The 53972-nt window shown below is 60.1% G+C and carries 64 protein-coding genes (2 of these 64 only partly in view); 29 read left to right on the top strand and 35 right to left on the bottom strand.

The window, feature by feature from the left end; all coding sequences use genetic code 11:
* A protein-coding gene (locus tag ACR0J5_RS17260; protein ID WP_480655558.1) for a protein-disulfide reductase DsbD domain-containing protein crosses the window boundary here: on the bottom strand, positions 1-384 show its 5' portion. The gene continues 429 nt to the left of window position 1, outside the view; the window shows 384 of its 813 coding nt (coding positions 1-384); the start codon lies at positions 382-384; its stop codon lies off the left edge, out of view.
* 145 nt (positions 385-529) lie between these two features.
* On the opposite strand from ACR0J5_RS17260, the gene ACR0J5_RS17255 reads away from it, so the two are divergent.
* On the top strand, positions 530-1084 hold the full coding sequence (locus ACR0J5_RS17255) for a YqgE/AlgH family protein (protein WP_480655556.1): 555 nt from the start codon (positions 530-532) through the stop codon (positions 1082-1084).
* Here ACR0J5_RS17255 and ACR0J5_RS17250 read toward each other — a convergent pair whose 3' ends face one another.
* On the bottom strand, positions 1085-2035 hold the full coding sequence (locus ACR0J5_RS17250) for an L-threonylcarbamoyladenylate synthase (RefSeq protein ID WP_480655554.1): 951 nt from the start codon (positions 2033-2035) through the stop codon (positions 1085-1087). It abuts the gene before it with no gap.
* Positions 2036-2173: 138 nt separating this feature from the next.
* Between ACR0J5_RS17250 and ACR0J5_RS17245 the strand changes: the two genes are divergently transcribed.
* From ACR0J5_RS17245 to ACR0J5_RS17215, 7 genes are all read left to right on the top strand, one after another.
* Positions 2174-3877: an acyl-CoA dehydrogenase family protein gene (locus tag ACR0J5_RS17245; protein WP_480655552.1), complete on the top strand. Its 1704-nt coding sequence runs from the start codon at positions 2174-2176 to the stop codon at positions 3875-3877.
* Complete coding sequence (locus ACR0J5_RS17240; protein WP_480655550.1) at positions 3877-4923, top strand: MBL fold metallo-hydrolase; 1047 nt, start codon at positions 3877-3879, stop codon at positions 4921-4923. Before ACR0J5_RS17245 ends, ACR0J5_RS17240 begins: the two co-directional genes overlap by 1 nt.
* 4 nt (positions 4924-4927) lie before the next feature.
* Positions 4928-5380 carry a DUF6173 family protein gene (locus tag ACR0J5_RS17235; protein ID WP_480655548.1) on the top strand — a complete coding sequence of 151 codons (453 nt, stop codon included), beginning with the start codon at positions 4928-4930 and terminating at the stop codon, positions 5378-5380.
* A 64-nt stretch (positions 5381-5444) separates the two neighbouring features.
* Positions 5445-7283 (top strand): glycerophosphodiester phosphodiesterase family protein, encoded by a 1839-nt coding sequence (locus ACR0J5_RS17230; protein WP_480655546.1) that lies wholly within the window; start codon positions 5445-5447, stop codon positions 7281-7283.
* The gene (locus ACR0J5_RS17225) at positions 7270-7830 is read left to right on the top strand and encodes a hypothetical protein (protein ID WP_480655544.1); all 561 of its coding nucleotides are present in this window, start codon (positions 7270-7272) and stop codon (positions 7828-7830) included. The genes ACR0J5_RS17230 and ACR0J5_RS17225 overlap by 14 nt, the downstream gene beginning before the upstream one ends.
* Before the next feature lie 66 nt (positions 7831-7896).
* Positions 7897-8031, top strand: coding sequence for an aa3-type cytochrome c oxidase subunit IV (locus ACR0J5_RS17220; RefSeq protein WP_480655542.1), 135 nt, complete (start codon positions 7897-7899; stop codon positions 8029-8031).
* Between the two features lie 18 nt (positions 8032-8049).
* Positions 8050-8682, top strand: coding sequence for a hypothetical protein (locus tag ACR0J5_RS17215; RefSeq protein WP_480655541.1), 633 nt, complete (start codon positions 8050-8052; stop codon positions 8680-8682).
* On the opposite strand, the gene ACR0J5_RS17210 is transcribed toward ACR0J5_RS17215, so the two are convergent.
* Positions 8671-9003, bottom strand: a complete 333-nt coding sequence (locus tag ACR0J5_RS17210; protein WP_480655539.1) for an AzlD domain-containing protein — start codon at positions 9001-9003, stop codon at positions 8671-8673. The genes ACR0J5_RS17215 and ACR0J5_RS17210 overlap by 12 nt on opposite strands.
* Positions 9000-9710 carry an AzlC family ABC transporter permease gene (locus tag ACR0J5_RS17205; protein WP_480655537.1) on the bottom strand — a complete coding sequence of 237 codons (711 nt, stop codon included), beginning with the start codon at positions 9708-9710 and terminating at the stop codon, positions 9000-9002. Before ACR0J5_RS17205 ends, ACR0J5_RS17210 begins: the two co-directional genes overlap by 4 nt.
* Here ACR0J5_RS17205 and ACR0J5_RS17200 point away from each other — a divergent pair.
* Genes ACR0J5_RS17200 through ACR0J5_RS17180 form a run of 5 tightly spaced genes read left to right on the top strand, consistent with a single transcriptional unit; the run spans position 9709 to position 13394 of the window.
* A complete protein-coding gene (locus ACR0J5_RS17200; RefSeq protein ID WP_480655535.1) occupies positions 9709-10647 on the top strand; it encodes a formate dehydrogenase accessory sulfurtransferase FdhD in 939 nt (312 codons plus the stop codon). The genes ACR0J5_RS17205 and ACR0J5_RS17200 overlap by 2 nt on opposite strands.
* A complete protein-coding gene (locus tag ACR0J5_RS17195) occupies positions 10644-11003 on the top strand; it encodes a hypothetical protein (protein ID WP_480655534.1) in 360 nt (119 codons plus the stop codon). The genes ACR0J5_RS17200 and ACR0J5_RS17195 overlap by 4 nt, the downstream gene beginning before the upstream one ends.
* Positions 11000-11644, top strand: coding sequence for a molybdenum cofactor guanylyltransferase MobA (gene mobA / locus ACR0J5_RS17190; RefSeq protein WP_480655533.1), 645 nt, complete (start codon positions 11000-11002; stop codon positions 11642-11644). The genes ACR0J5_RS17195 and mobA overlap by 4 nt, the downstream gene beginning before the upstream one ends.
* Positions 11641-12132, top strand: a complete 492-nt coding sequence (gene mobB, locus ACR0J5_RS17185; protein WP_480655531.1) for a molybdopterin-guanine dinucleotide biosynthesis protein B — start codon at positions 11641-11643, stop codon at positions 12130-12132. Before mobA ends, mobB begins: the two co-directional genes overlap by 4 nt.
* Complete coding sequence (locus ACR0J5_RS17180; protein ID WP_480655529.1) at positions 12129-13394, top strand: molybdopterin-binding protein; 1266 nt, start codon at positions 12129-12131, stop codon at positions 13392-13394. The genes mobB and ACR0J5_RS17180 overlap by 4 nt, the downstream gene beginning before the upstream one ends.
* 4 nt (positions 13395-13398) lie before the next feature.
* Here the strand turns inward: ACR0J5_RS17180 and ACR0J5_RS17175 are convergent, their stop codons facing one another.
* From ACR0J5_RS17175 to ACR0J5_RS17165, 3 genes are all read right to left on the bottom strand, one after another.
* Positions 13399-14391: a hypothetical protein gene (locus ACR0J5_RS17175; protein ID WP_480655527.1), complete on the bottom strand. Its 993-nt coding sequence runs from the start codon at positions 14389-14391 to the stop codon at positions 13399-13401.
* A gap of 13 nt (positions 14392-14404) precedes the next feature.
* The gene (gene greA, locus ACR0J5_RS17170) at positions 14405-14875 is read right to left on the bottom strand and encodes a transcription elongation factor GreA (protein ID WP_480655526.1); all 471 of its coding nucleotides are present in this window, start codon (positions 14873-14875) and stop codon (positions 14405-14407) included.
* Between the two features lie 140 nt (positions 14876-15015).
* Positions 15016-15396: a VOC family protein gene (locus ACR0J5_RS17165; RefSeq protein WP_480655524.1), complete on the bottom strand. Its 381-nt coding sequence runs from the start codon at positions 15394-15396 to the stop codon at positions 15016-15018.
* An 89-nt stretch (positions 15397-15485) separates the two neighbouring features.
* On the opposite strand from ACR0J5_RS17165, the gene soxR reads away from it, so the two are divergent.
* The 3 genes from soxR (at position 15486) to ACR0J5_RS17150 (ending at position 19542) form a co-directional block, all read left to right on the top strand.
* Positions 15486-15953 carry a redox-sensitive transcriptional activator SoxR gene (soxR, locus tag ACR0J5_RS17160; RefSeq protein ID WP_480655522.1) on the top strand — a complete coding sequence of 156 codons (468 nt, stop codon included), beginning with the start codon at positions 15486-15488 and terminating at the stop codon, positions 15951-15953.
* A gap of 125 nt (positions 15954-16078) precedes the next feature.
* Positions 16079-17725: an electron transfer flavoprotein-ubiquinone oxidoreductase gene (locus ACR0J5_RS17155; RefSeq protein ID WP_480655520.1), complete on the top strand. Its 1647-nt coding sequence runs from the start codon at positions 16079-16081 to the stop codon at positions 17723-17725.
* 104 nt (positions 17726-17829) lie between these two features.
* Positions 17830-19542 (top strand): tetratricopeptide repeat protein, encoded by a 1713-nt coding sequence (locus tag ACR0J5_RS17150; RefSeq protein WP_480655518.1) that lies wholly within the window; start codon positions 17830-17832, stop codon positions 19540-19542.
* 35 nt (positions 19543-19577) lie between these two features.
* Here the strand turns inward: ACR0J5_RS17150 and ACR0J5_RS17145 are convergent, their stop codons facing one another.
* On the bottom strand, positions 19578-20576 hold the full coding sequence (locus ACR0J5_RS17145; protein ID WP_480655516.1) for a polyprenyl synthetase family protein: 999 nt from the start codon (positions 20574-20576) through the stop codon (positions 19578-19580).
* A gap of 56 nt (positions 20577-20632) precedes the next feature.
* Here ACR0J5_RS17145 and ACR0J5_RS17140 point away from each other — a divergent pair, with 56 nt between their 5' ends.
* From ACR0J5_RS17140 to ACR0J5_RS17130, 3 genes are all read left to right on the top strand, one after another.
* On the top strand, positions 20633-20848 hold the full coding sequence (locus tag ACR0J5_RS17140; protein WP_170387439.1) for a putative signal transducing protein: 216 nt from the start codon (positions 20633-20635) through the stop codon (positions 20846-20848).
* Positions 20845-21618 carry a tRNA1(Val) (adenine(37)-N6)-methyltransferase gene (locus ACR0J5_RS17135; protein ID WP_480655514.1) on the top strand — a complete coding sequence of 258 codons (774 nt, stop codon included), beginning with the start codon at positions 20845-20847 and terminating at the stop codon, positions 21616-21618. The genes ACR0J5_RS17140 and ACR0J5_RS17135 overlap by 4 nt, the downstream gene beginning before the upstream one ends.
* A gap of 121 nt (positions 21619-21739) precedes the next feature.
* On the top strand, positions 21740-21904 hold the full coding sequence (locus tag ACR0J5_RS17130; RefSeq protein ID WP_170353553.1) for a YdcH family protein: 165 nt from the start codon (positions 21740-21742) through the stop codon (positions 21902-21904).
* Here the strand turns inward: ACR0J5_RS17130 and yddG are convergent.
* The 10 genes from yddG to ACR0J5_RS17080 form a co-directional block, all read right to left on the bottom strand.
* Entirely contained in the window at positions 21901-22767 is an 867-nt protein-coding gene (gene yddG / locus ACR0J5_RS17125; protein ID WP_480655512.1) for an aromatic amino acid exporter YddG, read from the bottom strand. The two genes, ACR0J5_RS17130 and yddG, sit on opposite strands and share 4 nt — an antisense overlap.
* Complete coding sequence (locus ACR0J5_RS17120; RefSeq protein ID WP_480655510.1) at positions 22764-23711, bottom strand: transcriptional regulator GcvA; 948 nt, start codon at positions 23709-23711, stop codon at positions 22764-22766. Before ACR0J5_RS17120 ends, yddG begins: the two co-directional genes overlap by 4 nt.
* A 301-nt stretch (positions 23712-24012) precedes the next feature.
* Positions 24013-24735, bottom strand: coding sequence for an acetoacetyl-CoA reductase (gene phbB / locus ACR0J5_RS17115; RefSeq protein ID WP_480655508.1), 723 nt, complete (start codon positions 24733-24735; stop codon positions 24013-24015).
* 186 nt (positions 24736-24921) lie between these two features.
* Positions 24922-26097, bottom strand: a complete 1176-nt coding sequence (locus ACR0J5_RS17110; protein WP_480655506.1) for an acetyl-CoA C-acetyltransferase — start codon at positions 26095-26097, stop codon at positions 24922-24924.
* 183 nt (positions 26098-26280) lie between these two features.
* The gene (locus tag ACR0J5_RS17105; protein WP_480655504.1) at positions 26281-27114 is read right to left on the bottom strand and encodes an EAL domain-containing protein; all 834 of its coding nucleotides are present in this window, start codon (positions 27112-27114) and stop codon (positions 26281-26283) included.
* A gap of 92 nt (positions 27115-27206) precedes the next feature.
* The gene (locus tag ACR0J5_RS17100; protein WP_480655502.1) at positions 27207-27395 is read right to left on the bottom strand and encodes a hypothetical protein; all 189 of its coding nucleotides are present in this window, start codon (positions 27393-27395) and stop codon (positions 27207-27209) included.
* 91 nt (positions 27396-27486) lie between these two features.
* Positions 27487-28458 (bottom strand): sterol desaturase family protein, encoded by a 972-nt coding sequence (locus ACR0J5_RS17095; RefSeq protein WP_480655501.1) that lies wholly within the window; start codon positions 28456-28458, stop codon positions 27487-27489.
* On the bottom strand, positions 28455-28841 hold the full coding sequence (locus ACR0J5_RS17090; RefSeq protein ID WP_480655499.1) for a hypothetical protein: 387 nt from the start codon (positions 28839-28841) through the stop codon (positions 28455-28457). Before ACR0J5_RS17090 ends, ACR0J5_RS17095 begins: the two co-directional genes overlap by 4 nt.
* An 87-nt stretch (positions 28842-28928) precedes the next feature.
* Positions 28929-29288, bottom strand: a complete 360-nt coding sequence (locus ACR0J5_RS17085) for a hypothetical protein (protein ID WP_480655497.1) — start codon at positions 29286-29288, stop codon at positions 28929-28931.
* 72 nt (positions 29289-29360) lie between these two features.
* On the bottom strand, positions 29361-29927 hold the full coding sequence (locus ACR0J5_RS17080; RefSeq protein WP_480655496.1) for a TlpA disulfide reductase family protein: 567 nt from the start codon (positions 29925-29927) through the stop codon (positions 29361-29363).
* Between the two features lie 21 nt (positions 29928-29948).
* Here ACR0J5_RS17080 and argH point away from each other — a divergent pair, with 21 nt between their 5' ends.
* From argH to ACR0J5_RS17055, 5 genes are all read left to right on the top strand, one after another.
* Entirely contained in the window at positions 29949-31337 is a 1389-nt protein-coding gene (argH, locus tag ACR0J5_RS17075; protein WP_480655494.1) for an argininosuccinate lyase, read from the top strand.
* Positions 31334-31519 carry an argininosuccinate lyase gene (locus tag ACR0J5_RS17070; protein WP_480655492.1) on the top strand — a complete coding sequence of 62 codons (186 nt, stop codon included), beginning with the start codon at positions 31334-31336 and terminating at the stop codon, positions 31517-31519. Before argH ends, ACR0J5_RS17070 begins: the two co-directional genes overlap by 4 nt.
* Positions 31520-31543: 24 nt before the next feature.
* The gene (locus ACR0J5_RS17065; RefSeq protein WP_480655491.1) at positions 31544-31693 is read left to right on the top strand and encodes a hypothetical protein; all 150 of its coding nucleotides are present in this window, start codon (positions 31544-31546) and stop codon (positions 31691-31693) included.
* Between the two features lie 64 nt (positions 31694-31757).
* On the top strand, positions 31758-33023 hold the full coding sequence (lysA, locus tag ACR0J5_RS17060; RefSeq protein WP_480655489.1) for a diaminopimelate decarboxylase: 1266 nt from the start codon (positions 31758-31760) through the stop codon (positions 33021-33023).
* A 37-nt stretch (positions 33024-33060) separates the two neighbouring features.
* Positions 33061-35604: a TIGR02302 family protein gene (locus ACR0J5_RS17055; protein ID WP_480655487.1), complete on the top strand. Its 2544-nt coding sequence runs from the start codon at positions 33061-33063 to the stop codon at positions 35602-35604.
* Positions 35605-35707: 103 nt separating this feature from the next.
* Here the strand turns inward: ACR0J5_RS17055 and ACR0J5_RS17050 are convergent, their stop codons facing one another.
* Complete coding sequence (locus ACR0J5_RS17050) at positions 35708-35860, bottom strand: hypothetical protein (RefSeq protein ID WP_480655485.1); 153 nt, start codon at positions 35858-35860, stop codon at positions 35708-35710.
* A 17-nt stretch (positions 35861-35877) separates the two neighbouring features.
* Between ACR0J5_RS17050 and ACR0J5_RS17045 the strand changes: the two genes are divergently transcribed.
* Positions 35878-36003 (top strand): hypothetical protein, encoded by a 126-nt coding sequence (locus ACR0J5_RS17045; protein WP_480655483.1) that lies wholly within the window; start codon positions 35878-35880, stop codon positions 36001-36003.
* A gap of 27 nt (positions 36004-36030) precedes the next feature.
* Here ACR0J5_RS17045 and ACR0J5_RS17040 read toward each other — a convergent pair whose 3' ends face one another.
* On the bottom strand, positions 36031-36816 hold the full coding sequence (locus ACR0J5_RS17040) for a zinc-ribbon domain-containing protein (RefSeq protein ID WP_480655482.1): 786 nt from the start codon (positions 36814-36816) through the stop codon (positions 36031-36033).
* A gap of 183 nt (positions 36817-36999) precedes the next feature.
* Here ACR0J5_RS17040 and ACR0J5_RS17035 point away from each other — a divergent pair, with 183 nt between their 5' ends.
* From ACR0J5_RS17035 to ACR0J5_RS17020, 4 genes are read left to right on the top strand one after another with little or no spacing between them, the layout of a single operon-like run.
* A complete protein-coding gene (locus ACR0J5_RS17035) occupies positions 37000-37677 on the top strand; it encodes a cell division ATP-binding protein FtsE (protein WP_480655480.1) in 678 nt (225 codons plus the stop codon).
* The gene (locus ACR0J5_RS17030; RefSeq protein WP_480655478.1) at positions 37674-38573 is read left to right on the top strand and encodes a cell division protein FtsX; all 900 of its coding nucleotides are present in this window, start codon (positions 37674-37676) and stop codon (positions 38571-38573) included. The genes ACR0J5_RS17035 and ACR0J5_RS17030 overlap by 4 nt, the downstream gene beginning before the upstream one ends.
* A complete protein-coding gene (locus tag ACR0J5_RS17025) occupies positions 38573-39313 on the top strand; it encodes a lysophospholipid acyltransferase family protein (RefSeq protein ID WP_480655476.1) in 741 nt (246 codons plus the stop codon). The genes ACR0J5_RS17030 and ACR0J5_RS17025 overlap by 1 nt, the downstream gene beginning before the upstream one ends.
* Positions 39300-39905 carry a pyridoxamine 5'-phosphate oxidase family protein gene (locus ACR0J5_RS17020; protein ID WP_480655474.1) on the top strand — a complete coding sequence of 202 codons (606 nt, stop codon included), beginning with the start codon at positions 39300-39302 and terminating at the stop codon, positions 39903-39905. Before ACR0J5_RS17025 ends, ACR0J5_RS17020 begins: the two co-directional genes overlap by 14 nt.
* Position 39906: 1 nt before the next feature.
* Here ACR0J5_RS17020 and ACR0J5_RS17015 read toward each other — a convergent pair whose 3' ends face one another.
* The 15 genes from ACR0J5_RS17015 to mdh form a co-directional block, all read right to left on the bottom strand.
* Entirely contained in the window at positions 39907-40755 is an 849-nt protein-coding gene (locus tag ACR0J5_RS17015; protein WP_480655472.1) for a tellurite resistance TerB family protein, read from the bottom strand.
* Between the two features lie 151 nt (positions 40756-40906).
* Entirely contained in the window at positions 40907-42295 is a 1389-nt protein-coding gene (gene lpdA / locus ACR0J5_RS17010) for a dihydrolipoyl dehydrogenase (protein WP_480655470.1), read from the bottom strand.
* 57 nt (positions 42296-42352) lie between these two features.
* Complete coding sequence (locus ACR0J5_RS17005; protein ID WP_480655468.1) at positions 42353-42745, bottom strand: MAPEG family protein; 393 nt, start codon at positions 42743-42745, stop codon at positions 42353-42355.
* A gap of 116 nt (positions 42746-42861) precedes the next feature.
* Entirely contained in the window at positions 42862-43272 is a 411-nt protein-coding gene (locus ACR0J5_RS17000; RefSeq protein WP_480655466.1) for an MAPEG family protein, read from the bottom strand.
* Entirely contained in the window at positions 43269-43718 is a 450-nt protein-coding gene (locus ACR0J5_RS16995; protein ID WP_480655464.1) for a hypothetical protein, read from the bottom strand. The genes ACR0J5_RS17000 and ACR0J5_RS16995 overlap by 4 nt, the downstream gene beginning before the upstream one ends.
* A 122-nt stretch (positions 43719-43840) precedes the next feature.
* A complete protein-coding gene (locus ACR0J5_RS16990) occupies positions 43841-44110 on the bottom strand; it encodes a hypothetical protein (RefSeq protein WP_480655462.1) in 270 nt (89 codons plus the stop codon).
* A 2-nt stretch (positions 44111-44112) separates the two neighbouring features.
* On the bottom strand, positions 44113-45618 hold the full coding sequence (gene odhB, locus ACR0J5_RS16985; RefSeq protein WP_480655460.1) for a 2-oxoglutarate dehydrogenase complex dihydrolipoyllysine-residue succinyltransferase: 1506 nt from the start codon (positions 45616-45618) through the stop codon (positions 44113-44115).
* 3 nt (positions 45619-45621) lie between these two features.
* Entirely contained in the window at positions 45622-48579 is a 2958-nt protein-coding gene (locus ACR0J5_RS16980; RefSeq protein ID WP_480655458.1) for a 2-oxoglutarate dehydrogenase E1 component, read from the bottom strand.
* A gap of 39 nt (positions 48580-48618) precedes the next feature.
* The gene (locus tag ACR0J5_RS16975) at positions 48619-49323 is read right to left on the bottom strand and encodes a sulfotransferase family 2 domain-containing protein (RefSeq protein WP_480655456.1); all 705 of its coding nucleotides are present in this window, start codon (positions 49321-49323) and stop codon (positions 48619-48621) included.
* A gap of 57 nt (positions 49324-49380) precedes the next feature.
* The gene (locus ACR0J5_RS16970; protein WP_480655454.1) at positions 49381-49923 is read right to left on the bottom strand and encodes a DUF805 domain-containing protein; all 543 of its coding nucleotides are present in this window, start codon (positions 49921-49923) and stop codon (positions 49381-49383) included.
* Positions 49920-50417: a DUF805 domain-containing protein gene (locus tag ACR0J5_RS16965; protein ID WP_480655452.1), complete on the bottom strand. Its 498-nt coding sequence runs from the start codon at positions 50415-50417 to the stop codon at positions 49920-49922. The genes ACR0J5_RS16970 and ACR0J5_RS16965 overlap by 4 nt, the downstream gene beginning before the upstream one ends.
* A 121-nt stretch (positions 50418-50538) precedes the next feature.
* The gene (gene sucD / locus ACR0J5_RS16960; RefSeq protein ID WP_480655450.1) at positions 50539-51420 is read right to left on the bottom strand and encodes a succinate--CoA ligase subunit alpha; all 882 of its coding nucleotides are present in this window, start codon (positions 51418-51420) and stop codon (positions 50539-50541) included.
* Positions 51421-51461: 41 nt separating this feature from the next.
* Positions 51462-51851: a hypothetical protein gene (locus ACR0J5_RS16955; RefSeq protein WP_480655448.1), complete on the bottom strand. Its 390-nt coding sequence runs from the start codon at positions 51849-51851 to the stop codon at positions 51462-51464.
* A 6-nt stretch (positions 51852-51857) separates the two neighbouring features.
* Entirely contained in the window at positions 51858-53051 is a 1194-nt protein-coding gene (gene sucC / locus ACR0J5_RS16950) for an ADP-forming succinate--CoA ligase subunit beta (protein ID WP_480655446.1), read from the bottom strand.
* Positions 53052-53359: 308 nt separating this feature from the next.
* Positions 53360-53972: the 3' portion of a malate dehydrogenase gene (mdh, locus tag ACR0J5_RS16945; RefSeq protein WP_170353522.1), read on the bottom strand. 350 nt of this gene lie beyond the right edge of the window; 613 of the gene's 963 nt are visible here — the last part of the coding sequence; its start codon lies beyond the right edge, outside the window; the stop codon is at positions 53360-53362.

Genomic DNA, 53972 nt, shown 5'->3' with positions numbered 1-53972 from the left:
GCCGCGCAGGGTGACCGGTTTGGCCGGATCGCGGGGCGTAATCTCAACCGGCAGAACCAGTTGATCCTCGTAACCGATGGATTGCAGGCCGTTCTGAAGGAAAATCTCGGGCGCGGGCCAGGTGATCGACACATCGCCCACATTGACGGAATTGTTCCAGTTGAACTGCGGCGGGATACCGGCATCGCCGGGCGCGCGCCAATATGTTTTCCATCCGTCTTTCATCGTCAGCCTGAGGGCCCCCAGATAGGTCCCCTTGGCGGTCTGTCCGCCATCCAGAATGTCCAGCTGAACGACGCCTTCCAGGCCCTGCGCCTGCACGGGGGCAGTCAGGGTCAGACAGGCGGTCAGGGTGATCGCGGTCGATGTCAGAAAACGCTTCATACCCCATAAATGCGCGGTCCGGGCGACGATTCCAAGTCACGTTCCGGTCACTTGGATGAAATCTGCGGAAATATGCGCTGATCCCTTGCCAATCCCCGCGCCCCAAGGTCATTGTTGAATGGCACGCAGCAAGAGATAACGCCCCATGGATCTGACCGGAAAACTGTTGATTGCGATGCCCGGCATGGGCGATCCGCGTTTCGACCATTCGGTGGTGTTCATGTGCAGCCATGGGGACGACGGGGCAATGGGGCTGATCGTCAACAAGCCCTCGGACCTGCGGATCAAAACCCTGCTGAGCCAGCTCAACATCGCCTGTCGCATCCCCGTGGTGGGTGAGAGGTTGGTGCATTTCGGCGGCCCGGTTGAGATGTCGCGCGGCTTTGTCCTGCACAGCGCCGATTACGACGCCAACCTGCATTCGATGAAAATCTCGGACGATTTCAGCATGACCGCGACGATGGACGTGCTTGAGGATCTGGCCTCGGGGCGGGGGCCTTTGAATTCGACGCTGGCGCTGGGCTATTCCGGCTGGGGCCCCGGTCAGTTGGAGGATGAGATTGCCATGAACGGCTGGCTCACCACGGATGCGACCCCGAATCTGGTGTTTGATGTGCCGGATGATGAGAAATGGGAAGGCGCGCTGGCCACGCTGGGCGTGGACCCATTGACCCTGTCCGCCAGCGCCGGGCGCGCCTGATCAGCTGTCGCGCGGGGCTGCGGCGCGGCGCAGGCGGTCATTGATGGCTGCGCCCAACCCCTCTTCCGGGATCGGCGAGACAGCAATCGGTCGGCCTGTTTCGTTCAACCTGTGCAGGGCCGAGAACAGGTTGGCTGCGGCCTCGGTCAGGCTGGCGCTTTGCGACAGGTTCAGGTCGCAGTCTACGGGGCCGAACCCCAGCAGAACCTCGTCACCCTCTGGCGCGCTGGCATTCAGCCGCACCGGCGCCTCCGGGGCGTAATGCGATTGCAACTGGCCCGGCGCGGTCAGCAGGTCTGTGGCCTGATGCAGGTGCAATTGCGTGTTCAGAACCGCCTCGATCTGATCCAGGGGAACGCCGCCGGGGCGTAGCAGGCTGGGGTCTCCGGCCAGTCCGACAATGGTGGATTCCAGACCGACCCCGCAGGGACCATCATCCAGAATCGCCGCAATACGCCCGTTCAGGCCCGCGCGCACATGGGCGGCGGTTGTGGGGCTGATCTGACCCGACGGGTTGGCCGAAGGCGCAGCAACCGGCCCGTCAAATTCCGCCAGCAACGCCCGCGCAGTGCCATGGGCGGGCACGCGCACTGCCAGCGTGTCCAGCCCTGCGGTGACCAGCGGTGAAATCCCGTGCCCCTCGCGCAGCGGCAGAACCATGGTCAGCGGGCCGGGCCAGAAGGCGGCGGCCAGCGCCTCGGCCCGGTCGGACCATTCGACGAAACGCTGCGCGGCCTCAACCGATGCCACATGCGCGATCAGCGGGTTGAAACTGGGCCGCCCCTTGGCCGCATAGATGCTGGCCACGGCCTCACCATTGCGGGCGTCTCCGCCCAGCCCATAGACAGTTTCGGTGGCAAAGGCGACCAACAGCCCCTGCCGCAGCAGGTCTGCCGCCTGTGCAATTCCGCCGGGATCGGCGGGCAATTCCATCGTGCCGTTGGGGATCATAGCTGGTGACGCCGCGTTTTGATTGCTTGTAGCATATGGCTGGTTAGGTAATCGAAGGGATCAAGACTGCATAAAGGTGGGCATTGCAATTTCCAACCCCACCCGCGAAAAACCGAACAGACAGCTCCGGGGGACCGCATGCCATACCGCGCGCCAATTGCCGATTATGACCTTTTATTCCGTCACGTTGTCGGGTTCGACCAGATTGCCGCCACCGACAAGTTCAGCGAAGCCAGCGAAGACGTCGTCGCCGCGATCCTGACCGAGGCCGGCAAGATGTGCGAAGAGGTGATGGCCCCGCTGCAACGCCCCGGTGATCTGCATCCCGCGCGGCTTGAGAACGGCGTGCTGCGGACCTCGCCCGGCTATGCCGACGGCTGGAAGGCGATCGCCGAAGGCGGCTGGATCGGGATGAGCGGTGATCCTGAATATGGCGGCATGGGCCTGCCGATGACCCTGACCACGGCCGTGAATGAGATGATGTCGGCCGCCTGCCTGTCGCTGCAACTGGCCCCGCTGATGACGCAGGGCCAGATTGAAGCGTTGGAGCATCACGCCAGTGATGAGCTCAAGGCGCTCTACCTGCCCAAGATGATGTCGGGCGAATGGGCGGGCACCATGAACCTGACCGAGGCGCAGGCCGGGTCGGATGTGGGTGCGCTGACCTCAAAAGCCGAGGCCAATGGGGATGGCACCTATTCGGTGACGGGGCAGAAGATTTACATTTCGTGGGGCGATAACGACTTTACCGGCAATGTCTGTCATCTGGTGCTGGCGCGTTTGCCGGATGGGGTGCCCGGAACCAAGGGGATTTCGCTGTTTCTGGTGCCGAAATTCCTGCCCGATGAAAACGGCAATCCCGGCGTGGCGAATGATCTGAAGGTGGTCTCGGTCGAACATAAGATGGGTCTGCACGGCTCACCCACTTGTGTCATGCAATATGACGGGGCCAGGGGCTGGCTTGTGGGCAAGGAACATGGCGGAATGGCCGCGATGTTCACCATGATGAACAACGCCCGTCTGGGTGTGGGCGGACAGGGCGTGGGTGCCGCCGAAGGGGCCTATCAGCACGCGCTGGCCTATGCGCTAGAGCGCAAACAGGGCAAGACGCCCTCGGGCACCATCATCGACCATGCCGATGTGCGTCGGATGTTGATGACCATGCGCGCCGATACCTTTGCCGCGCGCGCTATCATGCTGGCCAATGCCGCCGCTATCGACATGGGCCATGCCACGGGTGACCCCGACTGGGTCGCGCGCGCCGCGCTTCTGACCCCGATCTGCAAGGCGTTCGGAACCGAGACCGGGATGCGGGTCTCAGAGACCGGCGTGCAGGTACATGGCGGCATGGGCTTTATCGAAGAAACCGGAGCTGCCCAGTATTACCGCGACGTCCGCGTGACCGCGATTTATGAGGGCACGAACGGCATTCAGGCCATGGACCTTGTGGCCCGCAAGATGATGGATGGCGGCGAAGCAGCTGGCCGCCTGCTGGATGAGATCGAAGATCACGCCGAACAGGCCCGCGCCACTATGCCTGATCTGGCTGGTCCCGTGTGGGAAGCGACCGAAAGCCTGCGCGAGACCACAGAATGGATCGTGGCGCAGTCGGACATGAACACCCGTTTTGCCGGGGCCGTGCCCTATCTGCATGCCTTCGCCCGCGTTCTGGGTGCGCATTATCACCTTAAGGCGGCGTTGGCCGATCCCGGCGGCGCGCGCTTTAAACTGGCGCGCTACTACATCAACGCATTGCTGCCGGAATTTGCCGGGTTGCTGGCGCAGGCGCAGAACGGGGCGGATGACCTCTTTGCCCTCAGCGCCGACGACCTGGCCGTATGATGGACGGAGAAAGCCCCTTGACGATCCGCCACCCCTGGCCCGAGCCCCCGGCATCGGGCGAAGCCATTGAGGTCGCCGAGGGCGTGTTGTGGATGCGCCTGCCGCTGCCCATGGCGCTGGATCATGTGAATATCTATGCGCTGGACGACGGCGACGGCTGGACGGTGATCGATACGGGCTTGTCGTCGAATAAGACGCGCCGCATCTGGGGCGATCTGATGGCGGGCCCGCTGGGTGGCAAGCCGGTGAACCGCGTGGTGGTGACGCATCATCACCCCGATCACGTGGGCAATGCCGGGTGGTTTCAGTCCGAACACGGCGCCGAATTGATAAGCACACGTACCTCCTGGTTGTTTGCGCGCATGCTGCAACTGGATGTGCAGGAAAGCTGGCCGCAGGAAACGCTGGACTATTACCGCAGCGCCGGGATGGATGCAGATTTTCTGGACAGGCGTATGAAGGAACGTCCCTTCAACTATTGCGACACCGTTTATCCGATGCCCCTGGGCTTTACCCGGATCAAGCAGGGCAGCGTCATCCGCATGGGTGGGCGCGACTGGGACGTGCATATCGGCAACGGCCACGCCCCCGAACATGCCACATTCTGGAGCCGCGACGACAATCTGGTGATCACCGGCGACCAGATACTCAGCTCGATCAGCCCCAATCTGGGCGTCTATGTCACGGAACCCATGGCCGATCCGGTCGCCGAATGGCTTGAAGCGTGCGAGCGGCTGCAAACGCTGGCCCGTCCCGATCATGTGGCGCTGGGCGGTCACAAGCTGCCCTTTACCGGCCTGCCGGTTCGCATGAAGCAGTTGATCGACAATCACCACAGCGCGCTGGAACGCCTGACCGCCTATCTGGACACGCCCAAAACCGCCGCCGACTGTTTTCCCGTCTTGTATAAACGCCAGATTGGCGAGGGCGAATACGGGCTGGCTCTGGTCGAAGCGGTTGCACATCTGAACCATCTTTACCACATTGGGGCTGCGACCCGGACGCGCCGCGCGGACCGGGCGTGGGAGTTTCAGCGCAAAGGGTAAAGCCATGCAGGACCAGATCGAAACCTCGGCCGAGGCCGCAGAAGCCGCCGCCTTACCCCGGTGTTACGAGGTGCATGCCAACCCCGAGGCTGCATCGGGCAACAAAGACCTGCCCGCGCCGCTGCAAAAACCGGTTGCAACCAAAAGCGCGGCCCAGTGGGCCTATGAGCGGTTGATCCTTTACATCCAGAATTTTGAGAAAACGCTGGACGGTGATCATGAGGTCGCCATGGGTTTTACCGGTGGCGATGCGGGCGTTATGCGGATTGAGGGGATGGGCTATTTCGATCCCGACATCATCACCTTTTATGGCTCGGACGGGACAGGGGCACGGACCCAGCTGGTGCAGCATGTCAGCCAGTTGAACGTGATGCTGCGCGCCCTGCCCAAATCGGTCGAAGACAAACCCGCCAACCGCATCGGGTTCAGACTGGCGCGGGATCTGGAAGAAGGCTGATTCCCCGACTTGCAATTCACACCTGCGCAGCCTTGAATAAGCGCATTATTCAAGGAGGGGCCGTGTGTCCGATTTTTCAGCCGTAACAAAAGCCTACAAGAGCGCCTGGGCGCGCAAACGTGTGTTTTTGCCGATCTACATCGCTGTGCGCCTGCTGCTGGTGGCATTGATTGCTCCGGGTGTGGCCATCACCGTGAATCTGGCGGTGTCGCTGTCCAACCAGACGGCGCTAACCGATCAGGCGATTGCAAGTTTTGTCCTGTCGCCCGTGGGTTTTGTCGCGGCGGTGGTTGTGCTCAGCCTGTTTCTGCTGGCCGAAGTGTTCGTCTTTTCGGTCATGGCCGGATCGCTACGCATGGGTGAAAGCGATCCATGGCGCGCGGGCAGCTCTGCCATCGGGTTGATCCTGTCGCGTCTGCCGTCGCTATTTGGCTTTGCCGTGCGCTTTGTCCTGCGGGTCTTGGTGCTGATCTTGCCCTTTGCCGCAGTTTCAGCCCTGATCGCGTGGTGGACGCTGACCGAGTATGACATCAACTATTACCTGACTTTCCACCCGCCGTCCTTTTGGATAGCGGTGGGTCTGATCGGGGCGGTTGTGCTGGTCATGGCCTGGGTGCTGATCCGCCGCCTGTCGGCCTGGGCCTTATCTCTGCATCTGGTGTTGTTCGAAGGCGTTCACCCTGCCCACGCGTTCAACATCAGCGCCAACCGGATGGAGGGTAAACGCGGTCGGCTCAAGATCGAGCTGGCGATCTGGCTGGTTCTGCGCCTGATCATTGCGGGTCTGATCGCCTGGGTCGCGGGGCTGTTGTTTGCCGTCGTCCCGCTGCAGGGGACTGATCACCTGCGTCTGGCGCTGATCTACAGCTTGGTGGTGGCTGGTCTGTGGTCGCTAGCCGGGCTGGTACTGGCGGCGACGGCGCTGGGCGCTTTGGCGGTGCTGTTGGACGGTTTTTTTGAGATCAAGACTGCAGAGCCCCCGCATCCCGAACCCGGCGGGTTGCGTATGATCCTGCGTTTTGCGCTTGGCGGGGCGGTGGTGGCCGTTCTGGCGGGGATGTGGTTCGGCCAGCATCTGCTGGAGCGCATTCAGGCCCCTGACCGGGCCGAGGTGATCGGCCACCGCGGGGCCGCGGCGCTGCGCCCGGAAAACACCATGGCCTCGGTCCTCAAAGCGATCGAGGACGGCGCGGATTGGGTTGAGATCGACGTACAGGAATCAGCGGATGACGTGGTGATCGTCGCCCATGACAGTGACTTCATGAAACTCGCCGGTGTGAACCTCAAGGTCTGGGATGCCACGATGGAGGATATCGACCAGATCGATATCGGCAGCTGGTTCGGCCCCGAATATGCGGATCAGCGCACTCCCACTCTGCGCGACGTTCTGGCTGCGGCCAAGGACAAGTCCAAGGTGATCATTGAGCTGAAGTACTACGGCCATGACGTCGATCTGGAAAACCGCGTGGCGGCGATTGTCGAGGAATTCGGGATGCAGGAAGACATCGCCACCATGTCGCTAAAGTACCCGGCGGTGCAAAAGATGAAAAAGCTGCGACCGGATTGGCGGGCCGGGGTTCTGGCCGCAACAGCGGTGGGCGATCTGACCGGGCTTGAGGGCGATTTCATCGCCGTCAACGCCGCGATGGCGACGCCGGGTCTGGTGCGCTCGGTCCAGGCGGCGGGCAAGGATATCTATGTCTGGACGGTGAATGACCCACTACAGATGTCGGCCATGGCCTCGATGGGGGTGGACGGTCTGATCACCGACCGCCCTGCGATGGCTAACGAAGTGCTGCGGGTGCGGGCGGAAATGGGTCCGGGCGAACGGTTGCTGCTGTGGCTGGCGACAACCTTTGGCATGTCCGCCGATCCTGAGGCCATGCGCGATGACAGCCCGTAAGCTTGCGGCGCTGATTGCGCTGATCGTCACCCCTGCAGCGGCGCAGGACTTTGTGCGCGGCATCGAACTGCCCGCCCACCGTGCGTTGATGGCGCAGCGGGGCGAGGCTGCGCCTGTTCCGTTTGAAACCGATGGTTGCTCGGGTGGCCTGTCGACCAGCTGGCGGTGGGTGGCTGAGACCTTTCCCAAGTTCCGCGCGCTTTATGAGGAACACCCGCCGTGGGAATATTGCTGCGTGACCCATGATCGGGCGTATCACAACGCGGGCGGGGCCACGCAGGCCGAGCAAAGTTTTGACGCGCGCCTTGCGGCCGATGACACGCTGCGCGCCTGCGTCAAACAGCACGGAGAAGCCAATGCCGAAGACTATGCCATCCGCTATGACATGACCCCGGACCAGATTCGCACCGCCCATACCGTCACGGCCGAGGCGATGTATGCGGCGGTCAGATTGGGCGGTGGGCCCTGTTCCGGCCTGCCGTGGCGCTGGGGGTTTGGCTATCCGGGTTGCTCTGTGTTTCTGCCATCGACCCCTGCGCCCGAATGACGTGGTGACAGGCCCTGTTTTTTCTATTATCCAACAGTGCAAACACGCGAATTGGGAATCTTTCAGATGGCTGAACACAAGCACGGCGATATGGACATCACCGTTCAGGAAAAAACCTTTAACGGCTTTATCAAGGCCACCACATGGTGCGTTGTTGCCATCGCCTTCCTGTGCCTGTTCCTGGCGGTCTTCGCCTCTTAAAACCAAACGGGGTCGACCGTGATCAGGATTTTGCTTGCCTGCCTGTTGGCGGCGACCGTAGCAGGCTGTGCAGGTTCACAGCGCCCCCAGGCCGATCAGTCCGAGATTGTGGCAGGGTCCTATCGTGACCCTGGGCCTTCGACCCTGACGCTTTATACCATGATCAGCACCCGGACCGGCTCGGGTGCGCACACTTCGCTGATGATCAGCGGCAGTGAGCGGGTGATCTTTGACCCCGCAGGCTCGTTCCGGGCCGATGTGGTTCCGATCAAGGATGACGTGCTGTACGGCATCACCCCAAACGTGGAACGCGCCTATCGCAGCAGTCACGCGCGCGAGACGCATTTTGCCCGTATCCAGACCATCGAGGTCACGCCGCAGCAGGCCGAGATTGCCTTGCAACTGGCCAAGCAATCGGGGCCGGTGGCTGGGGCATTCTGCGCCAACTCAACCTCTCAGCTGTTGCAACAGGTGCCGGGGTTCGAAGGAATCAGCACCACGTTCTACCCGGTCAAGCTGTCGGATCAATTCGGTCAGATAGCGGGCGTTGTCACCACCGAATACCGTGAAAGTGACGATGCCGATCTGCAAAAAGGTCTGGCCGCGAACAACGCCCTGCTGAACCAGCAGGACGCTGCCCTAGCCCAATAGGTAAAGCAACACGTAGAGCGTGCCGGCCCCCGAAAAGATGGCCGCCAGCACGTTCTTGGTGACCACGCCAACACCCAGTGCGACAGCTGCCGCTGCCATGCGGGACACATCCGGTTGCCCGCCTGTCGCGGTGGGCCACACGACCAAAGGCGCGATCAGGGCCGGGATGATGGCCGCCGCGGTATAGCGCAGATGGCGCAGCAGCCACGGTGGCATAGGGCGGTCTCCGACCAGCCCGATAAAGGCAAAGCGCAGGGCAAAGCTGCCAATGGCCAGCCCGACGATAACGATCCACATGGTGACCGGGTCGACCTGGGTCATGTCTTTCTCCGCTCCAGCATCACCTCGGTTTGCGCGCCTGCGATCATGCCCGCAGCGCCCGCGATCAACAGACCCAGATTGTACGGAACCGACACGCACAAAAGGGCCACGACGATGGCCACAAAGGCCGCAACCACATGGGCCGCGGTGCGCATCATCGGTCCGATCATGGCCAGAAAGGTGATCGGCAGCGCGAAATCCAGCGCCCAGCTTTCAGGAATGCGGGCCCCAAGCAGGGCCCCTAGATAAGACGCCAAAATCCACAAGGGGCTGATCAGCGTCACGGTGCCAAAGAAATACGCCATACGCTGTGGTATGGTCATCTGCGGCTCTTTCTCGAACCGGGCGATCCCGCAGGCATAGGATTGATCTACCGTCACATAGGCCGCCAGCGCCCGCTGCCAAAGGGGCGCGGCCCCCAGATAGGGCGTCAGCGAGGCCGAATACATCGCCACCCGCAGGTTCACGGCCAATGCCGAGGCCAGCACGATGATCGTGGGCGTATTCTCTTGCATCAGTTGCAGCGCTGTAAACTGCGCGGCCCCTGCAAAAACGGTGGCAGAGAAGGCAACGGTTTGCACGATGGTCAGCCCGGCCTCGGTGGCGAAAACGCCGAACAAGGTGCCGAAGGGGATCGCCACAAAGATAAAGGGCGCCCCGTCGCGAATACCTTTCCAGAAGTATGACTTGGATGTGGTGTCTGCCATGGCTAGATCCTATGGTGTCAGCCGCAGCAGTAGCGGTGTTACGAAAGGGTTGCAATTGGCCACGGAACTGGATCTCTCGGACTACATCATCGCCCCCGATCCCGGCGCGGCCCGCCTGACCCGCGCGGTCGAAGGTGTAGACCAGAATGGCGAGGTCAGCCATATCTCGGTTGTCGAGGAGCGCCCGCTGACGATTTTCCTCAATTCACAGGAGATCGTGACCGCCATGACCATCGGCGACTATCCCGAATATCTGGCGCTGGGATTCCTGCGCAATCAGGGGATGCTGCTGGCCGATGACGAAATCACCCGTGTCGACTATGACGATGATCTGGAAACGGTTGTTGTCCGCACGGCGCGCCAGACGTCTTACGAGGATAAGCTCAAGAAAAAGACCCGCACCAGCGGCTGCGCGGTTGGGACGGTATTCGGCGACATGATGGAAGGGCTTGAGGACGTGCGCCTTCCGCAGGTGCAAGTGCGGACCTCGTGGCTGTATGATCTGGCCGCCAAGATCAACCGCACGCCGTCTTTGTACCTTGAGGCCGGGGCAATCCACGGCACGGTGCTGTGCCGCGAAAACCGACCTTTGGTCTATATGGAGGACGTGGGCCGCCACAACGCCGTCGACAAGATCGCGGGCTGGATGCTGTCCGAGGGCGAGGCGGCAGAGGACAAGATCCTCTATACCACGGGCCGTCTGACATCCGAGATGGTGATCAAAACGGCAATGATGGGCATCCCGGTGCTGGCGTCTCGGTCCGGTTTTACGGCCTGGGGCGTCGAGATCGCGCGCGAGGTCGGCCTGACCCTGATCGGCCGCATGCGCGGGCAGCGGTTCGTGTGCCTGTCCGGTGAGGATCGCCTGCTGCGCGATATCGACCCGGCAAGCGTGGCTGTCGAGGATAAGAAACATCGTCGGAAGAGTGCGGGATGAATGACTTGGAATTCGTATTGGCACTGACGAGGCTTTTACTACCTTTTCTGTTTTTTGGTCTTGTTGGGCTCGCTTTTAGTTATCGAATGCTATGGCCACTAATGCGAAAGCTAAACCATTCGGGGTTTGATAAACGTGCCACGCGGAAACTCCTGTTTGCGGGGTGCTCCAACGGTACGCCGGAGATAGAGGCCGAAATCAAAAGATGCAGGCTTGCCTATGCTGGACTGCTTTGCTTGTTCTTGGCATTCGCAGCTTTCTATTTCGGGCTTGGTGCCGCCCTGTTATTGGGGGCGCTGGTGCTGATAAATATGCTGTTGGCGCGCCCGCTTGAAATTACTGAGGACGCCCAATGACCAAACCTCTCGGAGTGATCCTCGCCGGTGGTCTCGCCACCCGAATGGGCGGTGGCGACAAGGGGCTGCTGCAGATCGGTGGGCAGAGCCTGATGTCCCATGTCATTGACCGCCTTGCGCCTCAAGTTGACGGGCTGGCGCTGAACGCAAATGGTGATCCTGAGCGGTTTACCGATCTGAACCTGCCAATCCTGCCGGATACGATCGACGGTTTCGCTGGCCCTCTGGCCGGGGTGCTGGCGGGGCTGGACTGGGCGGCAACGCAAGGCGCGGATGCGATCGTCACTGCCGCCGCTGACACGCCCTTTTTCCCGCGTGATCTGGTGGCGCGGCTGACCGATACCGCAAAAGGGCAAACCTATCCGCTTGTGCTGGCCACCACGCCGCGCACCGGGGATGAGGCGCTGAAATCCGGCGGGGGTAAGCGGGTCAACCGGCACCCGACCTTTGGCCTCTGGCCCGTGGCGCTGCGCGATGATCTGCGCGACGCGTTGAACAACGGGTTGCGCAAGGTGGTGATCTGGACCGACCAGCATGACGGGCGCGAGGCGCTGTTCCCGGCGGACCCGTTCGATCCCTTCTTTAACGTCAATACGCCCGACGATCTGGCGCGGGCGGAACATCTGTTGGAGCAGGCATGAGGGTCTACGGCGTCACCGGCTGGAAAAACGCCGGTAAAACCGGATTGATGGAGCGTTTGGTGTCTGAGATCACCGGGCGTGGTTTCACCGTCTCCACCCTCAAACACGCGCATCACAGCGTCGACGTGGACCAACCCGGCACCGACAGTTACCGCCATCGCGCGGCAGGCGCGTCCGAGGTGCTGTTGGCCTCGGGTCAACGCATCGCGATCATGCAGGAATTGCGCGGCGCGCCCGAACCTGCGCTTGCCGATCTGCTGGCGCGACTGGCTCCGGTCGATCTGGTACTGATCGAAGGCTTCAAGCGCGACGCCCACCCCAAGGTTGAGGCGTTCCGGGCCGAGGCCAACAACCCGCTGATGGCCCCCGAAAACCCGACGATCCGCGCGGTGGCCAGTGACACGCCATTGGACGTCAACCAGCCGGTCTTCGATCTGAATGACACCAGCTCCATCGCGGATTTCATCCTGCACGAGGTGGGGCTATGACCAAACCGAACATCAAACCTCCGCCCTTGCGCAATGATTGTTTTGCCTTGCCTGCCGGGGTGAACTGGACGCCGGTGGATGAGGCTTTGGCCTTGCTGCGCGACCGTCTGACGGTGGTTGCCGCTGCGCAAGAGGTGCCTCTGGCGCAGGCGATGGGGCGAATTCTGGCCGAGGATGTCTTTGCGAAACGTTCGAACCCGCCGCAGCCAAATACGGCGGTGGATGGCTATGGCTTTGCCGGGGCTGCGCCCGAGGGGCCGCAGGTGATGCCGCTGCATCCGGGTCGTGCGGCGGCGGGCATTCCGTTCGACGGCGCGGTGCCCGCAGGCTATGCGCTGCGCGTGCTGACCGGTGCGGCTTTGCCCGCTGGCGTGGACACGGTGATATTGGAAGAAGACGTCACTGTTCAGGACAACCACATCGCCTTTCACGGACCCTTGAAACAGGGCGCAAATACCCGCAAGGCGGGTGAGGATGTGGCCGAGGGCGATCCGGTTCTGCCCGCCGGGCGCAGGATCACCCCCGCTGATCTGGCCTTGCTTTCGGCAACCGGGGTCGCCGAAATCAGCGTGCGCCAAACGCTGCGCGTGGCGGTTTTGTCTACGGGGGATGAACTGGTTGAACCCGGTGAGGTCGCAGGCCCCGGCCATATCTATGATGCCAATCGCCCGATGCTGTTGTCCTTGCTGGGGCGGATGGGGTTTCAGCCTGTCGATATGGGCCGGGTGTCCGATGATCGTGCGGCGTTACGCGATTGTTTGGACAGGGCCGCTGCGCAGGCGGATGTGATCCTGACCAGCGGCGGTGCCTCTGCTGGGGATGAGGATCATGTGTCTGCGTTGTTGCGACAGGCCGGCGCGATGCAGGAATGGCGGATTGCGCTGAAACCCGGACGGCCTTTGGCGCTGGGAATGTGGGATCAGACGCCGGTCTTTGGCCTGCCGGGCAACCCGGTGGCGGCCATGGTCTGCACGCTGATCTTCGCGCGCCCGGCCCTTGGCCTGATGGCGGGCGAAGGCTGGTCCGAGCCGCAGGGCTTTGACCTGCCCGCCGCGTTTGAAAAACGCAAGAAACCCGGCCGCCGCGAATACCTGCGCGCCCGTGTCCGCGATGGCCGGGCCGAGGTGTTCGCCTCCGAAGGGTCAGGCCGCATCAGCGGGTTGAGCTGGGCCGAAGGGCTGGTCGAGATTGCCGATGGTGCGCGCCATATCACCCCCGGCGATATGGTGCGGTTCATTCCTTACGGCAGCTTCGGACTCTAGAGGCTCAGTCGAACGTCCCGGCCACACGCCCCAGCAACATAAAGGCCCGTGCGGTGCGGGTCTCTCCCAGCGCCGATAGATCGGCATCGCTGGCCTCGGGCTCAAAACCGACAATCATATGGTCGAACCGGCGCAGGAAGTGATGGGCCGCGTCGCGAAAGATCGGGTCCTGCTTCATCCGGGCCGCCGTCAGCGCCAGAGAGGAGCGGTCGCGTATGCCCCCAAGCGCGGCCACGGAACGGCCACGCGCGCCTTGGGCAAACTGCCGCCAGATCTCGGGCCGGGCCATGTCGGGGCGCAGGTCATCCATATAGATGCCCTCTTGGCTCAGCAGGGTCAGAACGTCCTGCGAGGCTTGCACCAGCTTTGCGGTCTTGCGGTCCTTCAGTGCCAGACGCAGGGCATCGAACCCTGCGGCATCATCCTGCGTTTCAGGAAAGTTCAGTGCGCGGATGAACACATCGGTGCTGAGCGGTGGCGCAATATCTTCGGCCTGCGTTCCAAGCTCAAGCGAGGTTTGATCGCCTGTACCATTCGGCGCGGTACGAGGCGCGGGTTCTGCCCGCTTGGTGGAGAAGGTTGCCAGCGCGCTTTCGGTTTTCTTCGCACTCTGGGCGATTTCATCCAGCTTTTTGTTGACCGCCGGCTCATAGGAACTTGCGGCGCGTTGCTGTTGTATCACGTATGTCTGCCGGATTGCGTCAATCGCAGTTTGCAGCCGCTCGCTTTCCTCGCGCATCACCCGGCTGGCGCGCATCGCCGTAGCGGCAACCCAGATCATTGCTACTGGCATGAACACCGCCAGCAGCGTCACGATGAATCCGCCGCCCTGCGACTGGCCCGGCAGGACCAGAAACAGCACGGACACCACCAGCCAGATCACGCTCAGTACAATTGCCGCGATCTCGATCTCGGTCAGGGATGGCCGCGAGGGTTTGTCATATATGCCCAGCGAGGTCGGCCGTTCGGTCTCCTGCTCGGGCGTTGGCTGTGACATGGGAACGCTCCGGTCAGGCGTACTCGATACTCAGAACTTCGTAAGACCGCACGCCGCCGGGGGTGCGAACTTCGACACTGTCGCCTTCGTCCTTGCCGATCAGGGCACGGGCCATAGGGGATTTGACGTTCAGCAGGCCGTTTTCGATATTGGCCTCATATTCACCCACGATCTGCCAGGTCTTTTCCTCGTCGGTGTCCTCATCGACCAGCGTGACCTTGGCGCCGAACTTGATCGCCCCCGACAGCTTGGCCGGGTCGATCACGTCGGCCAGCGAGAGGATACCTTCCAGTTCCTTGATGCGGCCTTCGATAAAGCCCTGTTTTTCACGGGCCGAGTGATATTCGGCGTTTTCCTTCAGATCCCCCAGTTCACGGGCCGAGGCGATGGCCTCGATGATCGCCGGGCGTTCGACGGATTTCAGGTTTTTCAGCTCGGCCTCGAGCGCGGCATTGCCCGCAGGCGTCATTGGAATCTTTTCCATGGTCTTGTCGTCCACGCATAAAGTGATGCGCCCCGCCGCATGGAACCAGCGTCGGGGCGATTTGATGGGTTGGCAAATACCTGACCCAAACAAGGCACGAAATGCAAGAGGGCTTGGCCGCATAGCGGGCGGATTACAGCCTAGGCGTAGCTAATCACCTCGAATTCGATGTCATTGTCATCATTGAAATAGAACCGGCGGCCGGGCTCGTAATCGGCGTGGGATTTGGGGGTGAACCCCGCATCGATCACTTTTTGCTCGGTCGCGTCGATGTCGTCGACCAACACACCCACATGGTTCAGCCCGCCCAAGATGTCATAGCTGCTTTCGCCTGACGGCTTCGGATCGCTGGGCGCATAAAGGGCCAGATAGGTATGGGCGCTGCCCACATGCACAGTATAGCCGCCCGCAATGGCCGGGCCTTCCCAGCGGGTTTTCCAGCCAAACACCTTTTGCATCCACGCCGCCGAGGCCTGCGGGTCGCGCACGGTGAAGTTGGTATGTTCAAGCGTTGCCATCATCGGGATCTCCTTTGTGATTTGAGGCTTGTCCCGACTCACCGTAATTTCTAAACCTAACTTGAGGTCAAGGTATTTTTAATGAGGTCCAGATGGCAATCTCCGAAGGGTTGGCAATTGGCGCGCTGGCGCGGCGCACCGGGTTGGCGGTGTCCGCCATCCGCTATTACGAGGCGCAGGGTCTGATCACGCCCTGGCGCAACGCCGGTGGGCAGCGGCGCTATCAGCGCGCCGACATTCGCCGGCTGAGCTTTGTCATGATCGCGCAGCAATTCGGCCTGTCGCTGCCCGAGATTCGCGAGGTGCTCTCAGGGCTGCCCGGAAACCGCACGCCAACGCCTAAGGACTGGCAGAAGATCAGCGTCGGTCTGCGCGCCCGTCTGGATCAGCGAATCGCCACCCTGACGCGCTTGCGCGACAATCTGGACGGCTGCATTGGCTGTGGCTGTCTGAGCCTGCCGAAATGCGCCCTTTACAACCCCGATGACCGTGCCAAATCCTATGGTAGCGGCCCCAGATACCTGATGGGCGACGCGCCAGAGGACAGAAGTGTCGAATAGCGTCTTTGTTACGCCGTGTTTCGATTGACCTATGTCTTTCCAAACATGTAATCACCCGTGAAACAATATTGCGCCGACCACGCAGTGAAAGCGCCAATTCGGAAAAGTTAGCTAAGGAGCCCGCGATGGCCGAGATTGAACGCGAAGCGATGGAGTACGACGTTGTGATCGTAGGTGCAGGCCCTGCTGGCCTGTCTGCGGCCATTCGTCTGAAACAGCTGGATGCCGACCTGAATGTTGTGGTTCTGGAAAAGGGCTCGGAAGTGGGTGCGCATATCCTGTCGGGCGCGGTGCTGGACCCGTGCGGGCTGGATGCGCTGATCCCGGACTGGAAGGAAAAAGGTGCGCCGCTGAATGTGCCGGTGCACGAAGACAATTTCTATATGCTGGGCGAAGCCGGTAAAATCCGCATCCCCAACGCCCCGATGCCGCCGCTGATGAACAACCACGGCAATTACATCGTCTCGATGGGCAATGTCTGCCGTTGGATGGCCGAACAGGCCGAGGAACTGGGCGTGGAAATCTTCCCCGGCATGGCGTGTTCCGAGCTTGTCTACGGCGAGAATGGCGAAGTCAAAGGCGTGGTCGCCGGTGTGTTTGGGCTGGAAGCGGACGGTTCTTACGGCCCCAACACCGAACCGGGGATGGAGCTGCACGGCAAATATGTCTTCCTGTCGGAAGGTGTGCGTGGATCTCTGTCCAAAGAAGTGATCGCCAAATACGACCTGTCTGCGGGCAAAGAGCCGCAGAAATACGGCGTCGGCATGAAAGAGATCTGGGAGATCGACCCGGCCAAGCACAAAGAAGGCTCTGTCACGCATACCATGGGCTGGCCTCTGGGCAGCAACGCGGGCGGCGGGTCGTTTATCTATCACCTAGAAAACAATCAGGTTTATGTCGGTTTCGTGGTGCACCTGAACTACAAGAACCCGCACCTGTATCCCTACATGGAATTCCAACGCTTCAAGCACCATCCGATGGTGGCCGAACTGCTGAAAGGCGGCAAGCGTGTGGCCTATGGCGCGCGCGCGATCACCGAGGGCGGTTATCAGTCGATGCCCAAGCTGGTCGCGCCGGGCGTGGCGCTGCTGGGCTGTTCGGCGGGCATGGTCAATGTGCCGCGCATCAAGGGCAACCACAACGCGATGCTGTCGGGCAAAGCCGCAGCCGAGGCCGCCTTTGACGCGATCAAGGCCGACCGGTCCGGTGATGAACTGTCTGACTACGAGACCGAAGTGCGCAACGGGCCCATCGGCAGCGACCTGAAAAAGGTGCGCAACGTCAAGCCGATCTGGTCGAAATGGGGCCTGACCGCATCTTTGATGCTGGGTGGTCTGGACATGTGGACCAACACGCTGGGCTTTTCGCTGCTCGGTACGGTGGGCCACGGCAAGAACGATGCGCAATCGACCGAAGAGGCCAGCAAGCACAAGCCGATCGACTATCCCAAGCCCGATGGCGTGCTGTCCTTTGACCGTCTGACCAACGTGTCCTTTGCGATGACCAATCACGAGGAAAGCCAGCCCTGCCATCTGCGGCTGACCGACCCCGAAGTGCCGGTCAAAGTGAACTTGCCCAAATTCGACGAACCGGCACAGCGCTATTGCCCCGCCGGTGTGTATGAAATGGTTCAGGATGAAGACGGCCCGCGGTTCGTGATCAACTTCCAGAACTGCGTCCATTGCAAGACCTGTGACATCAAGGACCCCAGCCAGAACATCACCTGGACCACGCCGCAGGGTGGGGATGGACCGAATTATCCCAACATGTAAGCAAAAAACCGGGCACTGGCAGGGTCGTGAAGGCTCTGCCATTGCCTCTTGCCAGCCAAAGCCCTAGCTTTACCTACAGACAAGAATAGCAAGGCAGGATTTAGGTGGCTTCTTTGGTTCGTCGCGCAGCGCTGGCTGTAGTGTTTTCCTCGTCTTTTGTGTTTCCCGCTTTGGCGGATACCGGTTCGGGTGCCTATCTGGCCGGGCGGCAGGCTGTTTACGAAAGTGACTATACAGCGGCCGAGCGCTATTATGCGCAGGCGTTGAGAGTCGATCCCGAAAACGCAGCCCTTTTGGAAAGCGTTCTGGTCGCGCGCCTGTCACTGGGCGAAGTGCAGCGCGCCTTGCCCATTGCGCAAACCATCGAAGAAATGGAGTTGACCAGCCAAGCCGCCCGGATGGTGATCACCGCAAATCTGGTCGCAGAGGGACAGCTTGACGAACTGCTGGCCCGCGATCCCGAAACACAGGGCGTTGGGCCTTTGGTGGACGGGCTGATGATCGGCTGGGCCCATATGGGGCAGGGCGCGGTGACCCGTGCGATGGAGCAGTTCGACGAGGTCTCGACTCAGGATGGCCTGCGCGACTTTGCCCTGTATCACAAGGCGCTGGCGCTGGCTTCGATCGGGGATTTCGAAGGCGCAGAAGAGGTTTTTAGCGCCCATGATGGCGCGGTCTCGCGGTTTTCGCGCCGGGCTGCGCTGGCCCGGGCCGAGGTGCTGTCTCAGCTGGACCGAAACGAAGAAGCTCTGGCGTTTCTGGACGAGGTGTTCGCGGCAGGCCGTGATCCATCAATCGAAGGCTACGTGGCCCGTCTGACCGATGGACAAACCCTGCCTTTCACCCACGCGCAATCGGCGCAGGACGGTATGGCCGAGGTGTTCTTTTCCGTTGGGGCCGCCCTGAACGGTGAGGCCGCTCCGAACTATGTGCTGCTTTATGTGCGAACCGCCGCGTTCCTGCGTTCGGGGCATGTAGATGCGATCCTGCTGGGCGCGGAATTGCTGGACGGGCTGGAACAATACGATCTTGCGGTTGACGCCTATCGTGCAGTCCCTGCCGACAGCAGCGACTATCACGTGGCCGAACTGGGCCGGGCTGAGGTTCTCAGCCGGTCGGGCAAAGCTGATGCAGCGGCCGAAGTGTTGCAGACACTGGCCAGTCAGAACCCAACCCTGCCCAGCGTGCACGTTGCGTTGGCCGATCTGCAGCGCCAGCAAGAAGAATATGGCAGCGCTGTTGCCTCGTACAGCACGGCCATTGATCTGACCGAAGGCGCTTCGGGTGCAAGTTGGTTCCTGCACTACGCGCGCGGTATTTCGCATGAACGGCTCAAGCAGTGGGATCAGGCCGAGGCCGATTTCCGCCGCGCATTGGAACTGAACCCCGACCAGCCGCAGGTTCTCAATTACCTTGGCTATTCGCTGGTTGAACGGCGCGAGAAACTGGATGAGGCGCTGGACATGATCGAACGCGCCGTGTCAGCGCGCCCCGATAGCGGATATATCGTCGACAGTCTGGGCTGGGTCCTGTTCCGTCTGGGTCGCTATGACGAAGCGGTCGGCCACATGGAGCGCGCGGTTGAGCTGATGCCCGTCGATCCGGTGGTCAATGATCATCTGGGCGATGTCTATTGGGCCGTCGGTCGCGCGCGCGAGGCTGAGTTCCAGTGGAAACGTGCCCTGTCCTTTGTCGATCCCGAGGATACCGATGCCGAGGCTGATCCCGAGCGTATCCGCCGCAAGCTTGAGATCGGGCTGGATGCAGTTTTGGCCGAGGAAGGCGCAGATCCCCTAAAGGTCGCCAACGGTAACTAACACCCTGTGCCGGAAATCCTAACGCGTTGGGGCGATCAGTTCAGTCGCGAGACCACGTAATCGGCCAGATCACGCAGCAAGGTGCGCAGTTCGTGGTCGGGCAGAGGGTCCAGCGACGCCTTGGCCTTTGCGGCCCAGTCAAACGCATCTGACCGTGTGGCCTCCAGCGAGCCGTATTTGCCCATCAGGCCAAGCGCGTGACCCAGATCGCCCTCTTCCTGACGGCCCTTGCCGATCGTACGTTCCCAAAAGGCGCGTTCATCCGGGGTGGCCTGTGCGACGGCTTTGATCACCGGCAGCGTCAGCTTGCGCTCGCGGAAGTCGTCGCCAACATTCTTGCCGGTCGCTTTGCTATCACCCTGATAATCCAGAAGATCGTCCGCGATCTGGAACGCGATTCCCAGCGCATCGCCATAGTCGTACAGCGCCTTGACCTGCTCCTCAGAAGCGCTTGCAATGACGCCGCCCACCTCGGTTGCGGCCGAAAACAGCGCTGCGGTTTTGCCGCGCACAACTTGCAGATAGACGGATTCATCCGTGCCCAGATCGGTGGCTGCGGTCATTTGCAGAACCTCGCCCTCGGCAATCGTGGCCGAGGCGTTGGCGAGGATGTCCAGAACACGCAGCGATCCGGTCTCAACCATCAGTTGGAAACTGCGGGAAAACAGGTAATCGCCGACCAGAACGCTGGATTTGTTGTCCCACAGCAGATTCGCCGTGGGCCGCCCGCGCCGCTGGGCGCTTTCGTCGACCACGTCGTCATGCAGCAGGGTTGCGGTGTGGATGAATTCGACCGTTGCGGCCAGCCGCACGTGATGGTCGCCCGCATACCCAAACAACCGGGCCGCCGCCAGCGTCAGCATGGGGCGCAGACGTTTGCCGCCCGCCTCGACCAAATGCGCGGTCACTTCGGGGATGCGCGGCGCGTGCTCGGACGCCATACGCGTGCGGATCAGCGTGTTGACCGCCTCCATTTCGGCGGTCAGAATCTCTGCCAGTCGCTCATGCGGTTTCGTGATCGTATCGATATTCATCACACCCCTGATACAAGGCTCGACATCTTAGCCACCTTGCCCTTACATCCATCCCCATGAAAGAACTTTTGCGCAGCACCGATCCGACGATCCTGGCTTTTGCTTCGGCCCTTCTTGAAGGCGAGGATATAGACTGCTTTCAGATGGACGTAAATATGAGCATCCTCGAAGGCGGCATCGGAATCTTCCCCCGTCGCCTGATGGTGCGGGCCGACGATCTGACCCGTGCGGAAAGAGTCATGCGCGACAATGACATCCCGCTGGGGCGATGACCTGCTTCCCCGATAGCGATCTGACCCGTAACGATTTTTTGAGCGGCCGTGTACGTCTGTGGCAACCGCGGTCCGGCTATCGGGCAGGAGTTGACCCGGTTCTGCTGGCGGCGTCGGTCCCGGCGGTCCCTGGTCACAGCGTGCTGGAGCTTGGCTGCGGTGCAGGGGCTGCGATCCTGTGTCTGATGGCGCGGGTTTCGGGCCTGCAGGGCGTGGGGGTCGAACTTCAACCCGCCTATGCCGATCTGGCGCGCCGGAATGCCGATGAAAACAATGCCTCGCTTGACGTGATCGAGGCGGATTTGACTGCGCTGCCCGCCGATCTGCGGCAACGGCAGTTCGACCATGTGATCGCGAATCCTCCTTATTACCGGGCCGGGGCACATAGTCCGGCGGCAGACAAAGGGCGCAGCATGGCCTTGGGCGAGGACACGCCGTTGGCAGAGTGGTTCGATACCGCCGCTCGGCGCCTCGCGCCGCGCGGGTATCTGCATATGATCCAGAAAGCCGACCGCCTGCCCGACATGCTGGCGGGCTGTACGGGACGGTTGGGTTCGGTCGAAGTTCTGCCGCTGGCCGCGCGCACCGGTCGCACCGCTGAATTGGTCATGCTGCGCGCCAGAAAAGGGGGTCGGGCAGGTTTCCGGTTGCACGCGCCTTTGATCCTGCATGCGGGCGAGCGACATGAGAAAGACGGCGAAAGCTATACGCCACAGGTCTCATCGGTGCTGCGGAATGGGGCCGCGATCACCGGGATTTTCGGTCAATAGGCATTAACCAGCCGAATTTGTCGGATTTATTATAGTTTCTGTGCGCCTGCAGCGTGACAGGGTGGAAACGATGTGGTCAACTTCTTACGTGAAACTCAGACACCAACAGAGGAGTACCGCCATGAGCGTGAGCGCACATCTGACCGAACTGAAGAAGAAGCACGAAAATCTCGGTCTTGAAGTTGAACAAGCACAACGCTCGCCTGGCATCGACGATCTCCATATTGCGCAGCTGAAAAAGCAGAAGCTGAGGCTCAAGGAAGAGATCGAGCGATTGTCGAGTTAACGACGCAGACTGGCGCGCGCGGCAATCGTCGCGCCGCCTGTGATAAGCACCGCCGCGATCGCCAGACCCCAGGACGGGGCGGCGATCCCGGCCACAACCAAAGCCAGCGTAGACAGCAAAGGTGCCGCGTAGGACGCCGTGCCCAATATCTGAATGTCGCCCTGCTTGACCCCGATGTCCCACACATAAAACGCCAGCCCGACGGGTCCCAGCCCAAGGGCCGCGACCGAGGCCCAGCCAAAGGCGCTGCTGGGCCAGACTGTTTCCTCGATCGCCAAATGCAAAACACCCGACGCAACGGCTGTGGCAACGCAAAATACGGCCACTGAACTGGTCGGAGTATCCCCCAGCTTGCGCGACAACACCGAATAGCCTGACCAGGTCAGCGCGCAGAGCAATGCCAGACCATAGCCGGGCAGGTGGGCCGCCTGAAACCCCATCCCGCCGCCTCCGGCGATGATCACCGCGGCCCCGGCAAATCCGAGACAGGCGCCAAACAGATGTCCAAGGCGCAGGTTCTCGCCCGGCAGCAACCCGGAAAACAACACGATCAACAGGGGCCAGAGATAGGCGATCAAGCCTGCCTCGGCCGCTGGGGCCATGCGCAGGGCCGAGAAATACAGCGCGTGATAGCCAAACAGACCAATGGTGCCGAACAGATAGGTGGTCCAGGGCACGGTGCGCAATTGACGCAACCCGCCGCTGGCCCATGTCCAGATCAGGCCCAAGGTGCCGCCGATGGAAAAACAGATGGCGTTCAGCAAGAGCGGTGGCGTGGGCGAGGATCCGACGGTGAACAGGGCCAGCAAGGACCACAGCAGGACAGCGATGAACCCGATAGTCGTGGCGCGGGATCTGGTCATGAGGTGGGGACGTCTTCTACGGGGATGATCTTGAATGCGTCCGAAATATGCGCGGTTTTTTCAATCTCGGCAATGAACCAATCCCGAAAAGCCGCGATCTGAGGGCGTTTTTCGGCCCCCGGCAGGCAGAGAAAACGAAACCGCCCGCGTGTCTCAATCGCTGTTTTGAAAGGTGCGACCAGTCGCCCTTCGGTCAGGTCCTTCAGGATCATCGCGCGACGCCCCAAGACCACACCAACACCCGCAACAGCAGCATCAATCGCATGATCTGCGTTGGAAAAACGCGCGCCATGCTCGGGCGTGAACGTGATCCCCACGGCCCGAAACCACGTGGGCCAGTCACATTTCGGCCTGAGAAACGCAATCGAGTCGTCATGGATCAGGGGCGCATCCTTCAGGCTTTCGGGTGTCGGAAACTGCGCGGCCAATTCCGGGGTCATCACCGGGGTCAGCCATTCCTTGCGCACGGGTACGGAATAGAGCCCTTCGTCCGGGCCATAGCCAAAGCGTATGGCCACATCCACATCGTCTCGTTCAAGGTCCATGTTGCGCAAAGTGGCCGAGAATTTCAGGTCAATCTCGGGATGTGCCCGCGCAAACTCATACAGCCGGGGTGCCAGCCACTTGGCCGTCAGCGCCGGGCCCGCCGTGACCGTCAGACTGGTGTCGTCGCCCTGCCGCCGGGCCGCCTGCCAGGCGGTTTGCAGCGCCGCAAACCCTTCGGCCGCACCGGGGGCGAGCGCTCGCCCGGCATCGGTCAGTTCAACGGCGCGGTTCAGGCGACGAAACAGAGGACGGCCCAAGTGTTCCTCAAGCGATTTGATCTGGAACGACAATGCAGCCGGTGTCACGTGCAGCTCATCCGCGGCCTTGGCAAAAGACATATGCCGGGCCGCTGCATCAAAGGCACGCAGCGCTGTCAGGGGCGGAAAGGCGGCACTCATTCGATCAAGAATTTCTTAACTGGTTGTCGTAAAAAGCTCGTTTGTCAGCTTTGAAGATAAGGCGCATATTCAGGGAAAGTCAAGCAAAGCTGAACTGAAAGGATGCCTGTCATGATCGAGATGACCACAAACCCCGCAGCCGTCCGCGCGTTTCAGCGGGCCCATGCTGAGCGCGGCAAGATCATCAAAAACGCCCTTGCGTGGCTATTCGGTTCCCGCTGAACGCAGTGCACACGTTCTTACGGGATGAACAAGGGCCGGCCCAGAGTGGACCGGCCCTTGTTCGTGCTGTGCGTTCGGATTACGAGAAGAACTGAGCGCCGTTCGCCGAAATTGTCGAGCCATTGATGAACTGCGAGTCATCCGAGGCCAGGAAGGTCACGCAGCGCGCGATCTCGTCGGCCTCGCCCAGACGGCCTGCAGGAATCTGGCTGATGATGGCTTCACGCACTTTTTCAGGAACGGCCATCACCATTTCGGTTCCGATATAGCCGGGGCAGACCGCGTTTGCGGTGATCCCCGCCCGCGCACCTTCCTGTGCCAGCGATTTGACGATGCCCAGATCGCCCGCCTTGGTCGCGGCATAGTTCACCTGTGCGAACTGACCTTTTTGTCCATTGACCGAGCTGATGACGATGACGCGGCCAAACTTACGCTCGCGCATGCCGGGCCAGATCGGGTGAACGGTGTTGAACACGCCGGTCAGGTTGGTGTCGATCACCTGCTGCCACTGCTCGGGTGTCATCTTGTGGAAGGGTGCGTCACGGGTGATCCCTGCATTGGCGACCACCACGTCAATCGGGCCAAGCTCGGCTTCGACTTTCTCGATGCCTGCTTTGGATTCCTCATAATCGGCCACGTTCCATTTGTATGTGCCGATGCCGGTTTCCTCGGTGAAGTTTGCCGCCGCTTCGTCGTTCCCGGCATAGGTGGCCGCAACATTATACCCTTCGGCCTTGAGCGCCTTGGAAATTGCTGCGCCGATGCCGCGGGAACCGCCGGTAACGAGTGCTGTACGTGCCATTGAGGACTCCTCCAATTTTGATCTGTCTAGTAATTCTGTTACTTTGTGGGGTTTAATTGCGCAATATCGTTTCGCGTGAGTTTTGATCTTTCTTGCAAATGATAAAGGCGCATCTCAGGGGAAGGTTTGATCTAAAACAAAAAAGGGCGTCCATTGGACGCCCTTGGTATCGGGATGTCAGCGCATTCAGTCGCGCTCCACACACAGGGCGACGCCCATACCGCCACCGATGCAGAGGGTCGCGAGACCCTTCTTGGCATCGCGGCGCTTCATTTCAAAGAGCAGGGTGTTCAGAACGCGGCAGCCGGATGCACCGATCGGGTGGCCGATGGCAATCGCACCGCCATTGACGTTCACGATCGACGGGTCCCAGCCCATGTCTTTGTTCACGGCGCAGGCCTGTGCGGCAAAGGCTTCGTTGGCCTCGACCAGATCCAGATCGCCAACTGACCAGCCGGCTTTCTCCAGCGCCTTGCGCGACGCATAGATCGGACCGACGCCCATGATTGACGGGTCCAAACCGGCGGTCGCGTAGGATGCGATCCGGGCCAGCGGTTCGATCCCGCGCTTTTCGGCGTTTTCGGCCGACATCAGCAGCGTGGCCGCGGCCCCGTCATTCAGACCCGAAGCGTTTGCCGCCGTGACCGAGCCGTCCTTGGTGAAGGCAGGGCGCAGTTTGGCCATCGCCTCCATGGTCGCGCCGTGGCGGATGTATTCGTCGCTGTCCATCACGATGTCGCCCTTGCGGGTCTTGATGGTGAAGGGCGTGATTTCGTCAGCAAACTTGCCAGCCTTTTGCGCGGCTTCAGCCTTGTTCTGGCTGGCGACGGCGAATTCGTCCTGCTGATCGCGGCTGATCTGCCATTTCTCGGCGACATTCTCAGCGGTTTGACCCATGTGATAGCCGTTGAAGGCATCCCACAACCCGTCGCGGATCATCGTGTCGATATATTTCATGTCGCCCATCTTCTGACCCGCGCGCAAGGCGGCGGCATGGGGCGAAAGGGTCATGTTCTCTTGACCGCCGGCGGCGACAATCTCGGCATCGCCCAGTTGGATGTGCTGAGCCCCCAATGCCACGGCGCGCAGGCCCGAGCCGCAAACCTGATTGATACCCCAGGCCGCGCTTTCCTGCGGAAGGCCGGCGTTGATATGGGCCTGACGTGCAGGGTTCTGGCCCTGTGCGGCTGTCAGAACCTGACCCAAAATGGTCTCGCTGACTTCGTCCTTTTCGATCCCTGCGCGTTCAACGACGGCCTCAAGAACAGCCGCGCCCAAATCATGTGCAGGGGTGTTTGCAAATGAGCCACCAAAACTGCCGACGCCTGTCCGGGCAGCGGATGCGATTACTACGTTGGTCATTCAGACAATCCTTTACCATCAAGGTTCCGGGGGAACCCTAACGGCGCGCATCCCAAAGGCATAGCCCCTGTGAACCAGAGCGCCTTGCATTACCCCGCTTCAACTGTGCATGACATAGCGTAATGCTGCACGTGCAGCAACGGTCAGCTTGTCTCAGGCGTGGGCGAGGCCGGATTTCAGCGCTTAGCTGCCGGTTTGTTTGGCTTTTTCACCCTTCCACGGGGCCGAGACGGTAGGAGCCCCGAACAAGTACCCCTGCAGGCAATCGACGCCATTTGCCACCAGAAATGCGGCGTCTTCCTTGGTTTCGACCGATTCGGCTGTCACCAGAATCTCGAATTCTCGGGCCACGGCGACAAGGGCGCGCACCAGCGCCTGATTGTCGGAATTGCTGCTGACGCCCCGAACGAACTGTCCATCGATCTTGGCGGCATCGAACAGAAACTCGCGAAAGTGGCGGAAGCTGAAGTTGCTGGCCCCGAAATCATCCAGTGCAAAGGCCACGCCGCGCGGTTGCATCCGGTCCATGAAATCTATCACCAGCTCGGGCACTGTCATGGCAGAGCTTTCCGAAATCTCCAGTATCAATCGCTCACCGATATGGGCGTGCTTTTTTAGAAACCGCTCCAGCACGCGCGTATATCGTGCATAGCCGATCGACCGAGCAGACATGTTGATCGAAAGCCTGATATCCGGGGTTCTGGCCAATGTGCGCAGCCCCATCTCAAGCGCAACGCAATCCAGATCCCGCCCGATGGGGGTGTTTTCCAGTTGCGGCATGAAATCACGCGCGGGGATCACCCGCCCGGTTTCGTCCAGCACGCGGATAAACCCCTCATAAAAAGCCACGTCAAATGGCGGGTGGGCTTGCATCACTGGCTGAAAGGCCAGTTTGCATTGTTTGTGTTTCACCGCCTCAGTGGCCATTTGAACGGTGGACGTGTCACGGGATGCGACAGCCGCGTTCAAAGGGCTTTCCGCCCCTTCGGGCACATCCGCCTTGTTCTTGTCCCGCATCGCTTTGCCAATCCCTTTTGCGTCCACGCTTGGGAACGTATTTCAGGGCATAGTGATGAATCTGCGGTTAAGGCTTTTGGGTTTTCGGTGGATTATCGCGCGGTTTCCCAAACGCGTCCCAATGCGGCGGCTGCGCTGATCACCGCCCCGGCAAAGCCAAGGGTCATCATGGCAAACCCAAGGGCAATGATTGCTGATGGTCCGCCAGCCAGCGCCGTCAGCATCGCCAAAACAAGCCCGAGCAGGCCAAGAACGGTCGAAACAGTTGCTAGTCTGGACATTTTTACCTCCGGCCACTCGTTACGGTTCACTCCCCGCAAGATGGAGTCTGCGGTCCCGTTTTCAAGAATGTGGCCAAAGGGTTCGGCGGATTTAAGCCTGTTTTGCCTGCGGATTGGGCGATTTTGCCTCAAAATGCTCGAATCCGGGCGTTCCGCGATCTTCGGGGTTGCGGGCCAGGTGCTTGGCCTTGATCTGGTCCGAGCTGTCGCGGCTGCCGTCATGGCTGTAGCCCGGTGGGGCAAAGCAATAGGACAGACGCTCGCGCAGGGTCAGGCCCGGCTGCGTCGCGTCGCGCCAGATGCTGACCCATTCGTGAAAGGCCACGCGCAGCGGGTTGAACGTGCCGATATTATGAACCAGCCCGAAATCGACGCGGTCATCCTCTTGCTCGGGCACAAAGGTTCCGAACATCTTGTCCCAGACGATGAAGACGCCGGCATAGTTGCAATCCAGATACCGCGCGTTGCGCCCGTGATGCGCCCGATGATGGCTGGGGGTGTTCATCACCGCCTCGAACCAGCGGGGCATTTTGCCGATGGCCTCGGTGTGAATCCAGAACTGGTAGATCAGGTTCAATCCGCCGACGAACAGGACCATCGCCGGGTGAAACCCCAGCAGGATCAGCGGTGCCCGCACCACCATCATGAAAGTGAACGTATAGGTCCAGCTCTGCCGTAGCGCCGTGGTCAGGTTATAGTGCTGCGAGCTGTGGTGGTTCACATGGCTGGCCCAGACCCAGCGGATGCGGTGGCCAAAGCGGTGCACCCAATAGTACCGCAGATCATCCAGCACGAAACACAGGATGATCACCGGGATCGAGGTGCCCAGGTTCAGCGGAGTGATCTGCCACAACCACATGAAGAACCCATAGGCGATGAACCCCAGCAGAAAGCCGGACGCGATGTTGCCCGCGCCCATCACCAATGAGGTCACGGCATCGCGCGTCTCATACCGCCCGCCTTTGCCTTTGACGGCAATCCACAGGAATTCGGCCAGAATGGCGGCGATGAAAAAGGGCACGGCCCATTGTACAGCGTCGGGGAAGGTGATTTGGTCGGTCATGTGGCGTCCATCAGATGTTCCCAATGCGGGCGTTCGAATTCGTCAAGGCGGATGATGGCTTTGGGGGTGCCGAAATCGTGGAACTGGATCTCGAACCCGTCGGGATGGTCGATCCAGTCGTAATCCAGCAAGTGGCGCGCCACGGTGTCAGCCCCAAAGGACCACAACAGCCCGTTCCCGGTCTCGGTCCGGATCAGGGCGGAATGCTTGTCATGGGCAATAGTTATGTCGATGATCACATCATCGGGCGCATGGCGCAGCCATTCCGAGCGCGCGGTCTCGGGCGTCAGGTCGCGCATCCGCGACCGTCCGGTCAAATGCAGCAGCACGGTCACACCGACGATACCGCCGACGACCAGAACCAACAGAATTTCCAGTGGCATTCCATCCTCCTGCAGCCAAACTGCAAAGAGGAGAGGTCACTGTCAAAGGTGGCGTTGCGTCAGCGGAGCCGACCAATGAATCACAAATTAGTTTGAGATGGTGTAGGTCCCGCCCGAGTCGCCTTTGCCCTTGTTGCGGGTGAATGTCACCTGGTTTCCCTCCAGTGACACCCTTTGACAGTCTTCAGGCAATGCGTTGCCGCCGACGGTTACGTTTCTGCACCAGAACCTTTTGTTCCAAACCCATGCGCCAACCACTTTTGCGCCATTGTCCAACTGACCCGAGATTTTACCGTCTGACGAAATGACAAGTGAGGCCCCGTTCCCGACAAGTGTCTTGTCAGCGACGGCATCCAGAAACTGGTTTTCTTTCTTGATTTCTTTTGCTGTCGCAACTGTGGCGGAAACTGCCAGAACCGACAGGGTAGTTAAAACCAAATTCAGCATCTTCACAAAAAAATCCTCCCGCTTGAATGCAGCGGGAGGTTAGCACGATTCGTTGATTTCAGGGTGAGATCTTCAGCTTTCACCGCCCACGAGAGCGCCGACAATCGCCTTCGCGCTATCCGAGTTCCACTCGGCATCGCCGATCAGACGGGCGATTTCGTCGCCGTTGGGGTCAAGGATCACAGTGATCGGCAGGGCAATCACGCCGAACTCACGCGCCACGGCCGAGCCCGCATCCTGATGGCGGGGCAAGTTGTCGATGCCGTTTTCCTCGAAGAACTTCTTGATACCCGCAGGTGAGTTGCGCCCGGTGGCCAGCGTCACGACCTCAAACTTGTCGCCACCGAACTCTTCCTGCAGTTCGGCGATCTGGGGCATTTCCTTGCGGCAGGGCGCGCACCAGGTGGCCCAGAAATTCACCAGAACATATTTACCCTTGTAATCGGCCAGCGTTGCGGTGCCGCCGTCATCTTCCAGTTGGAATTCGACCGGAGTCTTGGTTTTGGGTTCCTTATGCAGGATCAGGCGCTTCAGCGTGCCTTCCCGCAAAGGCTTCAAAGTCTCTATATCGGCGGCCAAAGCTGCATTTGCACCCAGCGCAAGGGCCATATAAAGGGGGATCAGACGAAATAGGCGCATATCAACTCCGGGTTTTCTTACATGACCGATCAATCCTCGAACCAGATGTGGGGCGGCCGCTTTGCCGCCGGTCCAGACGCGATCATGGAGGCAATCAATGCCTCGATCGGGTTCGATCAGCGGATGGCAGCCCAGGACATCGCAGGCTCGCGCGCCCATGCCGCCATGCTGGCTGCCACAGGCGTCATAAGTGATAGTGATGCGCAGGCTATTCGGGAAGGGCTGCTCACAGTCTTGTCAGAAATCCAGTCCGGTTCGTTTCAGTTTTCGACCGCGCTGGAAGACATCCACATGAATGTCGAAGCGCGGCTGAAAGAGGTGATCGGAGAACCCGCAGGACGTTTGCACACAGGCCGCAGCCGCAATGACCAGGTTGCGACAGATTTCAAACTGTGGGTCCGCGATCAGTTCGACGCCGCCGAAACCGGCCTTCTGGCCCTGATCCGCGCGCTTTTGGCACAGGCCGAGGCGGGGGCCGATTGGGTCATGCCCGGCTTCACCCACCTGCAAACCGCGCAGCCGGTGACATGGGGTCACCACATGATGGCTTATGTCGAGATGTTTGGCCGTGATCTATCCCGCGTCCGTGATGCCCGCGCCCGGATGAACGAATCCCCCTTGGGCGCTGCGGCGCTGGCAGGCACGTCCTTCCCTATCGACCGTGCGATGACGGCCGAAGCACTGGGCTTTGACCGTCCCGCCGCCAACTCACTGGACGCGGTCAGCGACCGTGACTTTGCGCTTGAATTCCTGTCCACCGCCTCGATCTGTGCCGTGCATCTGTCGCGCTTTGCCGAGGAACTGGTGATTTGGTCTTCGGCCCAATTCCGATTTGTCACGCTGTCGGATCGCTTCTCGACCGGTTCGTCGATCATGCCGCAGAAGAAAAACCCCGACGCGGCTGAACTGATCCGCGCAAAGGTGGGCCGGATTTACGGCGCCAATACCGCACTGATGATGGTGATGAAGGGCCTGCCACTGGCTTATTCCAAGGACATGCAGGAAGACAAGGAACAGGTCTTTGATGCCGCCGACAACTGGATGCTGGCGCTTGCGGCGATGGAGGGCATGGTCAAGGATATGACCGCCAACCGCGAAAGCTTGGCCGCCGCCGCAGGCTCGGGGTTCTCGACCGCGACCGATCTGGCCGACTGGCTGGTGCGGGTGCTGGGCCTGCCCTTCCGCGATGCGCATCACGTCACCGGATCGCTGGTGGCCATGGCCGAAAGCAAAGACTGTGATCTGCCCGATCTGACGCTGGAGGACATGCAGTCGGTCCACGCAGATATTACGGATGATGTCTATTCTGTCCTTACTGTCGAAAATTCGGTAAACTCGCGCCAATCCTATGGCGGCACGGCCCCCGATCAGGTGCGTGCCCAGATCAAAAGGTGGAAGGCGCTGGTATGATACAGATACTCCGTGTGATCCTGCTGATCGCGGCCGGGTTCGCCCTGGCCGCCTGCGGTGCGGATGGCGAGCCGATCCAACCTACCATGAGCGCGAATATCGGCGTGGGCAGCAGCGGTACCCATGTGGGCGGCGGCGTGGGCCTGCAAAAGGGCGGTCTGGGTGTATTCCTGGGCATTTAACCTCTCAGTTCCGAAGAAGGCATCATGAAGTTTCTCCCCCTGATCCTATCGTTTGGCGTTCTGGCCGCCTGTGATCCGTCGTACAAACCCCGGCCTGAACCTACGGCGAACTCGGGCAGTTCCGGCATCTCGATCTCGGGCTATGGTCGGGTTGGCGTGTCGACGACGAACTGACCATCTGCCGCAAGTGCGTCGAATCCATTGATCCACGCGCCCGTTTTGGTCTAAGCGCGCGGGTATGGATCACTTTCTCTACCGCGACGGCGCGCTTTTCGCCGAGGATGTCCCGATTTCCGAAATCGCAGCCGCGGTCGGAACTCCGTTTTATGTCTACTCAACCGCAACTCTGCTGCGGCACTTCAAGCTGTTTGATGATGCGTTGGGCGGCCTGGATCACCTTGTCTGCTATGCGATGAAAGCGGCCAGCAATCAGGCCATTCTGAAGACACTGGCGCAGGCGGGCGCTGGAATGGATGTGGTCTCGGGCGGCGAATACCTGCGGGCCAAGGCCGCAGGGGTACCGGGCGACAAGATCGTATTCTCGGGCGTTGGCAAGACAGCGGATGAGATTCGCACCGCGCTGACCGGCGGCATCCGCCAGTTCAACGTGGAATCCGAGCCCGAGATGGACGTGATCAACGCGATTGCGCTGGAACTGGGCGTGGTTGCGCCGATCACTGTGCGGGTGAACCCGGATGTGGACGCCAAAACCCACGCCAAGATCGCCACAGGCAAGTCCGAGAACAAGTTCGGCATCCCGATCGCCCGTGCCTCAGAGGTTTACGCCCATGCCGCCACACTGCCGGGGCTGGACGTCATTGGTATCGACGTCCATATCGGTTCGCAACTGACCGAGCTGGAACCGTTCGAGTTGGCCTATACCAAGGTCGCCGAACTGACCGAACAGCTGCGCGCCGAGGGGCACAATATCCGCCGCCTTGATCTGGGCGGTGGGTTGGGCATCCCCTACACCCGCGCCAATGATGCACCGCCGTTGCCGGTGGAATATGGCGCGTTGATCCAGAAAACTCTGGGCCATCTGGGGTGCGAGATTGAAATCGAACCCGGCCGCCTGATCGCGGGCAATGCGGGTCTGATGGTCAGCAAGGTGATCTATGTGAAATCGGGCGAAGGGCGCGATTTCCTGATCCTGGACGGGGCCATGAACGATCTGATCCGTCCTGCGATGTACGAAGCATATCATGATATTGTTGCGGTGAACGAACCCGCGCCGGGCGTGGAACAGCAACCCTATGACATCGTGGGCCCTGTTTGCGAAACCGGCGATACCTTTGCCAAACAGCGCAATATGCCACCGCTTGCAGCAGGTGATCTGGTCGCATTTCGCAGCGCCGGCGCATATGGTGCGGTGATGTCCAGCGAATATAACACCCGCCCCCTGATCCCCGAGGTTCTGGTGCATGGTGATCAATTCGCCGTAATTCGTGAACGCCCAAGCTTTGACGAAATCATAAACCGCGATACCATACCCGAGTGGCTCTGACGCGATGACCGTGCGGGCCTGCTGACGGAGGCCCGCCTTGACCGCAAGACCGACCCTGCCGATACCAAGACCATCCCTGTGGCTGACGCATGCAGGGATGCTCGCTGAGCAGGTTTTGCGCGCGTTTTGGCCCTTTTTCACTGTTTTCATGGCGATTCTGGCCGTTTTGATGCTGGGCTTGCAGGACCTGGTTCGTGTTGAAATGGTCTGGGCGGTTGGTGCCGTGGCGCTGATCGGTCTGGTGGCAGCGCTGGTTCTTGGGATCAGGCGATTCCATTTCCCATCCCGCATCGAGGCGCTGACGCGGTTGGACGAATCCCTGCCGGGACGCCCGATACAGGCGCTGTTGGATGATCAGGCTATCGGGTCGATGGATGCGGATTCAGTCGCGATCTGGCAGGCGCACCAGACACGTATGGCGCAACGCGCGGCGCTGGCCGAGCGGGTTAAGCCTGATCTGCGGCTGGCTGAGCGTGACCCCTATGCTCTGCGATACATGGCCTTGTTGGCGCTGGTGATCGCAGCGTTGTTCGGCTCTTTCTGGCGCATAGGATCGGTCGCAGAGATGGCCCCCGGCGCTGCCGTGGCCGGGCAGGGCCCTAGCTGGGAAGGCTGGGTTGAGCCGCCACGCTATACCGGCTTGCCGACGCTTTATCTGGCGGATCAGACCGACCCGACATTGTCGATCCCGCAGGGCAGTCGCATCACCCTGCGCTTTTATGGTGAGGTCGGCGCGCACAGCCTGACTGAAACCAGCACACCGTTGGGCACGCAGGATGCAGCAGAGCCAGAACAGGAATTTGTCGCTGATCGGTCCGGAGAGTTGAAGATCACAGGCCCCTCGGGCCGTGACTGGGTTTTGGACGTCATTGCCGACACTGCTCCCGCCATTGGCGTTGCCGATGAGGCCGAGTCTGAGGCGGGCGGGCAGATGAAACTGCCCTTTGCGGCCAGCGATGATTATGGTGTTGTGTCCGGCACCGCCACGATCGAACTGGATTTGGCTGCTGTAGATCGGGACTATGGCCTGACCGTGGCCCCCGAGGCGCGCGACGTGATCGAGGTGGAACTGCCGATGCCGATCACCGGCGACCGGGATGATTTCACCGAGGACCTGATCGAAGATTTCTCACAGCACCCTTGGGCGCATCTGCCGGTGCGGATCACGTTGACGGCGCGGGACGCGGCCGATCAGGAAAGCCAGTCCGAGCCATATATGACCAACCTGCCCGCGCGGCGGTTCTTTGACCCGCTGGCAGCAGCGGTGATCGAACAGCGTCGCGACCTGCTGTGGTCGCGCGAAAACGCGCCGCGGGTTGCGCAAATTCTGCGGGCCGTGTCGCATCTGCCCGAGGGGTTCTTCCGCTCGGATACCGCCTATCTGCGGCTGCGCGTGACTTTGCGGCGGCTTGAGGCGTTCACCAAATATGATCTGAAGCCCAAGCAGCAGGAAGAGATTGCGCAGGCCCTTTGGGAACTGGCGATCATCATCGAAGAGGGCACGCTGGCCGATGCGTTGGAACGCATGCGCCGGGCACAGGAACGTTTGTCTGAAGCGATGAAAAACGGGGCCACCGACGAAGAGATCGCGGAGTTGATGCAGGAACTGCGCGAGGCGACGCAGGACTATATGCGCCAGCTCCAGCGTCTGGCGCAGGAAAATGGTGAGTTTGACGATAACCAGCAGGGTCAGAATGGCGAAACCCTGCAAATGACGCAGGATGACCTGCAGCGGATGATGGACCGCATTCAGGAACTGATGGAACAGGGCCGCATGGCCGAGGCGCAGCAGGCGCTGGAAGAGTTCCAGCAGATGATGGAAAACATGCGCGTCACCCAAGGTCAGGGCCAGGGTCAGCAATCCGAAGGCCAGCAGGCCATGGAGGGGCTGGCGGAAACCCTGCGCGAACAGCAGGGCCTGAGCGATCAGGCCTTCCGCGATCTGCAGGAACAGTTCAACCCCGGTGCGCAGGCCGGTGAAAGCGAAGGCAACGAGGGCCGCAATGGTGGTCTGGGCCGGGGCCAGAGCCACGAAGGTCAGGGCGGTCAGGGTCAGGGTTCGGATCAGGCCGAAGGCAATCCGCAGGGGCAGGGATCGCTTGCCGATCGCCAGCAGGCCCTGCGCGACGAGCTGGGGCGCCAGCAGCAAAACCTGCCCGGTGCCGGAACACCCGAAGGTGAAGATGCGCGCGAGGCGCTGGGCCGGGCTGGCCGTGCCATGGATGAGGCCGAAGAGGCGCTGCGTGGCGATGATCTGGCCGAAGCCATAGACCGCCAGTCCGAAGCGATGGAGGCCCTGCGTGAAGGTATGCGATCTCTGGGCGAAGCCTTGGCGCAAAACCAGCAGAACCAGCCGGGTCAGGGCACGCAAGAGGGCGACATGCAGGCCAATAACCGCGATCCGCTGGGCCGCAGCCCGGGATCAAGCGGCTCGCTTTCGACCGATGACAGCCTGCTGCAGGGCGAGGACGTGTATCGCCGCGCCCGTGAGCTACTGGATGAAATCCGCCGCCGCACCGGCGAAACGGACCGTCCGGAGGTCGAACTGGAATATCTGAAACGGTTGTTGGAGCGGTTCTAGGCCCCGGGCTCTTTGCGTTCGCTCGTCTCTCCGACATCAGCGGGGGGACAGACCGGTGGGCGGAAAATGAGTCTATACCGCCCCAAACCCTTTGGAAAGCGTGTCAGACGGATGGCTGGTTCTTGTCCTGGCCTTCGGTTCTTTTCTTTTTGTCCTGATCGACATGCCACTTGATGGCAAAGAACATGCCCACGCCCAGCACAATGATTTTGAACGGAAAAAAGATAAGAGGGAAGAGTTCAGACCAATGAGTCATAGATTGCATCCGCGCTGATGAATGACGCTGTTTTCAGTCAGGCGCGATACGTCCGAATTGTTTCGCACAACATCCGCCATAGTGACGCAGGCGCGCTGTGGCTGGTCGTTCGGTCTGAACGGATTGCGGATGCTCGCGGCTGATTGTACAGCCGCGACACACGCCATTTGTCAGTTCTGTGCTGAGCCCGAGGTCTGAGCCTCAAGCCAAATGCGGGCCTGATCTACCATTGAAACATAGGGCTCAAGGATCGGGTCGGCCTGCGGGACTGCCTCGCTGATCTGCTGGGCGTTGCCGTAGATCAGCACCAGCACAATTCCGATGATAAGGATCAGGGCAAAACCGCGCATAAAGCCACCGGATTTACGCGGCGCCTCGTCCCCGTCACCATCCCCGACCATGATGTCTTCTTTGCGCAACGTTGAATTGATCGCGTCGACATCGGGCAGCGCATCTTTTTGCCCTGCGTCTTGGGCCGTCTCAGATGTTGTCAGCTCTTTGATCGCGCGGTCTGTATCCGGGTCAGGTTCGGCCGGTGTATCCAACGCCAGATCCGGCTGAGTTTCCAGGCTGCTGCCCTCCTGCGCACGCAGGTCCGCCTCGCGGCTTGCTTCTTCCTGCAGGATACTGGCAACGGCGGGGTCGATATTTCCGGTTGCCGCGGGTTTCTCGGTGGGCGGGGCAGGTTCAGGTTCAGGCTGTGGCGTGTCTTTCGGTTTAACCTCGACCTTGATGTCCGTTCCTTTGGACTTGGGCTCTTCAACCGGGGCGGGCTCAGGCTCGGGTGGTGTGTCCTCGGCTACAGGCTGGGCTGCGGCAGGGGCGGGCTGATCCGGGTACTTGGCCTGAAACCAGGTTTTCTCGCAATTCGAGCATTGGACATCGCGGCCCTCTTCCGGGATAACCTCGTCGGGCACCTCGTACTGAGCGCTGCAATTGGGACAAGTAAGACGCATGCTGCCTCCTGGTCGGGCCGCGGCCCCGATAATAGTTTTTTCAGGGATGATATTCCGTTAAGACCTGACCGCAAAGGGTGTTTTCGGTTTCGCGGCATAAGTGTCACCAATTCGACCCGATGCAGGCATTGAAACAACATCCGCGCTCGGGCAAGAAGGGCGGCAACTAAAACGGGGGCCCCTGTGATCGAGCTGGAAAACGTCAGCTATACCTATGGCGGCGGTGAATTGCTGAGTAACGTGTCCTTGCAATTGCAGGCAGGTTCGTTCCACTTTTTGACCGGCCCGTCCGGCGCGGGCAAGACCACATTGCTTAAGCTGTGTTATGGGGCGCTGTTGCCTACATCCGGTCGACTCAGCGCGTTCGAACAGGATGTGTCGGGCCTGGATCGGGATCAGATGGCCCTGTTGCGCCGTCGGATCGGGGTCGTGCATCAGGATTGTCAGTTTCTGGATCACATGACGGTGGCTGAGAACGTAGCCTTGCCGCTGATGGTGTCGGGGCGCGCCGAATCCGCGCAGCCAGATGATCTGAGCGAATTGTTGTCCTGGGTCGGCCTCGGCGCGCGTCTTGAGGCGCGCCCACCGGAACTGTCGGGGGGTGAGCGTCAGCGCGCCGCACTGGCCCGCGCGGTTATCCTGTCGCCGGATGTGGTTCTGGCGGACGAACCGACAGGCAATGTGGATTGGGAAATGTCGCAACGTCTGCTGCGGTTGCTGGTCGAGTTGAACAAGATGGGCAAAACAGTGCTGATCGCTACCCATGACCTGAGCCTGATCCGCGCCGCCAAAAGCCAGGTTCAGGCGCGGGTGCTGCGCATCTCGCAACGTCAGGTGCAATTGGCGGGGGCGGATTTATGAGCAAAGGGATGATCCGGAACCTGCTGCAACGGGATACACGGGCGGACAAGGTTGTGCCGCCCACCGGCTATACGGCGCAGCTGACGCTGTTTGTCTCGGGTGCGATGGCGTTTCTTGCCGTGTTTGCGCTGGCGTTGTCGTTGGCTTCGGGGCGGTTGGCCGACCGATGGGCCAGCGAATTGGCCGGGGCGGCCACCTTGCGGATCAATGCGCCGGCAGATCAGCTTGCGGCTCAGACCGAGGCGGCACTGACAGTGCTGCGCCAGACCCCCGGCATCGCATCGGCCCGGGCCCTGACGGCCGAAGAACAGGCCGCACTGCTGTCGCCATGGTTCGGCCCTGACTTGCCGCTTGAGACGCTGCCCATCCCGCAACTGATCGAGATTGTCGAGGGTGAACCCGGTCTGGACGCCACTGGCCTCCGCCTGCGTCTGGGGGCCGAGGTACCGGGCGCGGTATTGGACGACCACACCCGCTGGCGCGAGCCGTTGGTGGATGCGGCGATGTCGCTGCGGCGGCTGGGCTGGATTTCGATCCTGCTGATTGGTGGCGCGACGGCGGCAATGATCACGCTGGCCGCGAATGCCTCGCTGGCGGCCAACGCGCAGATCATCGGCGTCCTGCGTCTGATCGGTGCGCGAGATGGCTTTATTGCCCGCGCCTTTGTGCGGCGGTTCACCTATCGCGCCTTTTTTGGCGCCGTTGTCGGCGTGTTGCTGGGCATGACCGGGGTGCTGCTGCTGCCCGAGGCCTCGGATGAGGGCGAGTTTCTGACTGGTCTGGGTTTTCAGGGATTGGGCTGGCTCTTGCCCGCGTTGATCCCGGTGCTGGGCGCGACCGTTGCCTTTCTGGCCACCTGGACCGCCGCCAGCCGTAAATTGAAGGAACTGTCGTAATGGCTCTTGCGCTTCAATGGATACGCTCACTGATCTTCATGATCGTGATTTATGTCTGGATGCTGATCCTGGGCATTGTCTTCGCCCCCTACGCCCTGTTCGCCAAGCGCGGCGCACGGCAGGCGTGCAAGACCTATGCAGCCACCACAATGTGGCTGGCCCGCTGGATGATCGGGCTGCGCACCGAGGTTCGCGGTACTCCGCCCGTAGATGAGGTGGTCATCGGGGCCAAGCATCAGTCCTTTCTGGACATCATTATGATTTTCAACGCCGTACCTCAGGCCAAGTTCATCATGAAGAAAGAGCTGATGTGGACGCCGATTATCGGGATTTACGCCAAACGTCTTGGTTGCATTCCGGTGGATCGGGGCAAAAAGGGCGCGGCGGTGGCCAAGATGGTCAAGGATGTCGCAAAAGAGTTCTCCGAGCCCGGACAGCTGGTCATCTACCCGCAGGGCACGCGTGTGGCACCCGGATTGTGCAAGCCCTATAAGGTCGGGACAGCAGTTTTGTATGAGGGGCTTGGCTTTCCCTGCGTTCCGGCTGCCACCAATGCGGGTGTCTTCTGGCCCCGCTCGGGCATTCTGCGCAAACCCGGCTTGGCGATTGTCGAATTTCTTGACCCTATTGAACCGGGCGTCGGGCGGGATGATTTTCTAAGCCGTTTGGAAGACGACATCGAAACACGATCCAATGCCTTGATGAAAGAAGTGGGGTTCAATCCGGATGGAATTCATTGAAGATATCGAAACGCTCGAGTCGCTTTACGGAACCACCGCAGCCCCCGCGCTGCGCAAAGTGGCGTTCAGCCTGACGCCTCTTTATCGCAAATGGATCATGGCCTCGCGTCTGTGCATCCTCAGCACCGTGGGCCCTGAAGGAACCGATGGCAGCCCGCGCGGTGACGACGGCCCGGTGGTGGCAGAGCTTGACCCCAAAACGCTGGCCATGCCGGATTGGCGGGGCAACAACCGCTTGGATTCCTTGCGTAACATCGTGCGTGATCCGCGCGTGTCGTTGATGTTCATGGTGCCGGGATCAAACAACGTGATACGGGTAAACGGTACCGCACGGCTGACAACCGATACTGACCTGCGGGCCCGGTTCGAAAAGAACGGAAAGCTGCCCGCTACAGTCGCTGTGATCGAGATTTCCGAAATTTATTCGCAATGCGCCCGTGCACTGCTGCGCGCCCGGACCTGGAGCGGTGATGATGAAACCTCGGACCTGCCCACCATGGGTCAGATTTTGGCCGAGGCATCAAATGGCGAAGAAGGCGGCGCGCACTACGACGCAGAATGGGGAGCGCGCGCCGCTAAAACGATGTGGTAGGTCAGGCCGGTTGCGCGGTCATGGCCGCGAACATCGCTTTGACTTCGTCCATGTTAATGCCCAATCCACGCGCCAGTTTTTGGACAAAGACCGTCTCGTCCCGATCCAGATTGCCGTCCGCAGCGGCGATCATCAGGGTGGCTTGCAGGACCATCCGCTTTTGGTCGAACGTCAACCCGGTTCCAAAGGCTGCAAACTGCGCGTCGGTCGGTTTGGCCTCGGCCATTTCGAACATACGGCGAATGCGCGCCTCATCAAAGCTTTCGCCTGTGATCTGTTTGGCGATGCCCGCCATGGTGGCAATCTCGGACGGGTCCAAACGGCCATCTGCTTTGGCAGCGTGACACATGGCATCCATCGCCTGCAGGGCGGCCGGGTGAACGGTTCCGATTTCAGAGTGACGCTGAGCTTTGCGCTTGGATTGTCCGGCTTTCTTCAACCCGGCAAAGATCAAAAGCACGACAATTGCACCCAGCCCCCAAAAGCCCGAGATCATATCAGCACGCGACATGACCGGCTGATCGGGCAGATCGGCGGGAAGGTCGCCCAGTGTCTTGCCCAAGGTCACATCATCCGCGTCCAAAGGATAGTAGCTGTCGCTATCGCAGCTATTGGGGGCCATGACGTAGTCGATCGAACTGCGCCAAACACCTGCAAACATGATGTGGGTCTTCTTGGTGAGATGGCACAATGACAAAGCTTGCCCGGAATTGTCCGTGATCTCGGTCGGGGTAATCAGGCTCATTTCTTCCGAGGTGCCCCAGACACCGCCGCCGCGCGCGGCCTGTGCATCCTGACCAGTGAATAGGGTGACTAAAAGCGCTGCCGCGCACAGGAATACAAATCTCATAAAAGCCTCAATCGATTTCGTTCTCTAAATGCCGGTTCGAACCAGACACGTTCTCGAAATCAACCTTAACGTGAACAGAAATAAGCCTGTACAAGGGCAGAAAAAAGGCAGGCCTTGAGGCCCGCCTTTCAGGTGTTTCTTTGCAGCTTAATCAGCTGTGGATCGGTCCATCGCCACAGGCCAACGCGGCTTCGCGTACGGCTTCGGAATAGGTCGGGTGGGCGTGACAGGTCAGAGCCAGATCCTCGGCTGAGGCGCCGAATTCCATGGCGACACAGACCTCGTGAATCAAATCGCCCGCTGCCGGGCCGATGATATGCGCACCCAGAATGCGGTCGGTTTCCTTGTCGGCCAGAATCTTGACGAACCCATCAGCGGCAAAGTTCGCCTTGGCGCGGCCATTGCCCATGAACATGAACTTACCCACCTTGTAGGCGCGGCCAGCAGCCTTGAGCGTCTCTTCGGTTTCACCCACATTGGCAACCTCGGGCCAGGTATAGATCACGCCCGGGATGACACCGTAATTCACATGACCATGCTTGCCTGCGACCTGTTCGGCAGCGGCCATGCCTTCGTCTTCGGCTTTGTGAGCCAGCATCGGGCCCTCAGTCACGTCACCGATGGCATAGATGCCGGGCACGTTGGTCTGCCAGTCACTGCCGACCTTGATCTGACCGCGCTGCGTCATTTCAACGCCCAGAGCCTCAAGGCCCAGCCCGTCCGAGAAGGGCTTGCGCCCGGTGGCGACCAAAACGGTGTCGGCGTCGATCACATGTTCGCTGTCATCTTTGCGCAGCTTGTAGGTCACCTTGGCCTTGGTCTTGGTGGCTTCGGTCTTTTGCACCGCCGCACCCATGACAAAGTTCAGGCCCTGTTTCTTGAGAATACGCTGGAAGGTCTTCTGAACTTCGGGGTCCATGCCCGGCGTGATCACGTCGAGGAATTCGATCACCGTCACCTCAGCCCCCAGACGCTGATAGACCGAACCCAGTTCCAGCCCGATCACGCCTGCGCCGATGACGACCATCTTTTTCGGGATTTTGCCCAGCGACAGCGCACCGGTCGAGGTCACGACAACTTTCTCATCCACTTCAACACCGGGCAGCGACGCCGGTTCCGACCCCGAAGCGATGATGATGTTCTTGGCGCTATGGACTTCATCACCAACTTTGACCTGACCGGCGGCGGGGATTGATCCCCAGCCTTTCAGCCAGTCAATCTTGTTCTTCTTGAACAGGAACTCGATGCCCTTGGTGTTACCTTCGATGGTTTCCTCTTTGTAGGCCTGCATCTGCTTCCAGTCGACAGAAGGGCTTTTGCCCTTGAGGCCCATCTTGGCAAAGTTGTGCTCGGCCTCGTGCAGCTGATGGCTGGCGTGCAGCAGCGCCTTGGACGGGATACAACCCACGTTCAGGCAGGTGCCACCCAACGTTTCGCGCCCTTCGACAACGGCGGTTTTCAGGCCCAGCTGGGCGCAGCGGATGGCACAGACATAGCCGCCGGGACCGGCTCCGATTACGATGACGTCATAGCTGGACATAAAGGGCACTCCTTGGTGTGTCTTGGCCGCGCCTTAAGGGACGCGGCTATTCAGGCTCTACAGAGCTTGCAGGTAAAGATAAGCCGTTGCGAGGAAACCTGCCAGCCAGACAATGGTGCGCAGGAACGGAACGGGGATGGCAAAAGCGTAGATCGGCACAAAGGCGATCCGCGCGATCAGAAAGATTTGGGCGGCCAGCAGGGTGCCGCCGGTAAAGGCGTCTTTGGCTGACAGGATCAGAATGGCAGGCGCAAACAGGGCCAGCGCCACAACTGAATTGGCAAGGGCCCGTTCGACGCGCCCCGCGACGCCGGTCAGCGGGGGCATATCATCGCGTGCACCGCCCAGCGTCATAAGCCCGACCTGAGACATGGCAGTCAGAACGTTCACCAGGATGACAACAATGACCACAAGGCCATAAAGGGCAAGAATCGAAAGCTCGGAAGACATGATGGGTATCCTTTTCTATCTCGTTTCCAGTCTTGCGGTTATCATCTTGTCAGTGGTGCAACAGGGCGAGACGGGGGTGGTTCACGCCCAATTGCTGATTTGTGTACAAGGCCGCATCAGAACAACGCGACCAGAAGCATCAAGGTTGTGGCCAGAAACCCGGCAAACCAGATAACGCTGCGCCACGGTTTTAGCCCATAGTAATAGGCCGGGACATAGGCGACACGCGCCAGCAGGTAAATCCACGCACAGCCCGCAGTAAAACCGGTTGCCTGCCCGGATAGGGTCACGACCGTACATGCTATCGCGAACAGGATCAGCCCCTCAAAGTGGTTGTTCATGGCGCGATACAACCGCGCCGTCCCATCAGACAGCTGATCCTCAAGCGATCCGCCCAAACGGCTTCGGTCCCGTGCGGACATGGTTTTCCCCGGCCCCAGTTCGATATTGGCCGGGATGGCCATCAGGGCGAACTGAAAGACCTGCAGCAAAGCCGCAAGGGTCAGGGCCGTGAGTTCCGGTGTCATACGGGTGCATCCTTTTCGGCCAGAACCGCAACGTCTTCCCACCTTTTTAAAAACAGTTGACCCGGGATAATTAACAAGGTGATCATAAAAAATGCACCTAGAAAGTTGGGTTCTACGCCTTTTCGAGCTTCACTGTAGTAAGACAGACCGTCCATGCGGGTTACCAAGTAAGCCCCTAGGAATGCAGAAAGAAAAAAAACGGGCGCGCCCAAAAGAAAAAATCGTTTGTATCGACCTTTTCCAGTGAAAAAAAGAAGTGCGCTGCACTGTTTGCATTCATGCGCAGCGAATTTGTTCCATCCCTTGCCCGGATTAGTTCGTTCCATGCGAGAGAAAGGTTGGATAGTTGCGCATTCAGGACAGCGAATGCCTGCAAGTCGCGACATGAAGCCTGGGTGTGCCCCGGGCTTTAGATGGCTGATTGCGTTTACTTTGCTGTCCCGCATCTTGTATTGCACTTTCGTTCTTCCAAAAGGTTCTGATTGAAAAAGGCATATCTCTGCTTCTAGATACACCTGATTTTCTCAACCCATCCCGTTCAGTTTGGTTGGCACAGATTCCAAGGTGGTTACACCGGCGACAGCACCTTGATCTGGATATGCGTCACGCCGCCACGTTCGTGGTGCATGGCCAGTTCCTCGGATTCCAGAAAGCTGAGCGCGCGGTCCAGATCGCGGATCTCGAACAGAGCGACGGCATGGTCTTTCTGCTCGGGGTCGCTCCAGATGTGGAGGTCGCGGATACCCGCGGCCTCGCGCACCTTGCGGTCTTCCCGGAACACGGTCAGCCAAGCGCTGAAATCGGCCACATCGGCCTGCCATAATACATGCGTTGCCATGATTACAGATCCATCAGCAGGCGGCGCGGATCTTCCAGCGCCTCTTTCACGCGGACAAGGAAGGTCACAGCCCCTTTGCCATCCACGATCCTGTGGTCATAGGACAGCGCCAGATACATCATCGGGCGGATCACCACCTGACCGTTAATCGCCATCGGACGATCCTGGATCTTGTGCATGCCCAGAATACCCGATTGCGGGGGGTTCAGGATCGGCGAGGACATCAGCGAGCCGTAGACACCGCCGTTCGAGATGGTGAAGGTGCCGCCCTGCATTTCAGCCATGGACAACTTGCCGTCACGGGCGCGCTTGCCTTTTTCGGCGATGGCTTTTTCGATCTCGGCAAAGGACATGCTGTCCGCGTCACGGATCACCGGAACCACCAGACCGGTCGGCGTACCGGCGGCGACGCCCATATGGACGAAGTTCTTGTAGACGATATCGGTGCCGTCAATCTCGGCATTCACCTCGGGCACTTCTTTCAGCGCGTGGCAGCAGGCTTTGGTGAAGAAGGACATAAAGCCCAGACGGACACCGTGTTTCTTCTCGAACTGGTCCTTGTACTGGCTGCGCAGGGCCATCACCTCGGTCATGTCCACCTCGTTGTAGGTGGTCAGCATGGCGGCGGTGTTCTGGCTGTCTTTCAGGCGTTTGGCGATGGTCTGGCGCAGGCGGGTCATCTTGACGCGTTCTTCGCGCGCGGCATCGTCAGCGGCCACAGGCGCACGTGGCGCAGGGGCCGGTGCCGGAGCGGCAGCCGGTGCGGGCGCTGCTGCCGTGGCGACCGCGCGGGCGACGTCTTCTTTCATGATGCGACCGTCACGGCCTGTGCCGGTGACCTGACCTGCGGACAGACCGGCCTCGGCCATCGCTTTCTCGGCGGATGGCGCATTGGCAACGTCCTTGCCCGTGGCCGCAGCCGCTGGGGCTGCAGCAGCTGCCGGAGCTGCTGCCGGGGCTGCAACAGCGCCCGAGCCTGAGATGACGGCCAGCTTGGCCGTGGCATCCACGGTGGTACCTTCGGGTGCAGTGATTTCGGCCAGAACGCCGGCGGCAGGGGCCGGAACCTCGACCGAGACCTTGTCGGTTTCCAGCTCACACAGCATTTCGTCCTGCGCGACCGCATCACCCACCTGTTTGAACCAGGTGGAGACGGTCGCCTCGGTCACGGATTCACCCAGCGTGGGAACCATCACATCGACGCTGCCGCCTTCGGCCGCTGCCGGCGCCGCTGCCGGAGCTGCTGCCGCTGGGGCAGGGGCTGCGCCTTCGCCTGCGGTGATGGTGGCCAGCAGGGCATCGACACCTACGGTTTCGCCTTCGGCAGCGACGATCTCGCCCATCACACCGGCAGAGGGGGAGGGCACTTCGACGGTTACCTTGTCGGTTTCAAGCTCACAGAGCATCTCATCCACGGCCACGGCATCGCCGGGTTTCTTGAACCACGTCGCAACCGTGGCTTCGGTGACGGATTCGCCAAGCGTGGGAACACGAACTTCAATGGTCATCGTTTACTTTCCTTCGATGCTCAGCGCTTCGTTCACGAGCGCCTCTTGTTGGGCTTTGTGTTGGCTGGCCAGACCCGTCGCGGGCGAGGCAGAGGTGGCGCGCCCGACATAGCGAGGCCGCGTGTGTTTGGCCTTGATGCGGGTCAGGACCCATTCGATGTTGGGTTCGATAAAGGTCCAGGCCCCCTGGTTCTTGGGTTCTTCCTGACACCAGATGATCTCGGCGCCTTTGAATCGCTCAAGTTCGTTGATCAGCGAATGCGCCGGGAACGGATAGTATTGCTCGATCCGCATCAGGTAGACGTCGTCGATACCACGCGCGTCGCGCTCTTCCAGCAGGTCGTAGTAAACCTTGCCCGAGCACATCACGACCCGTTTGATCTTGTCGTCCTTGACCAGCTTGGTCTCAGAATTTCCGTGTTGGGCATCGTCCCACAACACGCGGTGGAAGCTGGAGCCGGTGGTGAAATCCTCAGCCGTGCTGACGGCCAGCTTGTGGCGCAGCAGCGATTTCGGCGTCACCAGGATCAGCGGCTTGCGGAAGGTGCGGTGCAGCTGACGGCGCAGGATGTGGAAATAGTTCGCAGGCGTCGTACAGTTCGCCACGATCCAGTTGTCCTGACCGCACATTTGCAGGAACCGCTCCAGACGCGCGGATGAGTGTTCGGGGCCTTGCCCTTCGAACCCGTGCGGCAGCAGCGTGACCAGACCAGACATGCGCAGCCACTTGCTTTCGCCCGAGCTGATGAACTGGTCGAACATGATCTGTGCGCCGTTGGCAAAGTCGCCAAACTGCGCTTCCCACAGGGTCAGCGCGTTGGGTTCGGCCAGCGAATAGCCATATTCGAACCCTAGCACCGCGTATTCCGACAGCATCGAGTCGATCACTTCGTATTTCGATTGTCCATCGCGGATGTTGTTCAGGGGGTAATAGCGTTCCTCAGTCTCCTGATGGATAAACCCCGAATGACGCTGGCTGAACGTCCCGCGCGTGGCGTCCTGACCGGACAGTCGCACCGGATAGCCTTCGGTCAGCAATGAGCCGAACGCCAAAGCCTCGCCCGTTGCCCAGTCAAAGCCCTTGCCGGTTTCGAACATCTGTTTCTTGTGATCCAAAAGACGCGCAACCGTCTTGTGTACCGCGATGTCGTCCGGGGCATGGGTCAGAGCGTCGCCGATCTGGGCCATAGTCTCGGGCGCGATGGCGGTGTCGCCGCGGACGTATTCCTCTTTGTTTTTGTCCAGATGCGACCAGCGCCCGTCCAGCCAGTCGGCTTTGTTGGGTTTATAGTCTTTGCCGGCCTCAAACTCATCATTCAGATGGGCCTGGAAAGCGGCCTTCATATCCTCGATTTCGCCTTCGGGGATCAGACCGTCCTGAACCAGACGCTCGGTGTACAGAGACAGCGTGGTCTTATGCGTCTTGATCTTCTTGTACATGATCGGGTTGGTGAACATGGGCTCATCGCCCTCGTTGTGACCAAACCGACGATAGCAGAAGATGTCGATGACCACGTCCTTGTGGAATTTCTGCCGGAACTCAGTCGCCACCTTGGCGGCGTGCACCACCGCCTCGGGGTCGTCGCCGTTCACGTGGAAGATCGGCGCCTCAACCATCAGCGCAATGTCGGTCGGGTAGGGGCTGGAGCGGCTAAAGTGTGGCGCGGTGGTGAAACCGATCTGGTTGTTCACCACGATATGCATGGTGCCGCCGGTTTTGTGGCCGCGCAGGCCGGACAGGCCGAACCCCTCGGCCACAACGCCCTGACCGGCAAAGGCCGCGTCGCCGTGCAGAAGGATGCCCATCACGGCGGTTCGGTTGGTGTCTTTCAATTGGTCCTGCTTGGCGCGGACCTTGCCCAGCACGACGGGATTCACCGCCTCAAGGTGGCTGGGGTTAGCGGTCAGCGACAGGTGGACGCTGTTGCCATCAAACTCACGGTCGCTGGAAGCGCCGAGGTGGTACTTCACATCGCCCGAGCCGTCCACGTCTTCGGGCTTGAAGCTGCCGCCCTGGAATTCGTTGAAGATCGCGCGATAGGGTTTGCGCATCACGTTGGCCAGAATGTTCAGACGGCCCCGGTGCGGCATGCCGATAACGATATCACGCACACCCAGAGCGCCGCCGCGCTTGATGATTTGTTCCATCGCGGGGATCAGGGCCTCACCCCCGTCCAGACCAAACCGCTTGGTGCCCATGTATTTCACGTGCAGGAATTTCTCGAAGCCTTCGGCCTCGACCATCTTGTTCAGGATGGCTTTGCGGCCTTCCTTGGTAAAGGCGATCTCTTTGCCGTATCCCTCGATCCGCTCTTTCAGCCAGGCGGCCTGTTCGGGGTCCGAGATATGCATGTATTGCAGCGCGAAGGTGCCGCAATAGGTGCGCTTCACGATCTCGACGATCTGGCGCATGCTGGCCATCTGCAGGCCCAGCACGTTGTCGATAAAGATCGGGCGATCCATGTCGGCTTCGGCAAAACCATAGGTTTTTGGGTCCAGTTCAGGATGGTTGCTGGCAGCGCGCATGCCCAGAGGGTCCAGATTGGCGGCCAGATGGCCCCGAATACGATAGGCCCGGATCAGCATAAGCGCCCGCAGACTGTCGAGAACCGCGCGTTTGATCTGGTCTTCGCTGACCGCGACACCCTTGTCGGCGGCCTTTTCCTTGATCTTCTTGCCCGCAGCCTTGGCGTCAATCTCGGCCCATTCCCCGGTGAGTGCACCCGTCAGGTCATCGGCCGGCATCGGAGGCCAGTCGGTCCGCGCCCAAGACGGCCCCTCGGCCTCTTTCTGAACATCCGGCGAGGCGTCGCCCATAGCCTTGAAGAACTCGGCCCAGGCGGCATCCACCGCACCGGGGTTCTTGGTGTATTGGGCATAAAGCTGCTCCAGATACTCGGCATTGTGCCCCTGCATGAAGCTTGAGGCGTGAAACGCGGAATTGGGTGTATGTTCAGTCATATGCGAACCTCGAATGGGCTGGCGGTTTCGGTGTTGGTCTTAGTCTTGCGGTAGATCGGGGTAGCCAATTTTGTTGAATACCCAGGCCATGTGTTGTCGGACGATATCTATTGTTTCCGTGTCGAAATAGTCTGACACAGGAATGCCTTTCCGGCGATCTTTCATTGATTTGTCATGGCCCAGCTTAAAACTGTCTTCGGGCAGGCCAAAACTGGCGAAGAGGTCTTTCAGATCATCAGCCAGATGCTCTTTGCGGATAAACCGATCAATGATCACGTGATTGTCGATGGACACAATGGGCCAGTCGATCGACCAGGTTCGGGTTCGAATAAACGCCCGGAATTGTTCCAGCTCAGTCTCCCAATCTTCGGATGGCAGGTTTTTCTGATGTTTCGCAAAGTGAAACTGCGAAACCGCCCGGTCGAAAGGATTTCGGACATTGGCGATCTTTGTATAGCTGTCGTACAGCTTGGGCCCAAGGTTTGCGCGGGCCTCGCTGGCAGGCATGTGATTGCGCCACGGATATTTGTAGCGACGCCAAAACTGCCAGGCCGGATAGGGATCACCCGGAATCATGCCTCTGGCCCCGACGATCCCGTATTTCGAGATCCGAACGACGCCATCGGGCAACTCACCCAGCCCGGGTTTCTCGCACAGCGGCTGCAGGGCTTTCTCGGTCGAGGTGCCCGCCGTTTTTGTTGTCTTCATGTAGACAAACTTGTGCTTGTGACACACCAGAACCATGTCAGAGGACCTTTCCGGTTTGCGCGAGTCTGGCTGTGATGTGCGGTCGTTGAGCGGTCATGAAGTCACTTCGTAAGGGTTGGGACCATATTTGTTTGTGCCGGGTTCGCTGGGGCGGGTCAGCCACCACAGCACCAGCAAGGGTGAGATCATCAGGATCAGTAGGGTCGGAATCACGATCAGCAGCGTGGCGCGCGTGAACAGGATGTCCAGACTTCCGCCGTGTTGAAAATGCGAGGCGAAACCGATGCCGAAAACGAGCACAGCCACTGCCCCAAGGATCAGCAGGATCGGCAACAAGGCATAAAGCCCGCTGCGCCCGGTATCATGCATCCGCCGCCACGCGACCGCCAGATGTGGGAGGAATACGATCAGGGTCACGATGGACTGCACCGGCCCCGAGGATGTAGCAGAGACGGATTTCACTTCGTCGCTCTGGCTGACCGAGACTTGAGTGAAGAACTGCCAGTCGATGATCCCGGCGATAAAGCTCCAGATCACGATGAACAGGAAAAAGAACCAGTATTCGGGCCGCGAGGCACGGCCTGAGAAGGTGAAGAATTTGGAGAAACAGGTGCGGATTGCGTTAGAGAAGGTCATGATGGCAACGCTCTGCTCGGCGCTCCAAACCGGTTTTCCCCTGAATCGGATGCGACGAGCATCATGCCAATGATGCTGGATGTGACCATCACACTCACTATTAGAGATGCCACATATGCTGGCAAAAGGGTCAAAAAAGCCAGGATGAGCCAGAGAATTGGCCCACCGACAAGCAAGCTGAACCCAAGGAACAACTGATATCCAAGCCAGCAGAGGATTATCGGCATGAAAGGAAAAATGGCCTGATAACCTTCTTCACCAGTGTCTTGGAGTCTTCGACTCATCGCTGAAATCAATGGTAGTGAGGCCATCATCACAATAAACAGTTGTCCAATTCCCCAGTTTAGGGAAACGCGCCAATCAAAATACAGCGCGACAAAAATGGGCACAACAGAAGCAACAGGTGCGAACCACCAAAACTCGGCGCGCGAAGCTCTGCCTGAAAAGACAACAGCTTTGCGAAAGCCGGTCGATATGGCTTGCTTTGGTCCCATTAGCACTCACTCGCCCGGCGGCAACGCCGGGCAGCGCCCGACCCTCCCCCCGGGAGGGCGCTTGCAGCGCCCACCCAGGGTCGGGCGCTGTCCTCAGCGCCTGTGGAGAGTCGGCCTGCCATCAGCCAATCGCTTCCAGCACAGCCTCACCCAGCGTCGCGGGGCTTTCGGCCACTACGATACCGGCCGAGCGCATGGCTTCGATCTTGTCCTCGGCACCGCCCTTGCCACCGGCGACAATCGCGCCCGCGTGGCCCATGCGGCGGCCCGGAGGGGCTGTGCGGCCTGCGATGAAACCGGCAACCGGCTTTTTGCGGCCCTTCTTGGCTTCATCCGCCAGGAACTGCGCGGCTTCTTCTTCGGCCGAGCCACCGATCTCACCGATCATGATGATCGAGTGGGTCTCGTCATCGGCCAGGAACCATTCCAGCACGTCGATATGCTCGGTGCCCTTGATCGGGTCGCCGCCGATGCCCACACAGGTGGACTGGCCCAGACCCACATCGGTGGTCTGCTTGACGGCCTCATAGGTCAGAGTGCCCGAACGCGACACAACACCGACCGAGCCGCGCTTGTGGATGTGGCCGGGCATGATGCCGATCTTGCAGGCGTCGGGCGTGATGACACCGGGGCAGTTTGGTCCGATCAGACGCGATTTGGAGCCTTCCAGCGCGCGCTTGACCTTCATCATGTCCAGAACCGGGATGCCTTCGGTGATGCAAACGATCACCTCCATCTCGGCATCAATCGCCTCAAGGATCGAATCCGCGGCGAAAGGCGGCGGAACATAGATCACCGATGCGTTGGCTTCGGTCACATGCTTGGCCTCGTGGACCGAGTTGAACACGGGCAGGCCCAGATGGGTCATCCCGCCTTTGCCGGGGGTCACGCCGCCGACCATCTTGGTGCCATAGGCGATGGCCTGTTCAGAGTGGAATGTGCCCTGCGAGCCGGTAAAGCCCTGACAGATCACTTTGGTATTTTCGTCGATGAGGACTGCCATTTTAGGAGTCTCCTGAAATTGCCGCGCCATAGGCGCGAGTGTTAAGCCTCCGAGGCGATAACCGCCCCTCCAAGTTTTTTTCCTTCGGCCTTGCCGCCATGGGAGTGGTGCAGTCGAATAACTTCAAAAAGATCTGAGTCATTTGATTCAACAAACACTGACTCTACTTTGGCTCGACGCATAGACTTTTCGATTTCGTCCATTGCATCCCTCCAGTGATCGTAGAAACCCAAGTCTCGGTAGAGGTTGCCGGATTGTCTGATAAGCGCTGCGGACACAGGGCCATCATTCAAATTGCAAACTTCACGCATTTGGGAAACGTAGATTGTGTCTGTTCGATTTGGGTCGGCCAGCCGGTTTTCTTTCACCACAAAGACAATAATGACCAGTGCAGCGAAGGCTAACAGGGCGATGGCTTCTCCCACTCCCATTTTGACTTAACCCTTAACCGCCTTCACGATCTTCTCGGCACCGTCTTTCAAGTTGTCCGCCGCGATCACGTCCAGGCCAGAGGTGTTGATGATCTCTTTGCCTTTTTCGACATTCGTGCCTTCCAGACGCACGACCAGCGGAACCTGCAGGCCGACCTCTTTCACCGCAGCCACAACGCCCTCGGCTATGACGTCACAGCGCATGATGCCGCCGAAGATGTTGACCAGTATGCCTTTGACCTGCGGGTCCGAGGTGATGATCTTAAACGCCTCGGTCACTTTCTCTTTGGTCGCACCGCCACCTACGTCGAGGAAGTTGGCAGGCTCGGCCCCATAGAGTTTGATGATGTCCATGGTGGCCATCGCCAGACCGGCACCATTGACCATGCACCCGATCTCACCATCCAGCGCGATGTAGTTCAGGTCGTATTTGGAGGCTTCGAGTTCCTTAGGGTCTTCCTCGGTCTCGTCGCGCAGCTCGGCGATGTCGGGGTGGCGGTAGACCGCGTTGCCGTCAAAGCCGACCTTGGCGTCCAGCACTTTCAGGTCGCCCTTGTCCGAGATGATCAACGGGTTGATCTCCAGCATCTCCATATCCTTCTCGACGAAGGCGGCATAGAGCTGGCTCATCAGTTTGACACATTGCTTGACCTGTGCCCCTTCGAGGCCCAGCGAGAACGCGATGCGGCGACCGTGATAGGGCTGATAGCCCGTGACCGGATCAACCGAGAAGGACAGGATTTTCTCAGGTGTGGCTGCGGCCACTTCTTCGATGTCCATGCCGCCCTCGGTCGAGCAGACAAAGGAAATCCGGCTGGTCTGGCGGTCCACCAGCAGGGCCAGATACAGTTCGCGTTCGATGCCCGATCCGGCCTCGATATAGATGCGGTTGACCTGCTTGCCTGCGGGGCCGGTCTGATGGGTGACCAGGGTGCGGCCCAGCATCTTTTTGGCTTCTTCCGCCGCTTCTTCGACCGATTTGGTCAGACGGACACCGCCTTTTTCACCGGCGTCGGTTTCCTTGAAAGAGCCCTTGCCGCGCCCACCTGCGTGGATTTGCGCTTTGACAACCCAAAGGGGGCCATCCAGTTCACCGGCTGCGGTTTTGGCTTCCTCGGCGCGCAGAACCGCGCGACCTTCGGAGACCGGAGCGCCATAGCTGCGAAGAAGAGCCTTGGCTTGGTATTCGTGAATGTTCATCGAAATTGTCCCGTCTGACTACGATTAAACCGTTATAGGGGGTTCTAGGGGACAAGTTTAAAGGCTTTTTTGACGGCAAAGCGCTTTTTCACGAAGATTTTCTGTATTTGTGATCACAGGTTTTCAGCGTGTGATCACAAAATCATGACACACCTAAGCGATGATTCGAAATGTAAGGAATGTGGTTTGGAAAAAGGGGTTTCCGACGTTTGCGCCAACATTCACGACGCGAAATGGGTGCGGGTCTGTGTAAAAGAAAACCGGCCCTGGAAAAGGCCGGTTCCCGTCGTCTCAGTAATACGAAAAGCTTAGGCCAGCGAGCTGTCGATGCCTTTGCACGCCTCGATCAGGCCCTTCACGGCGTTGACCGAGTTGTCGAATCCAGCCTGCTCTTCTTCGTTCAGCTTGATGTCGACGACGCGTTCGATGCCGCCTGCGCCGATCACGGTGGGGACGCCGACATACATGCCGTCAACACCCAGTTCGCCGTTGCAATAAGCAGCGCAGGGCAGAACGCGTTTCTGGTCTTTCAGGTAGGCTTCGGCCATTTCGATCGCCGAGGTGGCCGGTGCATAGAAAGCCGAACCAGTTTTCAGCAGGCCAACGATTTCGGCACCGCCATCACGGGTACGCTGAACGATGGCGTCCAGTTTTTCTTGCGTGGTCCAGCCCATCTCGACCAGATCAGGCAGCGGGATACCGGCAACGGTGGAATACCGCACCGACGGAACCATCGTGTCGCCGTGGCCGCCCAGAACAAAGGCGGTGACGTCGCGCATCGAGACGTTGAACTCTTCCGACAGGAAATGCGCAAAACGGCCCGAGTCCAGAACGCCTGCCATGCCGCAGACCTTGTTATGCGGCAGGCCCGAGAATTCGCGCAGAGCCCAAACCATCGCGTCCAGCGGGTTGGTGATGCAG

The sequence above is a fragment of the Ruegeria sp. BE1 genome (assembly GCF_056538885.1).
The sequence above is the reverse complement of the archived record's forward strand: the minus strand, read 5'-3'. Positions and strand labels throughout refer to the sequence as shown.

Bases quoted from the DNA above. Each gene is read 5' to 3' on its own strand.
- ACR0J5_RS17255 (WP_480655556.1), top strand. From the start codon at position 530: ATGGATCTGACCGGAAAACTGTTGATTGCGATGCCCGGCATGGGCGAT.
- ACR0J5_RS17250 (WP_480655554.1), bottom strand. From the start codon at position 2,035: ATGATCCCCAACGGCACGATGGAATTGCCCGCCGATCCCGGCGGAATT.
- ACR0J5_RS17245 (WP_480655552.1), top strand. From the start codon at position 2,174: ATGCCATACCGCGCGCCAATTGCCGATTATGACCTTTTATTCCGTCAC.
- ACR0J5_RS17240 (WP_480655550.1), top strand. From the start codon at position 3,877: ATGGACGGAGAAAGCCCCTTGACGATCCGCCACCCCTGGCCCGAGCCC.
- ACR0J5_RS17235 (WP_480655548.1), top strand. From the start codon at position 4,928: ATGCAGGACCAGATCGAAACCTCGGCCGAGGCCGCAGAAGCCGCCGCC.
- ACR0J5_RS17225 (WP_480655544.1), top strand. From the start codon at position 7,270: ATGACAGCCCGTAAGCTTGCGGCGCTGATTGCGCTGATCGTCACCCCT.
- ACR0J5_RS17220 (WP_480655542.1), top strand. From the start codon at position 7,897: ATGGCTGAACACAAGCACGGCGATATGGACATCACCGTTCAGGAAAAA.
- ACR0J5_RS17210 (WP_480655539.1), bottom strand. From the start codon at position 9,003: ATGACCCAGGTCGACCCGGTCACCATGTGGATCGTTATCGTCGGGCTG.
- ACR0J5_RS17200 (WP_480655535.1), top strand. From the start codon at position 9,709: ATGGCTAGATCCTATGGTGTCAGCCGCAGCAGTAGCGGTGTTACGAAA.
- ACR0J5_RS17205 (WP_480655537.1), bottom strand. From the start codon at position 9,710: ATGGCAGACACCACATCCAAGTCATACTTCTGGAAAGGTATTCGCGAC.
- ACR0J5_RS17195 (WP_480655534.1), top strand. From the start codon at position 10,644: ATGAATGACTTGGAATTCGTATTGGCACTGACGAGGCTTTTACTACCT.
- mobA (WP_480655533.1), top strand. From the start codon at position 11,000: ATGACCAAACCTCTCGGAGTGATCCTCGCCGGTGGTCTCGCCACCCGA.
- mobB (WP_480655531.1), top strand. From the start codon at position 11,641: ATGAGGGTCTACGGCGTCACCGGCTGGAAAAACGCCGGTAAAACCGGA.
- ACR0J5_RS17180 (WP_480655529.1), top strand. From the start codon at position 12,129: ATGACCAAACCGAACATCAAACCTCCGCCCTTGCGCAATGATTGTTTT.
- ACR0J5_RS17175 (WP_480655527.1), bottom strand. From the start codon at position 14,391: ATGTCACAGCCAACGCCCGAGCAGGAGACCGAACGGCCGACCTCGCTG.
- greA (WP_480655526.1), bottom strand. From the start codon at position 14,875: ATGGAAAAGATTCCAATGACGCCTGCGGGCAATGCCGCGCTCGAGGCC.
- ACR0J5_RS17165 (WP_480655524.1), bottom strand. From the start codon at position 15,396: ATGATGGCAACGCTTGAACATACCAACTTCACCGTGCGCGACCCGCAG.
- soxR (WP_480655522.1), top strand. From the start codon at position 15,486: ATGGCAATCTCCGAAGGGTTGGCAATTGGCGCGCTGGCGCGGCGCACC.
- ACR0J5_RS17155 (WP_480655520.1), top strand. From the start codon at position 16,079: ATGGCCGAGATTGAACGCGAAGCGATGGAGTACGACGTTGTGATCGTA.
- ACR0J5_RS17145 (WP_480655516.1), bottom strand. From the start codon at position 20,576: ATGAATATCGATACGATCACGAAACCGCATGAGCGACTGGCAGAGATT.
- ACR0J5_RS17140 (WP_170387439.1), top strand. From the start codon at position 20,633: ATGAAAGAACTTTTGCGCAGCACCGATCCGACGATCCTGGCTTTTGCT.
- ACR0J5_RS17135 (WP_480655514.1), top strand. From the start codon at position 20,845: ATGACCTGCTTCCCCGATAGCGATCTGACCCGTAACGATTTTTTGAGC.
- ACR0J5_RS17130 (WP_170353553.1), top strand. From the start codon at position 21,740: ATGAGCGTGAGCGCACATCTGACCGAACTGAAGAAGAAGCACGAAAAT.
- yddG (WP_480655512.1), bottom strand. From the start codon at position 22,767: ATGACCAGATCCCGCGCCACGACTATCGGGTTCATCGCTGTCCTGCTG.
- ACR0J5_RS17120 (WP_480655510.1), bottom strand. From the start codon at position 23,711: ATGAGTGCCGCCTTTCCGCCCCTGACAGCGCTGCGTGCCTTTGATGCA.
- phbB (WP_480655508.1), bottom strand. From the start codon at position 24,735: ATGGCACGTACAGCACTCGTTACCGGCGGTTCCCGCGGCATCGGCGCA.
- ACR0J5_RS17110 (WP_480655506.1), bottom strand. From the start codon at position 26,097: ATGACCAACGTAGTAATCGCATCCGCTGCCCGGACAGGCGTCGGCAGT.
- ACR0J5_RS17105 (WP_480655504.1), bottom strand. From the start codon at position 27,114: ATGCGGGACAAGAACAAGGCGGATGTGCCCGAAGGGGCGGAAAGCCCT.
- ACR0J5_RS17100 (WP_480655502.1), bottom strand. From the start codon at position 27,395: ATGTCCAGACTAGCAACTGTTTCGACCGTTCTTGGCCTGCTCGGGCTT.
- ACR0J5_RS17095 (WP_480655501.1), bottom strand. From the start codon at position 28,458: ATGACCGACCAAATCACCTTCCCCGACGCTGTACAATGGGCCGTGCCC.
- ACR0J5_RS17090 (WP_480655499.1), bottom strand. From the start codon at position 28,841: ATGCCACTGGAAATTCTGTTGGTTCTGGTCGTCGGCGGTATCGTCGGT.
- ACR0J5_RS17085 (WP_480655497.1), bottom strand. From the start codon at position 29,288: ATGCTGAATTTGGTTTTAACTACCCTGTCGGTTCTGGCAGTTTCCGCC.
- ACR0J5_RS17080 (WP_480655496.1), bottom strand. From the start codon at position 29,927: ATGCGCCTATTTCGTCTGATCCCCCTTTATATGGCCCTTGCGCTGGGT.
- argH (WP_480655494.1), top strand. From the start codon at position 29,949: ATGACCGATCAATCCTCGAACCAGATGTGGGGCGGCCGCTTTGCCGCC.
- ACR0J5_RS17070 (WP_480655492.1), top strand. From the start codon at position 31,334: ATGATACAGATACTCCGTGTGATCCTGCTGATCGCGGCCGGGTTCGCC.
- ACR0J5_RS17065 (WP_480655491.1), top strand. From the start codon at position 31,544: ATGAAGTTTCTCCCCCTGATCCTATCGTTTGGCGTTCTGGCCGCCTGT.
- lysA (WP_480655489.1), top strand. From the start codon at position 31,758: ATGGATCACTTTCTCTACCGCGACGGCGCGCTTTTCGCCGAGGATGTC.
- ACR0J5_RS17050 (WP_480655485.1), bottom strand. From the start codon at position 35,860: ATGACTCATTGGTCTGAACTCTTCCCTCTTATCTTTTTTCCGTTCAAA.
- ACR0J5_RS17045 (WP_480655483.1), top strand. From the start codon at position 35,878: ATGAATGACGCTGTTTTCAGTCAGGCGCGATACGTCCGAATTGTTTCG.
- ACR0J5_RS17040 (WP_480655482.1), bottom strand. From the start codon at position 36,816: ATGCGTCTTACTTGTCCCAATTGCAGCGCTCAGTACGAGGTGCCCGAC.
- ACR0J5_RS17030 (WP_480655478.1), top strand. From the start codon at position 37,674: ATGAGCAAAGGGATGATCCGGAACCTGCTGCAACGGGATACACGGGCG.
- ACR0J5_RS17025 (WP_480655476.1), top strand. From the start codon at position 38,573: ATGGCTCTTGCGCTTCAATGGATACGCTCACTGATCTTCATGATCGTG.
- ACR0J5_RS17020 (WP_480655474.1), top strand. From the start codon at position 39,300: ATGGAATTCATTGAAGATATCGAAACGCTCGAGTCGCTTTACGGAACC.
- ACR0J5_RS17015 (WP_480655472.1), bottom strand. From the start codon at position 40,755: ATGAGATTTGTATTCCTGTGCGCGGCAGCGCTTTTAGTCACCCTATTC.
- lpdA (WP_480655470.1), bottom strand. From the start codon at position 42,295: ATGTCCAGCTATGACGTCATCGTAATCGGAGCCGGTCCCGGCGGCTAT.
- ACR0J5_RS17005 (WP_480655468.1), bottom strand. From the start codon at position 42,745: ATGTCTTCCGAGCTTTCGATTCTTGCCCTTTATGGCCTTGTGGTCATT.
- ACR0J5_RS17000 (WP_480655466.1), bottom strand. From the start codon at position 43,272: ATGACACCGGAACTCACGGCCCTGACCCTTGCGGCTTTGCTGCAGGTC.
- ACR0J5_RS16995 (WP_480655464.1), bottom strand. From the start codon at position 43,718: ATGCGGGACAGCAAAGTAAACGCAATCAGCCATCTAAAGCCCGGGGCA.
- ACR0J5_RS16990 (WP_480655462.1), bottom strand. From the start codon at position 44,110: ATGGCAACGCATGTATTATGGCAGGCCGATGTGGCCGATTTCAGCGCT.
- odhB (WP_480655460.1), bottom strand. From the start codon at position 45,618: ATGACCATTGAAGTTCGTGTTCCCACGCTTGGCGAATCCGTCACCGAA.
- ACR0J5_RS16980 (WP_480655458.1), bottom strand. From the start codon at position 48,579: ATGACTGAACATACACCCAATTCCGCGTTTCACGCCTCAAGCTTCATG.
- ACR0J5_RS16975 (WP_480655456.1), bottom strand. From the start codon at position 49,323: ATGGTTCTGGTGTGTCACAAGCACAAGTTTGTCTACATGAAGACAACA.
- ACR0J5_RS16970 (WP_480655454.1), bottom strand. From the start codon at position 49,923: ATGACCTTCTCTAACGCAATCCGCACCTGTTTCTCCAAATTCTTCACC.
- ACR0J5_RS16965 (WP_480655452.1), bottom strand. From the start codon at position 50,417: ATGGGACCAAAGCAAGCCATATCGACCGGCTTTCGCAAAGCTGTTGTC.
- sucD (WP_480655450.1), bottom strand. From the start codon at position 51,420: ATGGCAGTCCTCATCGACGAAAATACCAAAGTGATCTGTCAGGGCTTT.
- ACR0J5_RS16955 (WP_480655448.1), bottom strand. From the start codon at position 51,851: ATGGGAGTGGGAGAAGCCATCGCCCTGTTAGCCTTCGCTGCACTGGTC.
- sucC (WP_480655446.1), bottom strand. From the start codon at position 53,051: ATGAACATTCACGAATACCAAGCCAAGGCTCTTCTTCGCAGCTATGGC.